Origin of the sequence: Sulfuricurvum sp. (assembly GCF_049587615.1) — a bacterium.
Classification (GTDB): Bacteria; Campylobacterota; Campylobacteria; order Campylobacterales; family Sulfurimonadaceae; genus Sulfuricurvum.
In genome coordinates this window covers 56,686-114,356 of record NZ_JBAVEF010000013.1, presented here as the reverse complement: position 1 = coordinate 114,356, position 57,671 = coordinate 56,686, and the positions used below count along the sequence as shown (strand labels likewise).

Below are 57,671 nucleotides of genomic sequence, written 5' to 3'. Positions count from 1 at the left end.
CGTGTTATCCATACAACAGCGGGACGTATGATTCTTCAATCGATCCTTCCTTCTTTCGTTCCGGCGGAACTTTGGAACGTTGTGATGAAAAAGAAAAACATTTCTATTCTTGTTGACTATGTCAATAAGCATGGTGGAATTGCGGTAACAGCAGGATTCCTGGATGACTTGAAAAATCTCGGTTTCCGTTATGCAACTAAATCTGGGGTATCGATCTCTATCGCGGATATCATTATCCCTGAAATGAAAGCAGGGTTGATTGTAGCTTCTAAAAACCGTGTTAAAGAGATTCAAAAGCAATTCGAAGCGGGTCTTTTGACCGAACAAGAACGTTATAATAAAATCATCGACGTTTGGACGGATACGAACAATACCGTTGCGGGCGGGATGATGGATTTGATCCAAAACGATAAAGACGGATTTAACTCGATCTTTATGATGGCGGACTCTGGAGCACGTGGATCTGCAGCTCAGATTCGTCAGCTTGCCGGTATGCGTGGTTTGATGGCGAAACCGGATGGTTCAATTATTGAAACACCGATTATTTCAAACTTTAAAGAGGGTCTAAACGTTTTAGAGTACTTTATTTCTACCCACGGTGCTCGTAAAGGTCTCGCCGATACCGCACTTAAAACAGCGAATGCGGGTTATTTGACACGTAAACTCGTTGACGTTGCACAAAACGTTAAAATCGTTGAGCACGACTGCGGAACCCATGAGGGTATCGAACTTACAGATATCTCTGTCGGTAATGAACTCATCGAGCCGCTCGAAGACCGTATTTATGGCCGTGTATTGGCAGAAGATGCGATTGATCCGATTACGAATGAGATCCTTTATTCTGAGGGGACTTTGGTTGATGAGATCAAAGCTCACAAAATTGTCGAAGCCGGTATCCGGTCGGTACAAATCCGTACTCCGACAACCTGTAAGTCTGAGGGTGGCGTATGTGCCCTTTGTTACGGACTTAACCTCGGAAGCGGTGGAATCGTTAAGCCGGGCGAAGCGGTCGGTATTATTGCGGCTCAATCTATCGGGGAACCGGGTACGCAGTTGACCCTCCGTACCTTCCACGTAGGTGGAACGGCGTCAAGTACTCGTGAAGAGCGCCAAGTTGTCGCGACTAAAGAAGGTTTCATCCGTTATTACAACATGAAAACCTACCTCTCCAAAGAGGGGAAACAAATTGTTGCAAATCGCCGTAATGCGGCTATCTTGTTGGTTGAACCGAAAATTAAAGCGCCGTTTAACGGAACCGTTGAGATTCAAACGATTCATGATGAAATTATTGTCAGCGTTAAGAGCGAGAGTCAAACGGTGCGTTATACTCTTCGTAAAAATGAAGTGGCTAAGCCGAATGAACTCGCAGGGGTCAGCGGTAAAATTGAAGGTAAGTTTTACCTTCCGTATGAAACTGGAACCACGGTTAAAGCAGATGAATCCATTGTGGAAACCATCAAAGACGGCTGGAACGTACCGAACCGTATCCCATACGCATCTGAGATACAAGTAAAAGACGGTGCCCCGATAACGCAAAAGATTTTGGCGAAAGAGAAAGGGGTTGTTAAATACTACCTCCTCAAAGGGGATTATCTTGAGCGTCATCACGAAATTACTAAAGGGTACAGCGTTGAAGAGAAAGGTCTTTTCGCCGTTGTTGCTGATAGTGAAGACCGTGAAGCGATCCGTCACTATATCGCTCGCGGTTCTGTGATTGAGATCAATGATAATGAAGCGGTAAAAGCGGATAGTATAATCGCTAAACCGGTTAAAGAAGAGTCAACGGTTATCGCTGAATGGGATCCATATTCGAATCCGATCATCTCAGAAACCGATGGTGTTATCACGTTCGAAGACATCATCCCGGGTGTTACCGCATCCGAGCAGTTTGACGAATTAACCGGTAAAACCCGTTTGATGATCAACGAATACGTTGCACCGGAATTCAAGCCGGCGATCGTCCTTGCGGCAAACGACGGTTCAGTTATCCGTTACGCGGTTGAGCCAAAAACGGCGATTTTCGCACAAGACCGTTCTGAAGTGAAAGTGGCCGACATCTTGGCACGTACACCAAAAGCACTCCAAAAATCGCGCGATATTACTGGGGGTCTTCCACGGGTTTCTGAGCTTTTCGAAGCACGTAAACCTAAAGAGATCGCTCTTATCGCAGAACTTGACGGGGTTGTTAGCTTCGGTAAACCGCTTCGTGGTAAAGAGCGTATCTTGATCACTTCGGATAACGGAATGGTTAAAGAGTACTTCGTTGATAAAAATCTTGTCGCATTGGTTCATCCGGGTGAGTTCGTTCACGCCGGTGAACGTTTGACCGACGGTATTATCAGCTCACACGAGATTTTGAGAATCTTAGGCGTTAAAGCGTTGTATAACTACTTGGTCAGTGAAGTACAACAAGTTTACCGTCGTCAAGGGGTTAACATCGCCGACAAACACATCGAAGTTATCTTTACTCAGATGTTGCGTCAGATCAAAATCCTCCGCTCCGGTGACACTAAATTCATCGAGGGTGATGTCGTTTCTAAAGCGCAGTTCAAAGTTGAGAACGAAAAAATTCTTCGTCTCGGCGGAGAGCCTGCGATCGCTGAACCGTACCTCGTCGGTATTACCCGTGCAGCGGTTAGTGCAGACTCGATCATCTCGGCTGCATCGTTCCAAGACACCACAAAAGTCTTGACCGAAGCGGCAGTATCAGCGAAAATCGATGATTTGACCGATCTTAAAGAGAACGTCATCATCGGCCGTACGATCCCGGTCGGTACCGGTATTTACAAAGATAAAAAAATGGTTTTCGGAGACTAAGCTATAGTTTCAGAAAACGCCAGCGGGACAAAGTTCCGTTGGCTACGTTAATACTGAGTTTACTTCAGCAGTAGGCTCACGCGCACTTGTGCGCTTTATACTTCTTCTCTCTTACAACTTCCTTAAAATAAGCTCAAATTAATCAAAAATTAGCTATTATTGCGCGTTTATTAGTCCCTCGTCTTGAGGAGATTAAATATTCTACTGGAACAATTCAACAAAGGAGATTGTGTGCCAACAATCAACCAACTTATTCGTAAAGAGCGACAAGCGGTAGTGAAAAAATCAAAATCACCCGCTTTGGTGTCATGCCCACAACGTCGTGGTGTATGTACTCGTGTATATACTACAACCCCTAAAAAACCGAACTCGGCACTTCGTAAAGTTGCTAAAGTTCGTTTGACTTCAGGGTTTGAAGTTATTAGTTATATCGGTGGTGAGGGTCATAACTTGCAAGAGCACTCGATTGTTCTTGTTCGTGGTGGTCGTGTAAAAGACTTACCAGGGGTTAAATACCATATCGTACGTGGTGCATTGGATACAGCGGGTGTTAAAGACCGTAAAGTATCTCGTTCTAAATACGGAACGAAAAAAGCTAAGGCTAAAAAATAATCAATTAGTCTGACAAGATTCGGTTTCTGATGACCGTATTTTGAGTAAATGAAAAAACATTGAAGGAAACATTATGAGAAGAAGAAAAGCGCCCGTTCGCGAAATTATGCCTGACCCGGTTCATGGTTCAAAAGTATTGACGAAATTCATCAATAAAATCATGTGGGACGGTAAAAAAAGTACCGCTGAAAAAATCATGTACGGTGCATTGGACATCATGGGTTCACGTGGTGAAAAAACCGGTATTGAAGTGTTTAACGCTGCTATCGATAACATCAAACCGGTAATCGAAGTAAAAAGCCGCCGTGTGGGTGGAGCGACCTACCAAGTTCCAGTAGAAGTTCGTCCTGTACGCCAACTTTCTCTTGCTATCCGCTGGTTAACTGATGCGGCACGCAAACGTAACGAGCGTACGATGGCAGAGCGTTTGGCAAATGAGTTATCAGATGCTGCAAACGACAAAGGTACAGCATTCAAACGTAAAGAAGATACTTACAAAATGGCTGAAGCGAATAAAGCGTTCGCTCACTATCGCTGGTAAGATATTCGTAATCCTTTGATAATCCTCTCGGGTTATCATTTCCCCTATCCACTATAAACTCTATTAAGGGCTATTATCATGGCAAGATCCCATAAACTTGAAGACGTAAGAAACATCGGTATCGCCGCTCACATCGACGCGGGTAAAACGACGACAACAGAACGTATCTTATTCTACACCGGTGTATCACACAAAATCGGTGAGGTTCACGAAGGTGCTGCAACTATGGACTGGATGGAGCAAGAGCAAGAGCGTGGTATTACCATTACTTCTGCTGCGACAACCTGTGAATGGAACGGTAAACAAATTAACATTATCGACACTCCGGGCCACGTTGACTTCACGATCGAAGTTGAGCGTTCTATGCGTGTACTTGACGGTGCTGTTGCTGTATTCTGTGCAGTTGGTGGGGTTCAACCACAATCTGAGACCGTATGGCGTCAAGCAAACCGCTACGGGGTTCCTCGTATGGTTTTCGTTAACAAAATGGACCGAACCGGTGCCGATTTCTACAACGTAGAAGATCAAATCCGTGCTCGACTTAAAGCAAATCCAATCGCTATTCAACTCCCAATCGGTGCTGAAGACGGTTTCAAAGGGATTGTTGACCTCGTTAAGATGAAAGCCATCCTTTGGGATGAAGATGCAGCAATGGGTTCAAGCTACCATGAAGAAGAAATTCCTGCGGATATGGTAGAGAAAGCAAATCAATATCGTGCACAAATGATGGAAGCGGCTGCTGAGGGTGACGATTCTTTGATGGAGAAATTCTTCGAAGAGGGTGAACTTAGTAACGAAGAGATTATGCGCGGGATCAAAGCCGGATGTCTTAAAATGGAAATCATTCCTATGACATGCGGAACTGCGTTCAAAAACAAAGGGGTTCAAACTCTTCTTGACGCCGTTGTCGATTACCTACCGTCACCACTTGAAGTTGCCGCTATTAAAGGGACTAAAGAGGATGATGAAGAAGTCGAAGTGGAAGTTGAATCACGCGATGATGCTCCATTCGCCGGTCTTGCATTCAAAATTATGACCGATCCATTCGTTGGGCAGCTCACTTTCGTCCGTGTTTACCGTGGTGTTCTTGAGTCAGGTACTTATGCTTATAACACTATCAAAGGTAAAAAAGAGCGTATCGGTCGTCTTTTGAAAATGCACGCGAATAAACGTGAAGAGATCAAAGAACTATTTGCGGGTGAAATCGGTGCGGTTGTCGGTCTTAAAGACACAACAACGGGGGATACTTTATGTTCAGAAGCTGATCGTATCGTGTTAGAGCGTATGCACTTCCCTGAACCGGTTATCTCGGTTGCGGTTGAGCCAAAAACCAAAGCAGACCAAGAAAAAATGGGTATCGCGTTAGCAAAACTTGCTGCAGAAGATCCATCTTTCCGTGTTCATACAGACGAAGAGACAGGACAAACGATCATCAGCGGTATGGGTGAACTTCACCTTGAGATCCTTGTTGACCGTATGTTCCGTGAGTTTAAAGTCGAAGCGGAAGTCGGTGCTCCTCAAGTTGCTTACCGTGAGTCAATCCGTAACGAAGTTAATCAAGAGTACAAATACGCGAAACAATCAGGTGGACGTGGACAATTCGGTCACGTATATCTCCGCATCAAGCCGGGCGTACCTGGAACAGGTTATATTTTCCACAACGAAATCAAAGGTGGGGTTATTCCAAAAGAATATGTTCCTGCCGTTGAAAAAGGGTGTAAAGAAGCAATGCAAAAAGGGGTTCTCGCGGGTTATCCGATCGAGGATATCGAAGTTGCATTGTATGATGGTTCATACCATGAGGTTGACTCGAATGAGATGGCGTTTAAACTCGCTGCTTCAATGGGATTCAAAGAGGGTGCACGTAAAGCAAACCCAGCAATCTTAGAGCCTATGATGAAAGTTGAAGTTGAAGTTCCTGAGAACTTCATGGGTGACGTTATCGGTGATCTTAACCGCCGTCGCGGACAAGTTAACAATATGGGTGACCGTTCAGGTAACAAAATTGTTGACGCGTTCGTGCCACTCTCTGAAATGTTCGGTTACTCTACTGATCTTCGTTCAGCGACACAAGGACGTGCAAGTTACTCTATGGAATTCGATCACTACGAAGAAGTTCCACGTAACGTTGCCGAAGAGATTATCAAAAAGCGTAACAGCTAAGCAATTCTCTTTCTCCTCTTGCCCCTTTGGGGCATTTCTTTCTTTCCTTTTTTTCTTCCTATTTTCATTCCATCAGATTAGTATTCGCAAAATCCCAATTTAACAAATAGCTTATCACTGCATCCACGTAGTCTGTTCGGGCGTTTTTATAATCCAGATAATAGGCATGTTCCCACACATCGATGCACAGAAGAGGCTTCATTCCATGTGCTATCGGAGTATCGGCATTGGAGGTTTTGAGTATACTTAGTTTTCCATCGACTACAATAAGCCAAGCCCATCCGCTTCCAAACTGTCCTAATGACGCCTCCTTCAAGGCTTTGGCAAAATTCTCATAGCTTCCGAAATCGGCATCAATTTTTTTGGCAATTTCTCCTGTCGGATGGCCTCCCCCAGGTTTTAAAGAGTTCCAATAAAAAGTGTGATTCCATACTTGGGCTGCATTATTGAAGAGAGCAGTTTTTTCTGAACCGTGTGCAGATCGGAGGATAATCTCTTCGAGTGATAACTTATCGAGTTCCGTATCTTTTATCAAAGTGTTGGTGTTGACAACATAGGCATTGTGATGTTTGCCGTAATGGTATTCCAATGTAAGAGAAGTGATATACGGTTCCAATGCATTTTTTTCAAACGGGAGTGAGGGTAAAATAATAGCCATAATAAACTCCTAGTTGAGATATGAGACCATTATAAAAGAAAAAACTCTTATATCATAATAAAAATTTTAGCTAATTGCGGAAATCAGGTTTATATATATGATTTGACAACCCAAGCGTTCTCTACCAACAACCGCTCACCGCTAAATATTTTTCCGATGAATGTATCGCCCACGTGATAGGTATTGACTCCCTTGGGGGTTCCACTCATAATAATGTCACCGTCTTCAAAACGCATAAAACTCTCTATCTCCTTAATCATACAAAGGGGTTTGTAGATCATTAAATCATAGGTTGCCTCTTGTACAAGGAACCCGTTGATATGAAGCGTCATACGCAGTGATTCAAGTGGAGCGTCAAAAGTGACAAATTCGCCCACCACACACGATCCGTCAAATCCTTTTGCACGTTCCCATGGGAGTCCTTTGGATTTCAGATGATTTTGTATCTCTGCTTTTGTAAGGTCCAGACCAAATCCGATCCCTGCTATTTTTCCATCCATCATGAGAAAACAGATTTCCCCTTCGAAACGGGTATCGGGTGTGAACACATGGAGTGAATCGGTAATAGCGGAGTTGGGTTTATTAAATACGACCATAGAAGCGGGAATCTCATTCTTCAGTTCATAGATGTGCTCAACGTAGTTTCGTCCGATGCAGATAACTTTGGAAGGGATTATACGATTATTATCAAAAGAGATGCTATTCATGCTCGGTTAACCTAATGTGCAAATTATTTTTGTATCATAACGTATCTAGGTTCAGGAGAATACATGCGTACTTTTTCACCCTCATTTCGCGTTTGGCATTGGCTGCAAGCAATAGCAGTTTTTGGACTCTTCATTACGGTTATCTTACGAGAAAGTGTAATGAGCAAAGGTGCGATAGGATCTATCGTTCAGACTAAGCTCGCTGAAATCGGGATGATTATTACAGACGAGCAAGCTGTGATAATCGGTAAAGCGGTACGTGCTCCGATGTGGGAATGGCATATCTATCTAGGAATTGCTGTTGCCGCGTTGCTGTTATGGAGATTAGTGATGGTTCTAAAAAACGGGTTTGGTTTTGATGAGAATCCCTCTATGAAACGGGTGTATAGGCTCTATAAAGCAGTTTATCTTTTCCTAGCAGTGATGTCGATCAGCGGTCTGAGTCTTTATTATAAAATTGCAGGTGATTCCAAAGAGCTGGTAGAGAGCATACATATGTATGTCGGATATGCAATTTTTGCCTTTGTTGCCGTTCATATTATCGGGGTTATTCTGGCAGAGCGAAGCGACCAAAAAGGGCTTGTTTCACGAATGATCAGTGGACGTTAAGGGTTTCCATAGCGCTGTTTCATACTCTTCAGGTCTCCCTTGAAGCTGTAGTGAGGGCTTATAGTTAATTTTATAGGCTAGACTTTGGCACCCTTCGACGTAATACCCTAAATAGATCCATTTTAGATTGAGACGTTTTGCAAATTCTATTTGCTGTAAAAGGGTATAGCGTCCTAATGATTGGGCATTGAACTCTGGATCATAGTAGCAATACAATGAACTGATCCCCTGTTCGAGAATGTCTATGAGATCGACGGCGATCAGTTTTTCATCTTCAAAATAGAGGACTTCAAATCCAAAATCACCATGCCCCTGGACAAAGGAGGCGTAGTAGTTTTTCGGATCGCTTTTAGGTGCATCCCAATCTCTAGTATGGTGTTTGTAGCGATGGTAGCGATCAAAGAGACTAAGGTGTTCACGTGTGAGGGTAGGGTGACGAATAATGGTCGTTAAATGGCTGTTTTTACGTAAAATTCGGCGGTCTGATTTACTGAAAGTATAATCGAGTGCATCGATTTTAAGACTTTCACACGAGCGGCAATCCTGGCAGATCGGGCGAAAGTACATGGATCCGAATCGTCGCCATCCACGGAAGATGAGCGCTTCGCATTGCTCTTTTGAACACTCTTGGATCACTTTATAATGGATACTTTGGGTATTGCCCGCAATATAGGAGCACGGCTCATAGAGCGCGCACTCTTTGAGGAGAATATCTTTATTCGTCGTCATCTTTACGGCTAAGAGAAATGAGTACACCTTCGATCATCTCGTCAATATCCCCATCGAGAATGGTACTGATGTTGGAATAAGGGATACCTGAACGGGTATCTTTGACTTGCTGATAGGGAGCGAGAACGTAGGAACGGATTTGATGTCCCCAGCCGATATCGCTTTTTTCAACACCGTCAACGGCAGCCTGCTGTTTTTCCATCTCCAGTTCGTAGAGGCGGGATTTGAGCATCTTGAAGGCCGTTGCTTTGTTCTTGTGCTGGGAACGGTCATTTTGACACTGTACAACGATACCGCTAGGGATATGGGTGATCCGGATCGCCGATTCGGTTTTGTTAACGTGCTGACCCCCCGCACCCGATGCACGATAGGTATCGATACGGATGTCACGGTCTTCGATCTCGATTGCGATGTCATCGTCGAGTTCAGGAGAGACCATGACAGAGGTAAAACTGGTATGACGTTTGGCCGCCGAATCATAAGGGCTGATTCGGACGAGACGGTGGATACCATTCTCATTTTTGAGGTATCCGTAGACATTGATTCCTTTTATGAGTAATGCGGCATCTTTTATCCCGGCCTCTTCACCCGACTGGTAATCGAGTATTTCGACGGTAAAGTCATGTCGCTCTGCCCAGCGGGTGTACATGCGCAAGAGCATAGATGCCCAATCTTGGGATTCCGTCCCTCCGGCACCGGGGTGGATGGTGACGATGGCATTATGACTATCGTGCTCGCCGCTTAAAAGTACTTCGATCTCCATGGACTTGACCTGATTTTCGAGTTCTCCCGCATCGGCAAAGAGCGATTCGATTGTCTCATCATCCCCTTCTTCTTTAGCCATGTCATAGATGTCTTTTGCATCGCCCAGCGTATTAAAAGTTTTAGAATATTTAGCAAGACGGCGTTCTAACTGGGTTTTTTCCTTTTGGATAACCCCTGCGGCGGTTGCATCATTCCAAAAACCATCGGAATTTTCAAGTGCTTCGATCTCGCCCAGACGTCGTGTAATGTCCTGTGGACGGACAACATCGGTGACATTTTGCATTTTGATCGTTAAAGTTTTCAATAATTCAGTATATTCGTAATGATCCACGTATTATCCCTGTGGTGTTATTTATAGTGATGCCAGCAGGGCAAAGCCCCTTGGCTACGCTGACCGCTTGGGTCGCTAAAGCTTCTCTCTGGCGAGAGAGAAGACCTCTTTTTCAAAAGAAGTCTATTATAATTGCGATTATAGTATACCTCCCCTGCATAAAGGCTAAAACAATGATTATCGCCCGTTCCGTAGATGAACTTCGAGCCGTATTGGATGCTCAACCCGGCACTGTCGGATTTGTTCCGACTATGGGGGCTCTGCATATTGGGCATCGCAGTCTGATTGAGGCGGCACGTAAAGAGAATGATTGTGTGGTAGTATCCATTTTTGTCAATCCGACCCAGTTTTTGCCGGGAGAGGATTTGAGTAAGTATCCTCGCCGCGAAGAGGCTGATTTTAAAATCTGTGAGCTAAGCGGCGTCGATGTCCTCTTTTATCCGGATGTCAGGGCTATGTACGGAGAGGATGAAGTGAGGGTCACGGCTCCCGATGTACGCGGTTATATTCTTGAGGGTGCCTCAAGACCGGGCCATTTTGACGGTGTATTGACCGTTGTGATGAAACTGCTGAACATGGTTCGTCCGGCACGTGTTTATTTCGGAAAAAAAGATGCGCAACAACTTGCTCTAATCACCCAGATGTGTAAAAACTTTTTTATGAATGTTGCGATTGTCCCTATGGAGACCGTACGGGAAAAGGATGGTTTGGCACTTTCGAGCCGTAATATTTATTTGAATCCTGCCGAGCGTCAGGAGGCTCTCAAACTCTCTGCCGCCCTCAAGAAAGCAACGGAGATGGTCATGCGCGGAGCTTTGGAGGCGGAATCAATCCACGTCGAAATGATCCGTATTTTGGAACCGTTGGAGGTCGAATATGTGGCGATCGTCAATAGGGAATTTGAATCGATCGCAGAGGTGATGATCGGAAATACGATTATCCTCGTTGCGGCACGTGTCGGAACCACCCGCCTGATCGATAATGTATGGATGTAAAATGAAAAAATATTTCATGGGACTGCTGCTGGCGGCATTGTTCGTCACCGGATGCACTCCGAAGATCGGTGAAGATATTCTGATAGAGCCCCAGGGAAATATACGGTTTGATTCTTCAGGACCTCAAATGGTGATGGGGATTTTAACCCTCTTGGGAATTGGTGATGAAAAAGAACGGCTGCGACTGGGAAGTGATCTCAAAGTAGTAAACCGATGGCACAGCGATCTAAAACTGGTATCGCTTACCTATACTCTCGATGATGGAAAAGAGAGCCTCGCTAAAGGTGAGGCGCTTATCAATAAGAATAAGCCGATAGTTGTAGAATCAGGAAAAGAGAAGATGATTCCGCTGCTTTTTTCCATTGACCCTAAAGGGTTGGAAAACAACCGCGTCGTAGGGGTATTGCAGGGCAAACGCAAGCTCATGCTACGAGGAGATATCGTTGTCGAAGTGTGGGGGATCCAAAAACATTACCCGTTTGAAAAAGAGGCAACCAAATTGGTACTAAAAGCCCTTAATGGTGTTCTTTAGGGGCCGCTTGTGCAGCCGCCGCTGCGGCTATTGGATCGGGCTTTAGCAATTTTTCTTCGACCATGACATCTACCACCCCTTTAAATACCGGAACGGCGGTGATCGATGCAAAATAAACCGTACGGGGTTCGATAACCGCAACACCAATAGTGTAGTGATGGGTACCGTCATTCGCAAAACCGATAAATGAGGTGTGATAGCTGTTGACGTATTTCCCTTTTTTAGCGATATGGGCAGTTCCCGTTTTTCCCCCGATTTCAAGCCCCGGTGTTTTGGCACCGACGCCGGTCCCTTCATTAACCGTTTTGATCAAAATTTGTTTCATCCGCTCTGCGGTGGCGGGGGAGATAACTTGTATCGGGGCTTGTACCTGCATCGGGATCATTCGGCCATTATCGTCATAAAGAGCTTCAACCACCATCGGATTGATGAGTTTACCGCCGTTATTAAATACATTGAACGCTTTTACTAACTGCATTGCATTGGCACGCATCCCATAGCCGTACGAGGTAATCGCTTTATAGAGGTAATTATTTAACTGTGCAGAACTCGGAATGGAACCGCGTTTTTCATAGGGGAGATCGATGCCGCTGAAATGGGTGAAACCAAATCGTTTAAGCCCCTCGGTATATTCGACACCGTTTAGTTTTTGGGCCAGTTGGGCAATACCGATATTGGATGAGTAAACAAGGACATCTTCGGCGCTGATCATGCTGAACTTGTGCTCATCCACAATCGTTTTGCGTCCCATGGTGTAGCGACCGTTATGGCCGTTCACCATATCATAAGGATTGATAAGCCCCCGATCGAGCATCAGAGCAAAGATAATCGGTTTGATAACCGATCCGGGTTCGTAGCTGTATTCGATCGCATTTGTGTTGAGTGAAGGGTAATCGGCGGTACGAATATGACTGGGATCGAATCGATTTGAACTGGCAAGGGCAACGATTTTTCCCGTTTTTGAGTCCATAACGGTTGCGATAATTTCATCCGCTTTGAGCTGTTCTTTGATACGATCGGTAACCGCTTCGACCCGTGCTTGGAGTGTGATGGGTATGTTGAGTTTAACCGTCAAACCGTTGATCTGGTGTTTAACATCGCTTTGTTTATTTAAAATGAGATAACCGTTGACGTCGCGCAGCGCCTTTTGGGTTTTGTTTTGCTGCGGATTGAGCTCTTCGTCAAAAAACTTTTCTAATCCTTTGATCCCATATACGCGGGTATAGCCATCTTCTTCCATTTTTCGGGGATAACCCAAAAGCGGGGTGAGGAGCTTGCCGTAAGGATAGGTGCGCGCTTCACCGCTTTCGATGATGTTGAGCCCTTGCAAAACACGCTGTCCGCTGGAGGTTTCGTATTCCACGAATACCTTTAGCCGGCGTAATTCAAATCCTAGCGTTTTCAGGTACATGGCCTCTTTAGGACTGATGTGGTAGCTTAGGGTTACGGATCCTTTACGGGTATGCAGACGCTGCCGAATCTCGGCCGGATCGATTCCGCTGTAGATACTGAAAAGTTGAATAAAAAGTTCCTCTTTATCCGGATCAATATTGCGGGTGTTGACGACTGCTTTGTAAAGCTTTTGAGTCGTGGCGATATGAAATCCGTCGGCACTGACGATGGAGCCGCGCTGTGCTTTTGACGTATCTTCGGAGAAAATAGAGGGGATATCCCGTTCGTGTAACGCGGTATAGAGCATCACTGCCAAAAAGATGACAAATCCGGACATCAGAACGAGAAAAAGGGCAAGTATCTTTTTTGATTTATTAGAATGACGCATGAGTTAAGGCTGAATCACATTTGCGTTCGGGTAATTTCTTTGTACGCGTTAAGGGCTTTATTCCGTACTTCGAGCATCAGTTTCATACTGATTTCAGCTTTGTCTATGGCAATAGCCGCTTGATGGAGATCTTTTACGCTTCCGGTCGCAATATCACTCATCGCCTTCTCTCCGTCAACTTGCATCTGGTTGACATTGCCAAGGGCATTTTTAAGCTCTTGTGCAAAGTCGGTACTGCTCCCCTCGATCGGGTTGGTACTTTTATTAGCCAGTAAATCGGCAGTGGAGAGAGATTTTATTGATTGAATATTGGCCATTACGGTCTATCCTTTTTTAGGCTTGTAAAATAGTGATGGCACTGGACGCCATGTTTTTTGCGCTTTCAAACGCGGCTACATTCGCTTGATACGACCTTGTTGCTTCGACTAAATCGGCCATTTCAATCACAGGATTAATATTGGGATAGGCAACGTAGCCGTTGGCATCTGCATCGGGGTGAGAAGGCTCATATTTCATTTTCGGTGCCGTATCATCACGGGTGATCTTATCGACAACAACGCTCATGATGGCAGGATTAGGTTTTAACCCTGCCAATCCTTCTTTCAAAGGATCGCTGTAACCCAGAGAGGCTGTTTCATTCTCCAAGGCTTGGTTGTAGAGTTTATTAAAATCGATTGCTTTAAAGACAACTTCTTGACGGCGGTATGGCCCCCCCTCGTTGGTGCGGGTCGTTTGGGCATTGGCAATGTTGGAACTGATGGTATTGACACGAACCCGTTGTGCGGATAGGCCATAACCGCTGATATCAAAACTGTCTAAAAATGCCATTGCTAATCCTTTAATACACGATGGGAGCAAAGCCCCCATTCGTTACGCTAACGCTATGTTTCCCTCGGCGGGATGCCCATAGTTTATTTATCATGAGGTTTTACTCGAAGCATCGATGACGCTTTTAAAAAGCATTGAATCTTTTTTAAGTGCCGCAGTAAGTGCGTTAAACATGGTCGAGTTCTTCGCCATTTCGGTCGTTTCAACATCCAAGTCGACACTGTTTCCATCATTGCGTGCCATATGACCGTCCCGAAAAAAGGTGGTCGGCTTGGAAGTAGAAGCGGTATCCGCTCCCTCCAGATGGGAACCGTCGGTACGACTCATCGTAAGTGTTTGCGATTTGTCGGCAAAAACCGAAGCACTTTTTTGGGCTAATACCTCTTCGAAACGGATATCTCGGGGACGATAAAAAGGGGTGTCCGCATTTGCGATATTTCCGGCAATCATGTCTTGACGGGCGGCTCGGTAATCGAGTGCGCTTTGCATCAAATCGTGTGCTCGTGAAACTTTGATTCCCATTTTACCCTCCCTTGACGTTATAACACTACATCAAGCAAAAATTATTCCACTTCTTTTTTATCGAACTCTTTTCCAAAGAACGATATACTATGGCCAAATTATACATTATAAGCCTAAAAATGCCTGATAAAAAATTATTTCTTTTGACCACTGCACTGATTACGGTAGGGATTATCTGCTCCTATACCCTCTCTGCCTATACGGTTATTTTATTTGAATACAACGATTTTCATTTCGTTATGCGTGAGTTGATTGTTGCCATTTTTTCCATTTTTTTGATGTGGTTTCTCGCTCAGCTTGATCCCGATGTATGGCTCCACCGTTTGGGGCTGGCCCTCTTTTTTGGCGGTATACTTCTGATGGTCGTGATGCCTTTTCTTCCCGCGTCTCTGGTCAGTGAAGTAGGGGGAGCAAAACGGTGGATCAAGCTGTTTGGATTTTCGCTTGCACCGGTAGAATTTTTTAAAATCGGATTTGTTTACTTTTTAGCGTGGAGTTTTTCCCGCAAGCTCGGCCATCATGCAAATATGGGCGTTGTGGAAGAGTTTAAACGTGTTGCTCCGTATGCGGGAATTTTTGTGTTGGTTATGTTCCTGATTGCTTTTTTGCAAAATGATTTGGGGCAGGTAGTCGTTCTTGCCCTCACTCTTGCATTTATGCTCTTTTTTGCAGGGAGCAGTTTTCGCTTTTTTATGACGCTGATAGGTGTCTCGGTTGGCTTTTTCCTCTTTTTTATCCTCACATCGGAACATCGGATTAACCGTATCTTATCGTGGTGGGCATCGGCACAGAGTACAATTTTGGCTTTTTTCCCTGAATCGATTGCGCAGCATCTACGGATTGAAAATGCCGAAGAAGCATATCAAATCGGCCATTCGCTGAATGCCATTCACAACGGTGGAATTTTCGGAACCGGTTTGGGCGGCGGGACATTCAAACTCGGTTTCTTGAGCGAGGTTCACACCGACTTTGTTTTGGCAGGCATTGCCGAAGAGTTCGGATTTATCGGTGTATTCGCCGTTACGTTTCTTTTTATCATGCTGCTTCATCGCCTTTTTAAAATTGCCAACCGTTCCCACAACGATACGGCGTATCTGTTCAGTCTCGGGGTCGGCTTGCTCATCACGTTTGCGTTTATGGTAAATGCGTATGGAATCAGCGGATTAACACCGATCAAAGGGATATCCGTACCGTTTTTGAGTTACGGGGGATCGGCGATGATGGCTTCGGCAGTTGGAATCGGAATGGTCTTGATGCTCTCTAAAAAAATTATCTATCAATCAGGTGATAAAAAATGATAAAAGCACACAAGTGTGCGCGGGCACTCTGCCGAAGAGAGCTCAGCGTTAGCGCAGGCATCGGGATGCATTCCGATGGCGTTTGGAAAATGAAATGAATCTTATTTTTACGGGGGGCGGAACCGGAGGGCATCTGGTAATTGCGTTGTCATTGGCGGAAGCGGCCAAAGCCAGAGGGCATCGTGTCGTTTTTATCGGGTCTACATCGGGACAGGATCGACAGTGGTTTGGGGAAAGTACTCTTTTTGAAGCGACCCATTTTTTGGATACGACCGGAGTGGTCAACAAAAGCGGTTTGGGTAAATTGGGGGCGTTGTGGAAAATAGTGAAAGCGGTTGTTGCTTCTAAAGCGTTAATTGGCGATTTTCAAGCCGATGCGGTAGTGAGTGTCGGCGGTTTTTCGGCGGCGCCGGCAGCATTGGCGGCATTGATTGCTAAAGTACCGCTCTACATTCATGAACAAAATGCGGTTACGGGGAAGCTAAACCGATTGCTCCGACCGTATGCCAATGGGTTTTACAGTTCGTACGAAGAAGGGGAAAATCACTGCGATTATCCAGTAGGCGAAGGGTATTTTCAGAATGCGAGAGTTCGTAGCGCGGTGAAAACAATTATTTTTCTAGGGGGATCGCAGGGGGCAAAATTCATTAACGACCTCGCTCTTGACCTCGCACCCTGGCTGCACGAAGCGGGAATTCATATCATTCATCAATGCGGACTTAAAGAAGAAGAGAGGGTAAAAACGGCTTACCTGGAGTTTGGAATTCCTGCAGAAGTGTATGGGTTTACAACCCAAATCGCGGCACTGATCGAGCGGAGTGATTTTGCGGTGAGCCGATCGGGTGCGAGTACCCTTTGGGAATTATGCGCAGCCGGAGTTCCGGCATTTTATATTCCCTTCCCGTATGCGGCGGGAGATCATCAGTACCATAATGCACAGTACATACTCAAAAATGATTGCGGATGGTGTGAGCGTCAAGGTGAGGGGATTGCGGAGAAACTCAAAGCGGCTATTAGAAGTGATATTGCTACTAAAAGTGCCGCTCTTTCTTCGTTAATTCTCCCTAGCGGTGCGGCACATATTATTGAAAAGATTGAAAATAACTTTTCATAAGTGATTGATACCCTTTTTGCTATAATTCCGCCACTTATTGCCATCAGCAAGGGCAGTAAGAAGAGATTATTATAGGAGTTTCATTATGAAACATGCATCCGCGGGCAAATACCGCCCTTATCCTCAAGTTGATTTGCCAAATCGTGTTTGGCCGTCTAAAACTATTACGCACGCCCCTATCTGGTGCAGTGTCGATCTTCGCGACGGTAACCAAGCGTTGATCACCCCGATGAATTTGGATCAAAAACTTAATCTCTTCTCGCTCTTGCTGAAACTCGGATTTAAAAATATCGAGGTGGGATTTCCTTCCGCATCGAAGGTCGAATTTGACTTTTTACGTACCTTGGTCGAGCAAAAATTGATCCCCGATGACGTGACGGTTCAAGTCCTCGTCCAAGCGCGCGAACATTTGATCGATAAAACGTTTGAAGCGCTTGCCGGGGTTAAAAAAGCGATTGTCCATTTGTATAATTCCACCTCCGTTGCACAGCGCAAAATCGTATTCGGTAAAGAGCAGGATGATATCATTGCGTTGGCACTCGAGGGTGTCGATATGGTTAAAGCCCGCGCGGCTGCGCACGACGGCGAGATCATGCTCGAATATTCCCCTGAGAGTTTTACGGGGACTGAGTTGGAATTTGCCGCCCGTATCTGTAACGCCGTAACGGATCGCTGGGGGATCAGCGGGTCACGTAAAGTGGTGATCAACCTTCCCGCCACGGTCGAGATGGCGACGCCGAACGTTTACGCCGATCAGATCGAGTGGATGAGCCGCCATTTGACCAATCGGGAGCACGTATTGATCTCGACACACACCCATAACGACCGCGGAACGTCGGTTGCGGCGACGGAGTTGGCGTTGTTGGCAGGGGCGGATCGTGTCGAGGGGACATTGCTCTCCAACGGCGAACGTACCGGAAACGTCGATATCATTACGTTGGCGCTCAACATGTATACCCAGGGGGTCGATCCTGAGCTTGATTTCAGCGATTTGGAGACGGTCGTTCGGGTCGTCGAAGAGTGTACCGATATGAAAACGCATGAGCGTCACCCGTATGTGGGTGAACTCGTGTATACGGCGTTTTCCGGTTCCCATCAAGACGCGATCAACAAAGGGTTAGCGTATCAGCGTGCCAAAGAGGACCCGTTTTGGGAAGTGCCGTATTTGCCGATCGACCCGCAGGATGTGGGACGCAATTACGAGGGGATTATCCGTATCAACTCCCAATCGGGCAAGGGGGGGGTAGCCTACGTCCTCGAAGATAAATTCGGCTATTCGTTGCCGAAGAAAATGCACCCTGAAATCGGAACGATCATTCAAAAAGTAACGGATGAAGCGGGACGCGAACTCTCAAGCGAAGAGATTTTAGACATCTTCGAGAAAACCTATTTCGGTGAGCCGCACGACATTGAGTTTGTGGACTATTCTGTGATCTCGGAGAGTGCGAAAGAGCACTCCGCCAAATGTGTGTTGGAATACACCCATAACGGCAAAGTTATCCGAAGCGAAGGGATGGGGAATGGTCCGATCGATGCATGCAAAAATGCATTAATGGTGGAGTATTCCCACAGTTTTAAAATCCTCTCCTACAGCGAGCATTCACGCGGGGAACTTTCCAGCGCCGAAGCGGTTGCCTACATCGAGATTCAGACAGAGAGTTTGGAGAAATTTTTCGGGGTAGGGTGTGATAATGATATCACCGTTGCGTCGATTAAAGCGATGTTTAGTGCTCTTAATAGAGCGTTTTCGTAAGTTTTTCTCTACTTTTCTATATTAGTCAGAAAAGTACCAAAAGATCATACCGTGATCCAAAAACGCTACGTTCTTCTCGGCACGACTGCCTTTAGAACGGCTCTTTGTATTGGATCACGGGAATTTTATAATATTTTTTAACTCCTTCTTCGCTATAATCGCGCAATTTTTACTAACGGTGAGTAAACCATGATGGATGTCCGCGAAGCTTTTTTAGCCTTTTTTGAATCAAAACAACACGCACGGGTTCCGAGTTCCCCACTTGTCCCTGATGATGCAACCCTCCTTTTCACCAATGCGGGGATGGTTCCGTTTAAATCGATCTTTACGGGCGATATTCCGATCCCTGCTAATCCTCGTGCCACGAGTGCACAGACGTGTATCCGCGCGGGTGGAAAACATAATGACCTTGAAAACGTCGGTCATACGGCGCGTCACCACACGTTTTTCGAGATGCTCGGAAACTTCAGTTTCGGTGATTACTTCAAAGAGGAAGCGATTGCCCATGCGTGGGAGTTTGTGACCGAAGTGATGAAACTCCCCGTTGATAAGCTCTGGGTAACGGTTCATGAGAGCGATGACGAAGCTGAAGAGATTTGGAAGAAGCATATTGCGGCGGATCGCATTATGCGTTTGGGAGACAAAGACAATTTTTGGCAGATGGGAGATACCGGACCGTGCGGACCGTGTTCGGAAATCTTCGTCGATCAGGGTGCGGAGCATTTTAACGGCCCTGAGGATTATATGGGGGGAGACGGGGATCGTTTCCTTGAAATCTGGAACCTCGTATTTATGCAGTATGAGCGCAATACGAAGGGAGAGTTAAAACCTCTTCCGAAACCATCGATCGATACGGGGATGGGATTGGAACGTGCGACGGCAGTACTCGAAGGGGTTCAAAGCAACTATGATTCGACCCTCTTTATGCCGATTATTCGTAAAGTGGAAGCCCTCATCGGTAAACCCTATACCTATGCAAGCGGTGCGTCGTACCGCGTTATCGCCGACCATATCCGAACCGTGACGTTCCTCCTTGCTCAGGGGACAAACTTCTCGAACGAAGGGCGCGGATACGTCCTTCGCCGTATTTTACGCCGTGCGGTTCGTCACGGATATTTGCTCGGATTTACCAAACCGTTTATGTTTGAAGTTGCTGATACCGTTGCCGAGTTGATGGGGAAACAATACCCGTACATCGTTGAAAAATTGGCAGTTTTAAAAGAGCAAATCATGCTCGAAGAGGAACGCTTTTTCAAAACCATTGCTTCGGGGATTGAACTCTTCAACGAAGAACTTAAAAACACCAAAGAGACCTTCAGTGGAGAAGTGGCGTTCAAACTCTACGATACTTTCGGGTTCCCGCTCGATTTGACCGAAGATATGTTGAAAGAGAAAAATCTCTCCCTCGATGTGGAGACGTTTGAAACCTTGATGTCTGAACAACGCAAGCGTGCGAAAGCGGCGTGGAAAGGTTCGGGAGATGCACATGTCGAGGGAGATTTCAAAACCCTTCTCGAAACATTTGGGGTCAATACTTTTATCGGATACGGCTACACGAAAGCCCCGGTAAAAATTCAAGCCCTTTTGGGTGAAAATTTCGAGCGGGTTGATCAGCTGCATGCGCATCAGCGCGGTTGGGTGCTTCTCGAAGAGACTCCGTTTTATGCCGAAAGCGGCGGGCAGTGCGGCGATACCGGAACCCTCGGTGATAAAGCAACCGTATTGGACACGAAAAAATTCCACGGGTTGAATCTCTCCCATATCGAGACCCGCTCGACAATGAGTGTCGGCGAGACCATCGATGCGATTGTCGATCCTGAGCGTAACGAAATCGCGAAACACCACTCGGCAACCCACTTGCTCCATGCGGCATTGTATGAGTTGCTGGGTGAACACATCTCCCAAGCGGGGTCATTGGTCGAGCATAACCGTCTCCGTTTCGACTTCTCTCATCCAAAAGCGATGAGCCACGAAGAGATCGCTCTTGTCGAAGAGCGGGTAAACTATCATATCTTCCACGCGTTGGAAGGGATGACGAGAGAGATGAGCATCGATGAAGCGAAAAAAAGCGGAGCCAAAGCGCAGTTCGGTGAAAAATACGGTGATACGGTTCGTGTTGTTAATTTTGGAACGGCTTCGGTCGAGTTTTGCGGTGGTATTCACGTCGATAACACGGCAACCATCGGGACATTCGTTATCGTTAAAGAGAGCGGAGTGAGCGCAGGGGTTCGACGTATCGAAGCGGTGTGCGGAAATGCAGCCTATAACCTCTTTAAATCTCAGCGCCATCTCCTCGAAGAGGTAGAGGCATCGGTTAAAAACCGCGATGTTCTTGCGGGAATTGAGCGTCTCAAAGAGCAGGTGAAAACCCTCAAGCACGAAATGTCTGCATTGGCTTCTTCGGCCAAAGAAGAGCTTGCGGTGACGATGATGGGCAATACGGCTGTTGTCGTGGCGGAACTCGGAGCCGGAGATATCAAAGAGCGCATCGATGAGCTCAAAAATACTCACGATTCAGTTGCGGTCATCCTTTTCCAAATTAAAGAGGATAAAGTTCTCCTGGCTGCGGGGGCTAAAAATACGGGTGTGAAAGCGGGAGATTGGATTAAAGCAATTGCACCGATCCTCGGCGGCGGTGGCGGCGGACGTCCTGACTTCGCCCAAGCGGGCGGTAAAGATGCTAGTAAATTGGGTGAAGCGAAAGAGGCGGCATTGGCGTATGTAACGAAGGAGCTGGCACAATGAAAGAGTTCCTCGTAGAAACCTTTGCCCACCACCGTACACTCATCGTTTTTTTACACGTACTCAGTGCCGTGATTTGGGTAGGCGGGATGATAGCCATCCGTTTTGCAACCCATCAATCGCTCGCTCTTATTAGTGATCCAAAACTTCGTCTGGAGCGTGCGGCGCATACCCTGAAACGTCTTTTTACCATCGTATGGCCGTTTGTTATCGTTCTCATCGTAACGGCTGTTTTTATGGCGGTTGGGCTCGGATTCCGTGCTGCGGCGATGGATGCATCAGGCAATGTAATCGATGAGTATGCGATGAGTATTTATAATACGGTTCATATCAAAGAGGCGATTTGGCTGGTCATGGCGATCAACCTTGCGGCAATGATGTGGCGCAGAGCTAAAGCGGAAAAGGCACTAAAAGTAGGTAATATCGAAGAGGCAAAAGAGATGCTTGGTCTTATCGCGAAATACATGGTACCTGTCAATATTGTACTTGGTATAACCGCTATCTTTATCGGTGTAGTTCTCCGAAATGCTTATTAACGTCATTGCGGGCTTGATCCGCAATCTTAGATCCTGAATCAAGTTCAGGATGACAAAAGGGATTCAATGCTCCGTTTAGCTTCCTCTTCTATTACCCGTGCTGAGCTCTTGCGTGAGGCGGGTATCTCTTTCATCCAAGAATCCATCGACTTTGATGAAGATTCTATTATTGCTTCCTCCCCTAAAAACTTTGTGTATCAGGCGACACTGGGAAAATACCGCGTCAATTTAGAAAAATTCGGCTGCAGCGATTATCCTCTCCTTGTTGCTGATACTGTCGTTACGGCACACGGAAAGATTTTACGCAAAGCGAAGGATGAAGCGGATGCGAGAGCGATTTTGGAGATGCAAAGCGGCTCTGATGTCGCTATTATCACCTGTATGATCTATAAAACGTCTCGGCTTGAGCTCATGGATATCTCTTCAACCCACTATTTTTTCGATGTGTTTGATCCCCATGAGGTTGAGAACTATTTACGCAGCGGTGAGTGGCGAGGCAAGGCGGGTGCCTGTATGGTCGAGGGGTTTTGCAAATCTTATATCCGTGAAGTACGCGGATTCGAGAGCACCGCAATGGGATTATCGGTTGAAGTACTGAAAACTTTCTTGAAGGAGAGATCATGATGAACATGAAAATGGTATTTGTCACTGCCTTGTTGATCGGCGGATGTGCCACGACGCCGGTGACCAATCGTACACAATTTATGATGATTTCGCCCGATCAAGAGATGGCCTTGGGTGCAACGGAAGCACAAAAAGTGGTACAAACCTCTAAAATCAGTACCGATAAAGTGCTCCAGGAGCGGATCAAACGGATAGGTCAGAAAATCGCCGCGGTGAGCGGTCGGAATGATTTTAAATGGGAATTTACCGTGATTCAGGACGATACCCCCAATGCGTTTTGTCTTCCGGGAGGAAAAGTTTTTTTCTATACGGGGATTTTAAAGATCACTGAAAACGACGATCAGATTGCGACCGTTATGGGGCATGAGATTGCCCATGCTCTAGCACGTCACGGCGCTGAGAGGATGTCGATGCAAACGGCCAGTAATGTAGGGGCGCAAATTTTGGCAGCCGCATTGAATGTTCCGTCCGAATATCAAAATCTCTATGCACAGGCGTACGGGATAACTTCACAAGTGGGGCTTATTCTCCCTTACAGCCGCAAATTTGAGCATGAAGCCGACCAAATCGGCCTCTATCTGATGTGGAAAGCGGGGTATAACCCCGCACAAGCGCTCAAGTTTTGGGAAAATATGGCACGTCTCTCAAAAAATTCCCAGAAACCGCCGGCTTTCCTCTCTACCCATCCGGCCGATGATGCGCGTATCCGCGAAATTCGCGAATACATTGCACAACTCCCCGCACAGCGATGAATATCCCCTACGAGAGCGAACTCAAAGCGCTAATGCGTTCCGGGCGGTACCGTGAACGCCATATCCGTGATGACTCTTTGCTGGATGCCGCATCTAATGATTATCTCGGATTAGCCCATAACCAAGAACTTCACCTGAAAGCGTGTGAAACGCTCACCCATTACGGTGAACATGCTCCTAAAGCGTCGATGCTGGTTAATGGTTATCATCCTATCCATGCAGCGTTTGAGGATGCCTTGTGCGAAGCAAACGGGTTTGAAGCGGGCATCGTCATGGGAAGCGGGTTTAATGCGAATGTCGGTCTTATCGAAGCGCTGGTACGGAAAGGGGACGTACTGTTGATGGATGAGGAGTACCATGCGAGCGGTGTCGCAGGGGCACGAATGTGTGAGGGTGAGGTGGTCTTTTTTCCCCACAATGATGCGTCAGCTCTGGAAAAAGAACTTAATCGTGCAGAGGGAAAACGGGTCATTGTTGCTGTCGAGGGGATCTACTCGATGGGAGGCGACCCGGTTGTACGGGAAATCATCGAGCTCTCTATAAAGTACAAAGCTGTTTTGATTTTGGATGAAGCCCATAGCAGCGGTGTGATCGGTGAGTCATTGATGGGAATACTCGATCATTACGGAATTGCTCCAACTCCACTGATGCTAAAAATGGGGACACTTGGGAAAGCATACGGTAGTTTCGGGGCCTATGTCCTCTCCTCAAAGCATATCAGTGAGTATCTGATCAACAGGGCAAAAAATGTCATTTATGCAACGGCCCCTTCCCTTTATGACACGGCATTGGCCCATTATTCGCTTCTGTATATCCAATCCAATGCCGCAATATTGCGTGAAAAAATTTTGGCCCGTCAGAAAATCGTATATGAAAGGCTTGGTATTGCGTGTGCGGGATTGATCGTCCCGATTGAAATCGGGGATAATCGCGAAGTGATGGAGCTGCAGGCATGGCTAAAAAATGAGATGGGAATTCATGTCGGGGCCATACGTCAGCCAACCGTGAAAAAAGCAATCCTTCGACTCATTGCCAGACTCGACATCGACGAGGCGGTTTTGATTCAGGTGTGTGAGCGTTTAACGCAGATTTGGGTAAAATAGCGCGATGAATACCATTCATATCGATCGGCTTAAAATCACTCATAATGAGAATGTGCTGGTGGATATCTCATTTGAGATTCGGCGTTCATTGGCATTGGTCGGACAAAGCGGAAGCGGTAAGTCGCTCACCCTTAAAGCTCTTTTAGGACTTTTGGACCCGATCCTGGAAGTTTTGATCGAAACACAGTGCGGCTTTGAGTGGAAGTTAGGGAAAAGCGTAGCCCTTGTCCCCCAAAATCCGTTTACGGCGTTGTCACCTCTTACACGGATTAAAGATCAGATGTTCCTCTCCAAAGAGCGTAGTGTTGAGCTTTTTGCTCTATTGGGACTGGATGAGTCGCTGTTAGAGAGGTTCCCTCCTGAACTATCGGGAGGACAGCTTCAACGGGTGGTTGTTGCGATTGCTTTAGGTTCTGATCCGAAGTTGTTATTGCTCGATGAGCCGACCACGGCACTGGATCCCGCCTCAAAAGAGACTATGATTGCATTGCTAAAAACCTTACAGGAAAAAATGGGCTTTAGTATGTTGTTTGTTACCCATGATATGGGGATTGCATCCGAAGTATGCGAAGATATTTGTGTTTTATACGATGGACGGGTGATTGAAAAAGGGGACATTCATGAAGTTACCCGTGCGCCCAAAGAGGGATATACCCAAGCGTTAATTGACGCTGAATTTAAAACCAGGGGATTTAGAAATTGATCAACTCCTATGAAGAAATACCGCTAAGGACGAGAATGAGAAAATATTTGCTTATAGCTGCGGGGATCGTTGTGATGATTCCGGTGGTTTTTTTAGGGTACCTAATTTATTCTTTTGAATACGAAACCCAAAAACTGATTCAGTATCAGCCTCGTCTAACCACCGAAGTGTATGATCGTAACGGGAATAAAATTGCCAATCTTTTTAGTGATGAGCACCGTTATTATGTCTCCTATGAAAATATTCCACCCCGCCTGATTGAAGCGCTTTTGGCCATCGAAGATACAATGTTTTTTGAGCATCACGGTGTTAACCCCGATGCGATTATGCGGGCGATCATCAAAGACGTCAGTGCCGGAAAGCTCAAAGAAGGGGCGAGCACGATCACCCAGCAGCTGGTTAAAAATACCCTGCTGACCCGTGAGAAGAAGTTCTCCCGTAAATTTAAAGAGGTGTTGTACTCGATTCGTATCGAGCAAGAACTGACAAAAGAACAGATTTTAGAACGTTATTTCAACGAGATTTATTTGGGGCACGGTTATTACGGAATCAAAACGGCATCCGACGGATATTTTCGAAAACCGCTTAAAGAGTTAACTCTTAAAGAGATCGCGATGCTCGTCGGTCTACCTAAAGCGCCAAACTTTTATTCGCCGACCAAAAATTATGAACTTTCTCTCGGTCGGGCAAATCGTGTCATCGGGCGGATGTATGAGTTAGGGTGGATTGATCAGGCGACGTATGAAAAAGCGACTGGGGAGCGGCCGAAAGTTTATAACGACACCCTCAGTAAAAATTCAGGCCCCTACATTATCGATGAAGTAATGCGTCAGCTCGGTGATGCTTTTCCCGATATCCGCAGCGGCGGCTACAAAATTTACACCACCATCGATATGCGGCTTCAAGAAGCAGGATACAAAGCGCTTCAATCGGGTCGTGATGAAATTTTGAAACGGGCGCAGGAAGCGGGTGATTTGGATGAGAATATGCAGCGTCAGCTCAACGGTGCCCTTATCAGCCTCGATCCTCATACCGGAGAGATTTTGGCAATGGTTGGAGGAGTTGATTATTCTCTTAGCCCCTTTAATCGTGTAACTCAGGCCAAACGCCAGCCTGGATCGGCGTTCAAACCTTTTATTTATCAAGTAGCACTTGATAGCGGGATGTCTCCCGCCTCACTCGTTCCCGATATCGCCCGTACCTATACCTATGCCGGTGATGACGGTGAAGAGAAAACGTGGCAGCCGAAAAACTATAAAAATGAGTACAAAGGGATGGTTACGATTCGTAATGCGTTAACTCATTCGCGTAACCTGGCCACGATTAATATGGTCAGCGATATGGGCTTTGGTAAGGTAACCGACGGTTTAAGACGCTATGGGATTGTTGAAAATCTTCCTCCAGATCTCTCCATCGCTCTGGGAACCATTATGATTTCTCCTTTGGATTTGGCCAAATATTACACGATGTTTGCCAGCGGTGGAGCATTAACCAACCCAATTTTGGTCCGTCAAGTAATAACCCCGAAAGGGGAGACCATCCGGTATGAAAACAAAAGTCGCCAGGTGAATACCCCTCAGCAAATTTATCTGATGACCTCAATTTTGAAAGATGTTGTAAGTCACGGAACGGGAACGCCTGCCCGTGTCGGAGGGATGGAAATTGCCGGTAAAACCGGAACGACCAATAAAAACGTTGATGCATGGTTTGTCGGGTATTCGCCGACCGTAGAAACCGTTGTATGGTTCGGGCATGATGACAATACCCCGATGCGCAGAAGTGAAACGGGAGGACGTGCGGCAGGACCGGTATTTAGATACTATTATGAAGATATGATGCGCATTTATCCGAATACCAAGCGATATTTTGACCTTCCTGCAGGGGTTTATCGTGCACCGACCAATACGACTGAAGCAAATGTAACGGAAGAGTTTACCGATACCTCTTCAGCACCGGATGTAACTCAGGAAGAAGCACCGAAAACAGAAGAAAAATTGTTGTTCTAATTGGATGTTACGCACTTTATGAGCAAAGCCCATAAAGTGGCAGGGACAAGCTTGTCCCTTGCAACCCCCTAAAGCTTTCTGTATAAATACAGAAGAATTTAATTTTTTTTAAGGGGAATTTTTCTAAAATTCCCCTCTCACATTGGGGTATCGCCAAGCGGTAAGGCAACTGGTTTTGGTCCAGTCATTCGGGGGTTCGAATCCCTCTTCCCCATCCACCCTTTCTTTCCTTTTATTGTTTCTTTGTCGCACGAGAGAGATAGATCCAAACACTTCCACCAACAATCAGAAGCATAATCGGCGCTAAATAAGGTTTGTCCGCTACTGTTTTATACCCCTCAATCAATGCTCCCCCGAAAAGATAACTGAGGCCTCCGACGCTAACAGCCCAGATGAGAGCACCTATGGCGTTATAGAGACTGAATTTCCAAAAATCGTATTTGGTTAAGCCGACTGCCAAAGGGACAAGGGTTTTGAGTCCGTAAATAAATTTTTTAATGACGATAATCCACGAACCGCGTCGTTTGAGGAGGAGATGGGAAAATGCGAGTTTTCGGCGATGTTTTTTAAAATATTCCATCATCTCTTTTTTGTGATAGCGGGACATGTAAAACATCAGAGAATCGCCGATAAAGTTAGCAGTAAACGCGATAGCAATCGAGAGTGAAAGATCCATTTTCCCCATGAAACTGAGAACTCCCGCACCTAAAAGGGCGACAAATCCCCCTCCTAATGAGTAGAGGAATAAAACGATATATCCGTATGTAGAGAGGTTGTTGAGCATATCATCCATAAATCATAATTTCCTTATTTTTGCTATTTCATCACGCAGTCGCGCGGCTTCTTCGAATTCGAGTTTTTTTGCCGCTTCTCTCATTTTGATATTCAACTCCTCGATTAGTTTTTTTCGCTCGGCTGCAGGGAGGGTTTTCGCTTTTTTGGAGCGATTGTACAGCTCTGCCGGGTCTTCGAGTTTAAGATTCTCATCGAGGGAGCGTTTGGTCGTTGTTGGAGTGATGCCATGTTTTAGGTTATAGCCCTCTTGCAAGGCACGACGATCGGTCGTCGTTTTAATCGCACGCTCCATTGACCCTGTCATTTTCTGCGCGTACAAGATGACCCGTCCATGTTCATTCCGTGCCGCACGTCCGATGGTTTGGATCAGTGAAGTTTCAGAACGTAAAAACCCCTCTTTATCCGCATCCAGAATCGCGACAAGACTCACTTCGGGAAGATCAAGCCCCTCTCTTAGGAGGTTGATTCCGATGAGGACATCGAAATCTCCGACACGTAAACCGCGGATAATCTGGTTACGTTCAATAGCGTCGATTTCTGAGTGCATGTACTGCACTTTGATTCCCAAATCGGCGAGATACTTGGTGAGAGCTTCCGCCATTTTTTTGGTCAGCACCGTAACAAGGGCACGGTCACCTAAGGCAATGGTTTTTTTGAGTTCATCGTGAAGATCCTCGACCTGATTTTCGCTCGGTTTGATGGTAATAATGGGATCGAGCAATCCGGTAGGACGGATGATTTGATGGGCAATGGTCGTACTGATATCGATCTCCTGAGCCGCCGGGGTTGCCGAGACGAAGAGATAATGGGGGGCCTTATTCATAAATTCATCGATCATGAGGGGACGGTTGTCCAGTGCGCTCGGTAAACGGAATCCGTAATCGACGAGTACCTCTTTGCGACTTCGATCCCCGGCAAACATCCCCCGAAACTGCGGGAGACTCACATGGGACTCATCGACGATGATGAGGTATTTATCGTGATGGAGGGCAAAATAGTCCAGGAGGGTATAAGGGGCTTCTCCCGGTTTTTTGTCAGTGAGAAGGCGGGAGTAGTTTTCGATCCCTTTGCACATCCCCGTCGCCTGTAGCATTTCAAGGTCGAATTCGCACCGCTGCTTGAGCCGTTGTGCTTCGACGATTTTCCCTTGTTTATTGAGCTCAGCCAGTCGTTCGCCCAGCTCATCTTCGATCCTTTTAATCGCGCGGGAGAGTTTTTCCTGGCCGACGGCAAACTGGCTGGTGGCGTAGATCGTAATGGTTTGAATACTTTCGACCACCGAGTTGTTGAGCGGTTCGAACAGTGCGAGCCGTTCCACTTCATCACCGAAAAACTCGATGCGCACGGCTTGATCCTGCCAATAGGGGGGATAGATATCGACGACTTCGCCATTGACTCGAAAGTGACCACCATCGAAATAGGCATCGTTACGGGCGTATCCCATCTCGACGAGACGAAGGAGGAGCTTTTTTTGGCTGATCTCATCTCCAAGACTGACCACCTGCACCATTTTTTCATACTCTTCAGGATCTCCGAGCCCGTAATTGGCAGAAACCGAGGCAACGACAATCACGTCATCGTAGCTGAGAAGATTGGCGGTGGCCGATAGCCGCAAACGTTCCAGTTCATCGTTGATAGAGCTGTCTTTTTCGATAAAGAGATCTTGTCTTGGGATGTACGCTTCGGGTTGATAATAGTCGTAATAGCTGATGAAATACTCGACATGGTTTTCGGGGAAGAAGCTTCTAAACTCGCTGTAGAGCTGTGCCGCCAATGTTTTGTTATGGGTCATGATGATCGTCGGAAGCTGCACTGCCTCGATCACCTTCGCCATTGTCATGGTTTTACCGCTGCCTGTGACCCCTTCTAGGGAAATATAACGTTCGCCTTTTTTGATGCCGGAGGAGAGTGCTTCAATGGCAACAGGCTGATCACCGGCAGGCTGATAGGGAGAATGGACTTTAAAAATCGGCAATGAATGCCCCTAGAATAAATATTTGCAATTATAGCGCAAATGCTGTTTTCCATCGTGGATTACTGCCTATAGACTGCTGGGTTAAGGTGAGTTTTTGAATGATATTTATTTTGATGCTCGTTGTTTGTTAGGTGTTGTAATTTGGTCATTCAGACCGATAATATGTCCATGGTCATTATGGTAAATTGTCACCAATTGACTGTTTACGCATTGTTGTACCTGGGCATCGTCTAAATGAAAATAATTTGAGTAATCACTAGCATGATAGATCAAATGCTCACTTGGACCTCTGTGTCTGTTTAGCCTTGATAAAATAAACAATATAATAGGCGTTGCAATTAACATCGATATAGCATGCTCAAAGGTTACACTATGAATATTTTCAAATATCCAATCTGATATTTCTTCAGCCGGTACTTTTAACGTAATGATTCCATAAAATACAACTAATAAAGGTTTCCACAAATAGATAAAGCCTAACCAAAGTCCAATGGTTAGTGCATCCCACAGCCATCTTTTTCTCTTGGGCATCTCATGGCGTTTATTGATGATTAACGTTTCCATAGACATTTTAACCTTTTTTCTTGGGTAACTGTTGATGGACGCCTCTGTCGGGGCTAATCCATCTGGCCCGACCTTTTTTACTCAATAAAACTTTGGGAAGAGCGGCTACTGCGGTAAACAGATTCAGCAGCCAATAGGCAAACGGATACCATATCATCCAATAATAATTTTTTCCCAAACCTTCGTCGTAATGACCGTCCAGCCATTTACTAACCGCAAACTGTATTAAACACGCACCGATCAAGATAACACTGCTTTGGTCCGGCAAAATGGGGGATTGTTGAGGCATCAAATAGTTGATGGGGAGAAACAAACTGACAAACCAGACTAAAAATACCAACACCATACTATAGGCCCAAATCGTACTGAGCATGAGTTCCGTCATAAGCCCCCAAAGATGGGTTTGTTTGTGCGAAAATAAAACCTTAAAGTTTTTAAGCATGACCTGAACGCCGCCCATGGCCCAACGTAACCGCTGCTTCCACAATCCGCTCACGCTCTCCGGCATCAAAATCCATACCAAAGCTCGGGGTTCAAAGCGTACATCCCATCCGTTACGCTGTAGTTTCCAGGTAATGTCGATATCTTCGGTCAGCATATCGGGACTCCAGTAGCCCACCTCATGTACCGCCGCTTTTCGAAAACCGGTAATGACGCCCGATACCGTAAAGAGGCGTCCGAAACTGCGTTGTGCCCGTTTTATCATCCCGACAATCGATGAAAACTCGCCCACCTGGATTTTCCCTAATAGGCTGGTTCGATTACGGATACGCGGATTACCCGTTACCGCGGCAACTTCCGGATAACGGATAAAGTGTTTGACCATCCAATACAGACAACGTTGATCGATCAAAGCATCCCCGTCGATACATACCAAGTACTCGTACTTGGCTAATAATGCACCGGCTTGAAGCCCTAACGCTTTCCCTTGATTTTCAGCTAAATTAACCACTTTTAACTTTGGATTATTGTTTGCCAAATTGACCAATATTTCTAACGTATCATCTTTACTGCCATCATTAATGGCAATCACTTCAAATTCCGGGTAGTCCACATTGAGGGCATAGGTAATCGTTTCGATAGCATTCTGTCCTTCATTGTAGCAAGGAATCAAAATACTCACCCCTTGCCAGCTCTCGCCGGTTCTCAGGGGGGGAATACTATATTTGAGATAGGGTTTTTCATTTTTAAAATAAAAAAAGATTGCTCCTACTATCCACAAAGTTGACATAAACAGTGGATAATAAAATACATACCCCAGTACTGCATGCCATAATGAATGCCAAAATAGTTCAAATGTCATCACAATCACTCTTGGTTATTCGGGATGGTATTATTCGGTAACGCATGCATATACACCGGTTTTTGTCCGAAAGCCTGTTTCATCGTATCGGCATCAGGGACGTTTTTAAATACGTTATCGGGATAATATGCCAGATGATGAACCCCTAATCCATAGAGATGCGTTATTGTACCGCGTAACTCCTCCGATGAGATCGGCTGATCGTTTTTTCTCCAATTCACGGTTTGTAGCTCCATTACGGTTCGTTCCAGCCCACATTCCTCTTTCTTGATGCGTTCAACGATTTTAGTGTAAAACTCTTTTGGATTATCGGCTTGTTCCATATATGGCATTGCCATAATGGCGGTGTAGTCGTATTTTTTGATCGACTCGGTCAAACCTTGCGCATACCATTCTTCAGCATACTCATTGAGTGCGACCTGCGCATATAAATTACGCGCCGTTTTGAGCCCGGGGTGTTCGTCTCTGAGTATTTGAGCCAATTGCATCGCAAAATCGTCCAGATAGTCTGTTTTAAGGTTCGTCCATTTCTCAAATTGTTCTCTATCCGATCGAATTTTTGTTACGTTCGGCGTTAAGCCCCATTTTTTGTATTGAGTACGGGCTGCCTTACTGTCGTCTTCAAAATCGGAGAGTGTGACATCATCGTGAAACAATATGCCGTCGATACGGGGTGATGTAGCCAAATCTTCATAAATCTCTTTGATCACCTGACGTGCTTTGGAAGAAAATGGAGAGAGTCTCGGATATCCCATATTGAGATGACCCGAATCCACTTGCAACGTGACAACCGTGTCTTTGGCGGCGGGATTGCTGAGCGGTAACTGCCATGCCATCATCGGCATCCACGCATAAATGCGTTTGACTTGTGTACGCGTCGCGATTTGCCATGCGACCCGATTAAAAAGATCCGCACGCATCGGTACGTTTCGGTTCGGAAAATAGACATAATCCGCCGCCCCGTTGGCATCAGGATCGGCAAAAGCCTGCAGATAAACGGTGTTAACCCCTAGTTTTTTTATTCGATCCAGTAAATCTCCCAAGTTTCTTTCCTGCTGTGCAGGATCGGCGTCATACATATAATCCAAATCGACATGTGCCGCTTTGGTCGCCCGGTCATTATCGATTAAATTGGCATTGCGTGAGCGGATATTTTGCTCTAACTCTTTCAGCGTCATATCTTTATCGATCAATATGCGTCGCAGCCCCCACAAGGGCGTGATCCGGGTATTACTCCCATCATCCAAGGTTAACCCGATGTTCATACCCAAACGTTCTGCGATTGTACGCACCTCTTTATTATAATACCCATACGGCCAAACGATAACACGGGGCTTTTGTCCTGTATAGTGCTTTAAAAAAGTAGTGTTTTGCAATAGGTCATTGTAGATGCGCTGTTGATAACTTTTTGCATCTTCATAGGAGCGTTTATCGCTCAACCATTGACGTGTGATTACGGCCGGTTGCATGTTCCCTTGCGGATTGCCCGGTATCCCTTTGTGTAAAAAATAGGTATGGCTGGCAATCTCTACCAGGCCGCTATGTACCATTTCTTTGATCTCTTTTTGGCTTAAGAATTTCTCACGCGGAATCTTATGTCCATCGAAATCGACTATTTCCTTAGCCTGCATCCAGCTACCGACCAGTGCGATGACAACAGGGATTTTATATTTTTTGATGATGGGATAAGCATTAGTATAAACGGACTGATACCCGTCGTCAAACGTCATTAAAACGGCTTTTTTGGGTAATGGCTTGCCGTTTTTTCGATAGGCTAAAATATCATTGATACTGATAAAATGGTATCCGTTAGCCATCAACCAATGGATCTGCTCTTCAAAATGAGACGGGGTTACCGCATAGGTTGAATCGAGCGTTTCACTTTTACCGGCTATCTCATGATAACTGAGTACGGTAAATTCGTTGATATTTTTGTCTCGGCTGCATAGATTGGGTAACTCATTTGCCATCAGATAACTGCTTGCAACACCTAGGAAGAGCAAAATAAGTTTTACTATTGGTTTGAGTGTTTTATATCCATGTTTCACTGTTATTGATGTAGCCATAATCAGAGTACTTTTTTTTTAAATTTTAAGAAAATATTATACATCAGAGCACCTTGCGAATCTCCAAATATGCTATTTTTTTGTAAGTTCATTCAGAAGGAGAGAGATCTAGGTGAAACACTATGACCGGAAGTGTGAGAAAGTCTGAATTTTAAAAATGCTCCATGCCTGCATCCTGAGCTAAACTGTGTTAGAATTATGACCAAGACTTTATAACTCAAGGTTACTCATGCTATTTAATCCGACTCCATTGGAAAAACTTACGACACTTGTCACTGATTTAATTGATCAACAAACATCGCTTAAAGCAGAGATTGAAACACTTCGAAGCGAGAGTGACTCGATTCGCGGCAGTGAGCAAAGCAAAGATGACGAGATACAACGTCTGAATGCGGTACTTGCCTCTAAAGATGAAGAGATTAAAATGTACAGTGATGAACTTGCCGCCAAAGATGCCGAAATCGAAGCGATTGTTTCGAAAATCGAAAGTCTGCTTGGATGAAGACCAAGGTAACCCTCACGCTCAATGCCAAACGTTATGACATTGATGTAGAGGAAGATTTTGCCCGTTTTTTGACGGAGCAGATGAAACACGATTTTGAGTTTTACGGCAACAACGATCTCAAACTTCTCCTCCAAGCGTATGTTCGTAAAAACTTCACCCTCTATCAGCAGGAGAAGCAAACGCTTGCGTTAATCGATCGCCTTCAAAATCTTTAATCCTCTCCACAATTCCACAATCGCTTCACAATAATTTTTTATACTGCTCTCATCAAAAGAGAATCTCGCAAGAGAATCTCTGATCGATTAAGTGCTCTGAGCTTCCCGCTGAGGGAAACCCAGTGTTAACGTAGCTGATCGGGACGAGTTCCGATAGCGTTTAAAGGAATGAAAAATGAAAAAGTTACTCTCAATTTTGTTAATCGCAGCACTCAGTGCTTCAGTTGCTTCAGCAGATGCTAAAGCGGGTCAAAAAGTGTATCTTAAAACGCTCAAAGCGAAGTTCAATATGAACGGGACCAAATTCGCAGCGGAACATACGGTTGCTGAGTGGGAAGAGCTTTTTGCCAATGATGCAAAAGGGTTTATCAAAGAATACGGAGAACGTTTCCCGACTGCGGTACCGGTGCTGACGAATCCGAGTATGAGCGATAAGCTCCAAGATATCGGTGATTTTGCGAAAGAGTACGGTTCTGATAGCGGAAACGTCCCATCTTGTGGATAAGTAAATATTAGTCATCCCCGCGAAGGCGGGGATCCAGCTAGATTTACCCGCAGGGGGCACAATGCCCGCCTTCGCGGGAATGACAAAGAAAATAAAAAGGATGGATTATGAAAACGTTACTTGCAATTTTAGGTTTAACGGCTATGTTGAGCGCTGCGGATGGCGGTGCTTTGTTTCAAAAATGTGCGGCTTGCCACGGTGCAAAAGGTGAAAAAGCGGCTCTTGGAAAATCTGAAGTGATTGCCGGATGGAATTCAGCTAAAACGGTTGATGCTCTCAAAGGGTACAAAGGAGGAACGCGTAACACGAAAGGGATGGGTGCTTTGATGAAAGGGCAGGTTGCCGCTCTATCGGATGGGGATATGAAAGCCCTTGCGGATCATATTGCCGGATTGAAATAAATCCATTTCGTCTCCCCCCTGCGTTAAGCGGGGGTTACTCCCACGCTACACAAATCTTCGTCCCTACTTTTTCTTCCGATTCAATGGTAATTTTCAGATCATACTCTTTGGCGATCATTGCGACGATATTCAGCCCAATCCCAAATCCTCCGACACTTTTATCCGCACGCGTATAGCGCTCAAATACCCGATCAATCATCGCTTCGGGTATTCCGATACCGTTATCGTGAATGCATAAACTGCCGTGAATGAGAGTGATGGTGATTTGCCCCTCCATCCGGTTGTATTTGATAGCATTTGAGAGGAGATTATCGACCAAACGGGTTGCTTTTGTGGTATCAATGACAAGAGTGACTTGTGGATCGATATGGGTTATGAGGGTGATTTTCTTTTGATCGATTCGGTGGCGAAAATACTCTAACCGTTCATGTAAAAGGTAGCTGAGATCGAGTTTGACATTCTGAACCGCCAACTCATGATTGAGAATCAAATAGGTGAGATCATCGTAGAGGGTGGAGATGGTACGGGAGGCGATTTCGATCCGTTTGAGCTTTTTTTCGATTGACGGTGAGAGTTCAGCCTCTCGGAGGGCTTCGATATTGGTTAAAATCGCACTCACGGGAGTATTGAGCTCATGGGTGGTATCTTTGATAAAATCATCAAGGAGGGCAATCGCTTCATTCATTGGACGCAAAAACATCCGCGAAAGGGTAAACCCGATGATGCCGAGGATCAAAAAGAGGACGGAACCGAAAATCAAAGCGTTGATTAGAGCTTGATGGCGCCAAAGTTCATCGTCATGGGTTTCAAATACCAGATAATATTCCCCCAATCCATAGGGTGAAAGGGGGATGATGAGGTGAATGTAACTATTATGAAGAGCAATATTTTCGCTAAAATCGTGATGCTGCTGGCGTAAGTTTCCGACGAGAAGATCTTTGTCGTAGCCGTAAAGGGCGGTTTTGTAGGCCAAATCCGCGGGAAATGTACTCAGATCATGACCACTTTCCAGCCATGTTTTGAGACGGGGGACGTAACTCTCGCTTTCGAGCTGCATCGCCAGACGGTGAGAGGAAAGCATCTGCTCTTTCGCCGATTCGTAATACAGAATTCCCATGAGCGCTAAAATCAGGATACTCATGACCGCATAGAGGGCTAAAAAGCTTTTGAGGGTACGGTATTTAGCGAAATTGATACCCGAGGCGCTTGTGGCTGACAATGGAGTCCTTTCCGAGAAGTTTACGGAGTGTTTTGATATAAGTGCGTAGACTACCGTCGCTTGGGGTTTCATCATAATCCCACAGATGCTCCATGATCATTTCATGGGTGAGAAGCTCATTGCGGTGTTGGATAAAAAGTTTGAGAAGTTTATGCTCTTTGAGTTGAAGATTTTGGATTTCTCCGTTCACACTAAGGATTTGATTCCCAATGTCGTAGGTGATCCCCTCGGCGAGGGCAAGGGACTCGGTAGGGTTATGATAAAAATTGCGTTTCAGGATCGTTTGAATCCGAAGGAGCAGCTCTTTGAGGGCGAACGGTTTACGGATATAATCGTCTCCGCCGCTCTCAAACCCCTCTTCGACATCGCACATCGCGTTGCGGGAGGTGATAAAAATAGCGGGTGTAGCATTCCCCTCTTTGCGTGAATTTTTAAGAAGTGAGAAGCCATCTCCGCCGGGGACGTTGACATCGAGCAGCAACAGATCAAACTTTTGTTCATAGAGGAGATCTTCTGCTGAGGATGCGTCGTAGGCACAGGTAACGCTGTAGCCTTGCTCTTCAAGATATTCACTGACACTTTCGCTAAGATTGGGGTCATCTTCAAGCAATAAGAGGTTGGTTTTCATCATGTGAGTAACACTCCCGATAGAATAAATAATACTAAAGCGATAACAGCGGAAATCAGAGCATAAGGGAGTTGAGTTCTAACGTGTTCTTTTACCTCACATCCACTTGCCATCGCTGAGATGATGGTGGTATCAGAGATAGGTGAGCAGTGATCGCCGAATACTCCACCTGATATCGCGGCACCCATCGCGAGTGCTATGGGTGCATCGAGACCGACGGCGAGAGGGATCGCTATCGGAAGCATGATACTAAAGGTCCCCCAACTCGTTCCCGTTGCAAATGCGATAATGGCCGCGAGAACAAAAATAGCCCCTGCGAGATACTCCGGTGGGAGATAATCACCGATAAAGCTAGCGAGGTATTGCCCCACCTCCATATCCGAGCTCACTCCGCCGATAGCAAAGGCAAAGAGGAGGATCAGCGCGATAGGACTCATGCTACGTGCACCGCTGAGCGAGGCATCCCAAAATTCTGACAATGAGAGGGCATTTTTATATCGATAGTACCCCAGCATCAGGAGTAAGGTGATAAGTAGGGTATAAAAAATCGAGGTAGAACCCGAGCCTTTAAAAATATCTCCTTCTCCGGTGATAAACATGAAAAGAATGACCCCGCCGATCATCCAGACCATCGGCCATAGAAAAAGGCCAACATCTCCTCTAGCATCTTCACATTCGATTTGGGGAGGGGTAATAGTGGCATGGCGCATCGGACCGATATCGATCTCATACCAGATAGCGATAAAGGTGATGATAAGAGCCATAAAGGCGTAAAAATTAAAGGCGATGGATTGAATCAGCCATGTGGCACTCTCACCCGCAATAAAACCTGCGGTGATTTGACCTCCTATAAGTCCAAGGAGTAGTGCTCCCCAACCGTTTAGCGGGATCAGTGAACATACGGGAGCTGAGGTCGAATCGCAGACAAAAGCGAGTTTGGCACGGCTGATCCCGTGACGATCACAAAAGGGTCGTCCGATGGCTCCCGCAACGAGTGAGGTGATAGAAGATTCGATAAAAACGACGATTCCTGCGATAAAGCTGGGGATGAGCGCTCCCCGCTTGGTTTTTACAATGGAGCGTTTGACGCTTAGCTCATGAACCAGGCCATCAACCCCGCCACTGCGTTCGATAAGCGCCATGACGGAGCCTACCATTATGGCAAATGCCAGGGTCTTGAGTACCCATCCCTCATTGAGGAGGAGATAAAAACGTTCAAAGGTTAGGAGAAGGGCGTCCAGAGGATGGAAATCGGCGATAATGAATTCTCCGACGAGAACTGCCATAGCCAATGCGATAAAGACGGAACGGCTAAAAAAAGCGAGGAGAATAGCAATGAGAGGAGGGATTAACCCTAAGAGACCGTATTCGATAGGAGATCCTTACAATATCATTTGAAGGCGCATTATGCCGGGACGATCAAATTGCTCTTTATAGTATTCACTTCGCTTTTCATCGATTACGACAAATCCCAGCTTTTTATAGATCATCTCACTTTCAACAGAGCCGATTTCGATCGAAGTTTGAACTTTTCGGTACCCTTTGAGGCGGGCGGTGAGCATACTTTTACCGATGAGTTCTTTAAAAACATCCAAACTTTTAAACTCCGGCTTGATGAGCATAAAGTCTAAAACAAACGTTTTGTTGTCTACTTCCCCCTCGCACAGCAGATATGCGGCGATCCGTTCATGATAGGTTTCATCAAACCCGATCTCTTCGAGTGCCTGAGAAAAAATTTCATGGGTTGCGATGCGGGGTTCGTACCCACAAATCGTCCCTAATGTCGTTCCAGCAGAGATCGCAATAAAAAAGTTTGAAAAATGGCAATAGCTTTTAGTGGACGTTAATGCGAGACTTTTCAGGTGTTGGAGGAGGAGGTCGTTATCGGAGGTATTGAACACCAGATCGAACAATCCGATCTTCTTTCCTCCACGTGAACCCTCTAATAGTGCTTGGGCAATGATGTCAATATCCGCCTCGGATGCTTTACGAACCGTAATACTCATCAAATGCCTCGCTCTGCCAAATTTTCTATATGCTATACTACCTAACTTTAAAATAAACTAAGAACGATGATATGTTTAAAATAACTTTCTCCCTTACGCTCTCCTATGTGCTCTTTACACTCTTGGCATCAGAGCAACTTGCAGTCGTCCTCTCACCTGAGCTAAACGCGACCAGTGCGTCGTTACAGAGGTATGAAAAGCAAAATACATGGGTAAAAATCGGTGATAAAGTTCCCGTGACGTTAGGACGAAGCGGTTTAGGCTATGGTGCCTTTAAACAACCGCTGAAAAACGAAGGGGATGGGAGATCACCCACAGGGTTATTTCCGATAACGTCAACTTTTGGCTACGATCAAAACACGACATTTAAACTTCCCTACTGGCATGCGGATGAAAATCTCTATTGTGTTGATGATGTGAATGATTCACGCTATAACAAAATGCTTCGAATTTATGACAAAAGTTCTCTCCCCTCCAGTTACGAAGTGATGCGACGCCCTGATGGAGTCTATCGCTACGGTGCAGTGATAGGGTATAACGATTCGGGGGTAAAGGGGCGCGGTTCATGTATCTTTATCCATCTTAATCATGCCGACAAACATCCGACATCAGGATGTACGGCGATGGATGAACTTCCTTTGAAAACATTATTGGAGTGGTTGGATGGGGCTAAAAAACCGCAGATTTTACAAATAGTGAAAAGTGAGTGTGGAAAATACCAAAAAGAGTTTGTGGGGATAGAGTGTGAATAGCGTCATTGCGGACTTCACGTGCCCTTTAGGGTAGATCCGCAATCTCAGATCCTGAATCAAGTTCAGGATGATGAGGGGTGGTGGTGAATTAATTATTCACCACATCCACTTTAGGTGTTTTAGCGGTAGATGCCGGAAGCATCGGATAGATAACCGTCGGTTTTTTACCCTCTAACGCTTTTAGGAATGTTTCGATCTCAGCGGTCTCTTTGTCATTGATATCAACACCGAGTTGGATACGGCCCATCTCTTTGATTGCTTCGCTTAGGGTTGCAATTTGACCATTGTGGAAATACGGAGCGGTTTCGGTGACGTTACGGAGTGTCGGTACACGAACCATGCCGTTTTTATCCCCTTTAAAATCCCCAACATTCATGTGCTTGTACGGAGCCACGGCACCGAATGCCTGCATCGTTCCGCCGAGTGCGATATTGTTATGACACGTAGCACACCCTTTGTCGATAAAGGTTTTAAGCCCTTTTTGCTCTGCTTTGCTTAACGCGTTTTTCTTGCCGTTTAGGAAATCGTCATAACGTGATGGGGTAACCAACGTACGCTCGTAAACCGCGATCGTATCGGCCACTTTAGCAAAATTAATTTTTACATCTTTACCGTATGCTTTTTTAAAGAGATTGACGTAGGACGGGATCGAATTGACAACCCCCTCTACAAACTCTTTCGGCGCTGCCATCTCCGGTCCCGCTTGGATCGGCCCTTGGGCTTGGTCTTCGAGGTGAGGCGAGCGTCCGTCCCAAAATTGTTGGCTATAAAATACTGCATTATACACCGTCGGTGAGCTTAAATGGTGAGGATTTGCCGTCCATTTGTGTCCGATCGCCGCACTCATACCATCGCTTCCGCCAAGTGCGAGGTTGTGACAGGTGTTGCAGCTGATCAACCCGCTTTTAGAGAGGCGCGGTTCAAAATAGAGCATTTTACCCAGTTCTGCTTTTGCAACCGTTGTCGGGTTCTTTGGGTTTGAGGTGAGTTTTTCAACTGCTTTTGCATTGGCAGGAATCGGTTTGAGCCCTGCAGTTTTGGCTTCATCAAGCAGTGAAGCACCCATAACGCTCGAAGCGACAATAGCTGAAATTAGTAATGCTTTCATGGGAACATCCTTGAGTATTTGGATAAAGGCCCTTATTGTAGCACACTTCAATAAAGGATAAGTTTTATCCTTTAGATGATCCCAATTCTTGTATGACCGTGGAGCGTTTGGTGTGTTCCAAACGTCTGCATGCGGATTCAAATGCTCCGCTTTCGCCGATGAGGATACAGTGCCCTTTGGCGCGGGTAAGGGCCGTATAGAGGAGTTTGGTATTGAGCATAATATGGTGTGAAAAACTCATCACCATCACGACCCGTTCATACTCCATCCCCTGTACTTTGTGGACACTCAAAGCATAGGAGAGGCTGAGAAAGTCACTGATTTGCTCATACTTATAGTGAACAATCAGCTCTTCGTTCGGGTAGTAAACATAGCAGAGTTCATCTTCCTCGTCGAGCCGGAAGATTAATCCGCACATGCCGTTAAAAATTCTCCGTTCACTGGGCTCTATTCCCTCTTTAAACTCTTCAGGAGTGGTAGAGAGAAGATTTTCATTTTTGGTGTGGACGACTTTGTCCATCAAGCGAAATTCCCCTTTGAAGGTTTTAATCTTTTTTTTGGGGTTGGGGTTGAAATATTCTTGGAGGAGGAGATTGAGATTATCAACCCCGAGGGTATTGCCGCGCATCGGCGAGATCACCTGAAAGGCGCTGAGGTATTCACGGATTTGCTTCGCTTGGAGTTTTTCGCGTGATTCTGGGAGATATTGTAAGGTCACATCCGCGATGGCAGCTAATAGATTATGGGCATGAGTTTTGAGCACCTCTTCAAATTCGCCGGTGCTAAGGGTATTTTTGAGAGCATAACGGTTGGGAATATCAACGTTGACAAAGGTGAAATCCTCATAGTTTTCCCGGTACTGCGGGATGATTCCGCGCCGGACATCGTTGGCGATTAGGGCGATGGCTTGATCGGGGCTTTGACGGTATATCTGGGTGAGCATCACCATAGGGGCGAGATTGAGAGCAATCGCATCGCTTAGCGGGCTTCCCGCGCCGATCGGGGGGAGCTGTGCATCATCTCCGACGATAATGACGGTTGCATCACGTTCAATCTTCGCCATCAGCCTCGCAAAGAGGAGGGAATTAATCATCGAAGCTTCATCGATAAGGATCACTTTATAGGGCATGGTATCCTGCGATTCAAACCGAACCAGAAGACTCTGAATGGTGGCACTTTGATAACCGCTCCGCTCTCGTATGCGCTGAGAAGCGATACCACTCAGGGCGCAGGTCATAATGAGGTTCGGATCATGGCGGGTACTCAGGAGATCGAGGAGGGCCTTTGCGGTAGTGCTTTTTCCCGTTCCTGCATATCCGACGAGAAAAATCAGTCCCGTTCCACGGTTAATCAGTTCCAGAGCTGTGTACTGCTGTTCTCCCAGGGTAAGCGAATGGGTCTCTAAAAAGGAACCAAGGTCGTCCGTAAGAGGTTCATGGGTACTCTTCCCTCGCCGTTTAAATTCACGGATGAGCAATGTTTCGGCTTCATAAATACGCGACGGGGAGAGTTTAGAACTGGGAAGAAGGGTAATGCTCCCTTCCTGTAAACGATCTTCGAGGGCTTCATCGTATCGACCGTGTTCTTCAAGTGCCAAAAGAAGTCCAAGTTTGTCGAAAAGCGCATGCCGTTCAATACAGCTGTTCCCTTCAGAATCGCAATATTCGCTGAGGGTATATTCCATCGCCGCTTGGATACGGCGATCATCATCTTTTTTTATTCCCATCGCCAATGCAATCTCATCCGCTTTTTTAAATCCGATTCCGTTGATACGCATCAGTCCGTAGGGGTTATTTTTAATCGTTTCAATCGGGTCTTTTAGCTCTTTCATGGCCCCTGCAATCAATCGAAGCAATCCTGGCGTCACCCCAAAAGGGGCTAAAAACTCTCCCAAAAGCCGCATGGAACGAAATTGTTTCCATCCGGCAGAGAGCTTTGAGAGGCGCTTTTCATTCATCCCTTTGATTTCCTGCAGCCGTTCGATATCGTTGTCGAGAATATCAATCAGACCCTCGTTTCCATACCGTTCGATCAGTTCGGCAGTCAGTTTTTTGGTGAACCCTTTAACGACACGGTTGAGAAAAAAGAAAAGTTCATTTTGATTGACAATGAGAGCGTGGGCTTTGAAAGTTCGGCCGTGTTGGCGATGTTCTTCCCACGATCCTTTGAGGGTGACGGCTGCATCTTGAAGATGCTGAACGTCACTTTCATAGTAATGGGCGCTGATTTTTTCACCGCTTTTGAGGGCGGCGATAAAAAAACCGCCCTTTTCAAAGATAATTTTATCAATTTGACCGATAAGTATTTGCATAAGGGGATTTTAGCGGAAATTTAATCGAAGAAGATTTTTTAGGGCACCAAATGGTGCCGTATAGGGACTTATGCTTTAACCCGCAGGTTGCGCGCTTCTTCTTGAGACTTGTACAGTTCTGCACATCCTTTGGCAAGCTCGCGGATTTTGAGGATATAGTTGGCCCGTTCTGTTACCGAGATTGCTTTGCGTGCATCGAGGGTATTGAAAGTATGAGATGCCATCATGCACAAGTCATAAGCCGGCAAGGGAAGTTCAGCATCGAGACACCGTTTACACTCGGCCGCTTTGGCCTCGAATTCGGTGAAGAGCATAGCGGTATCGGCGATTTCGAAGTTGTATTTGCTAAACTCGATTTCTCCCTCTTTGTGAATGTCACGGTAGAGGGTTTTACCGTATTTATTCTCGCTCCAGACAATATCGAATACCGTATCGACCCCTTGCAGATACATCGCGAGCCGTTCGGTTCCGTAGGTGATTTCGACGGCTACCGGATCACAGGCTACACCGCCCACTTGCTGGAAGTAGGTAAATTGGGTTACCTCCATACCGTTGAGCCATACTTCCCATCCCAGACCCCATGCACCGAGGGTGGGTGATTCCCAATTGTCTTCGACAAAGCGGATATCATGGTCTTTGAGATTGAGCCCAAGATATTCGAGACTTTTTAGATAGAGTTCTTGAATGTTTTCGGGACTCGGTTTGATCAGCACCTGAAACTGGTAGTAGCTTCCAAGACGATTGGGGTTCTCACCGTAGCGGCCGTCTGTAGGTCGACGGCTTGGGGCGACATAGGCGACCGACCACGGTTTGGAGTCGAGCGAGCGTAAAAAAGTTGCGGGATGAAAGGTCCCCGCACCTGCGGCTACATCATAAGGTTGGACGATTGCACACCCTTGGTCATTCCAAAATTGTTGTAGTTTTAAAAGCAGATCGCCAAATGTAATCATAGTTTTCCCATTAAATAAATTGTGCCATTATACCAAAAACCATTCTCCAAAGGCTTTTTTAATGCATTATGTTATATTATAAATAAATTTGTTTAGGGGAGTGTGGAATGAAGCGTTATTGTATTCTCTTATTTTTGTCCTTTACTGCGCTGTACGCGCAGCTCCCCTTGGAAAAAGTTTCCGTGAAATTGCAATGGGCCGATCAGTTCCAGTTCGCAGGGTACTATGTTGCAAAAGAAAAAGGGTTTTATCGGGATGCGGGATTAGATGTCACGATCCAAAAATTCGATCCAAAAAAACTCGCTATCGATGAGGTAATGAGTGGGCGTAGTACCTATGGAATCGGCAGATCCTCACTCTTGATTGATCGAATGCATGGGAAAAATATCGTCGCATTGAGTGCAATTTTTCAGAGTTCTCCGTTCATTCTCCTTTCGCAAAAATCGGCGGATATAAAAACGCCTCGTGATCTGATCGGTAAACGTGTCATGATGACGCAAGATTTTCAAGATAGCATTTCAGTTCGAGCGATGCTTAACTCCCAAGACATCCGTATGGGGGAGCTGAAATTTCTGGAACATAGCTACAACCCGCTCGATATTGCCAATGGTAAAGCTGATGTGATGGCATGCTATATCTCTAACGAACCGTTTGTTCTGAAAGAAAAAGGGATTGAAACCAACGCCATTAGTCCAGAAGCATATGGATTTGATTTTTACAGTGATATCCTCTTTACTACTGAATCTGAAATACATAATCACCCAAAACGGGTGCGGGCATTTGTTGATGCGACGCTCAAAGGATGGGAATACGCCTTCGCACATATCCCCGAAACGGCAAACCTTATCCGTGAACGCTATAACGGCCAAAATAAATCGTTAGAAAGTCTCATTTACGAAGGGGAGGTACTCAAAACGCTTGCGTATCGCGGCAATCAACCTCTTGGGGCGATTACAGTGGATAAATTTCGACGTATATCGGATATTTACCGGGTGATGGGATTGCCTCAAAACGAAAAACGTTTAGAAGGTTTTATTTATGAGGATACGGCGCATCAAACGGTACCGATGAGTGTCGATGAACGTTCATTTTTGCATGTGAATACGATACGATATACCTCTACATATGCATGGCCTCCGTTTAATTTTAGCTCTAATGCTAATTCTGGAGAACTTCAGGGGATAACAGCTGATTTTTGGAAATTAATCGTTGAACGGACGGGGATGCACACTTCCTTTGTCCCCTCTCCTACGTGGGCCGCTGTAGTGGATGCGATTAAAACAAAAACGGCCGATGTTACCTTGGGTACTTCGATATCGGGGGATAAAGAGCCTTACGCCCTTTTTTCCAAACCTTACGCATCTTTTCCTAATGTCATTGTTACGGACAAAACAATCGATTTTATCCCGGGGCTCGATGCTCTGGAGGGAAAAAAGGTTGCGATAGGACAAGGATACGGTATTGCAGACTCCATTGCAAAAAAATATCCTAAAATCACGATCATGGGAGTTGAGGATACGCGAGAAGGGTTGAAATTGCTCAGTTCCGGACGGGTTGATGCGGTGATCGATATCCTCCCGGTAGTAGCGTATTTGATCAATGCCGATCACCATTTAGATCTTAAGATTTCAGGGACAACGGAGTTTGATTTTGAGGTTCGAATGATGGTCCGAAATGATTATCCGGAACTGAAATCGATTATAGATAAAGCGATTGACACCATTACCGTAGCAGAACGGCAAAAGATTTTTAACCGATACATCGCCATTACCTATGAAAAAAGCGTTGACTACAGTTGGGTTTATGGAATCGGATTAGTGGCGTTATTTATTATTTCGATTTTTATCTATCGCCAGTTTGAGATGGGAAGGTACAATAAAAGGCTTTTACGGATGGCAACAACCGATCCTTTGACCCAGCTTTCCAACCGAATTCGTCTGGATGAAAAATTAGTGGAATGCCATCAGTATTATCAGCGAACACAGCGGAGCTATTCGGTGATGATTATTGATTTAGACCATTTCAAACGGATAAATGATACCTACGGCCATTTGATTGGGGATATATCCTTGGTGAATCTTTCTCAAATATTACGTGAGAGCATACGGGACATCGATATTGTAGGTCGATGGGGAGGAGAAGAATTTATGATTATTTGTCCCGAAACCAACATCGATGGAGCATACCATCTAGCGGAAAAAATCGAAGAGATGATTAGCACCTATGATTTTCCCCATATTCATACCTTAACGTGCAGTTTCGGTATCAGTGAATGCCGCGAGGGTGATCGAATCGAAAACGTAGTCGGTCGTGCGGACAATGCACTCTATAGGTCAAAAGAAGAGGGGAGAAATAGAATTTACAAGGGGTAAATTACCCCAGTTTGCAAACGATATCTCCGATATTTCTACCGAGTGAATTTGCCACAACAGAACATTTTACTTTCAACAAAAAACAGATGTTCTGACGTCGGCAGGGTGTCATACACTCATAGTTTCCCATCCCTTTGGCAATAATAAGATCAGCGGTATCAAAGAGTGCTTGCGCTTCAGGCGAGGCGAGCTCATACACAAATCCGGGGGTCGGAACACCACTGTTCATCAGAGAACAAATCTCCTTCATGCCTGCTTCTGCAGCCTCTTTCATTGTGACATCATTGATGATTGGATTTCCCCGTACCATATAGGTGAATACTAAATCCGGATAGAGTTTTTGGAGTGATTGGATCGACAGTGCATCAAAGAGGTGTTCTCCCGCATTGTCTCCGATATAAAGAACACTCTTTGCATGGCGTAGGGAATTGCGCAAAGCTTCGGTGTCATCGTGTGCAAAGGGGGTATTAAATACGGACATAATAGCATCATGCAAATCGAAACTCACCTCTGCGGCTAAATCGATTACATTTCCGACCACAGCTGTTTTGAGCGTTGCGATAAAGGGATCATCACTTTGATCGATTGTTTCGTTCAAAAACGGGAGATAACTTTTGGCTTGAGCTGTAGCGTGCTGTTTTTGGTGTTCATACAGATCATCCGTATTGGCGAGCTTTGCCATTGCTTCATATAGCGGTGCGGCGATGACCGGAGGGGAGAGGGCAAAGTCAGCATGCTGAAGAGCTGTTTCGACATACTGAACAATTTCGTTTGTTAATGCAGTATCGGCGTGAATCGCTTCACATACACGGCGGCTTTGGGAAGCAATGCACCCGATACATTCATATTGAATATTCACGTTATCGGAGCAATACCCAAAGGGCACGTGAGCCCTGATTAACTACGCTAAAGCTGAGTTTCCTTCGGCAGGAAGCCCACGCACAGCTAACCGTGCTTTTTAGTTTTCTATGATTTTTCATGAGGCATGATCTTCGATGACTTTACCCCACATCAGTTTGTACTTCCGGCGCATAAACTCAACTTCTTGCTGAGAAAGGCGGAGCTGTTCGGTAAGCGCTGCAATCGTATTGCGGTCTTCATCATAGAGTTCTTGGAGAGAAGCGAGTGCTTCTCGCAGAAAAAGATTTTCATTTTTAATTGACTCGATGGTCTCTTCTTTTGCACCGAGCACTTTTTCGTGGAGATTGATAATGGTGCCGATTGTTTTTTCGACGAAACTCGCTCCCATCGTTACATCCGCATGAGATGCACTGAGTTCGTGGAGACTTACGGGAACGATTCCCGCCATCCCTTGACCTGCATCAATAAACACCTCTCCATCTTCGATAGTAGTGGTGAGTTTACCTCGGACGATCAACGTTTCAACAGCACTGCGATCCATCTGTGCCATCTGAGCGTAGTCATCGATACTCATCCAGTGCCCTTGCATTTTCTACCACCTGTACATTTAGATTTTTGATTATAACGAAAGTTATAATATGGTCTCTATCTCCAATGAATCCATTTCCACCTTTTTCGCTTTGGTGATGCGATCTTCTTGGAGCTTCATGCGCAGCTCTTCATTTTCAAGAGCCAAAATTTGCATGGCAAGATACGCTGAGTTGATAGCTCCGGCTTTTCCGATTGCGACGGTTGCTACCGGCATTCCGGCAGGCATTTGTACGGTAGAGAGGAGCGCATCGATCCCGCTCAATGCGGATGCACTCATCGGCACACCGATAATCGGTTTGATTGTTTTAGAGGATAAAACACCCGCCAAATGGGCTGCCATACCTGCAGCCGCGATAAAGACCTGTGCCCCTTTGGCTTCTGCCGCGAGTACGTAATCTTTGGTACGTTCAGGACTTCGGTGTGCGGATGAGATGATGAGTTCGTATTGAACACCGAATGCTTCTAAGGTCTCGGAACATGATCGCATCACGTCAAAATCGCTTTTGCTCCCCATAATAATCGATACAAATTTCATTTTGATTCCTTTTGTTGTTTTAATTAAAGTTTTGTCCCCATAACACACCAAGAGCGAGGTCGCCCGCAGTAGTGCGAAGGCGTACCGACAGCGCTTTGTTGTGGGGACGATTTTCTTTTGTTTCTTTTCTTAGGAAAAAGAAAAGAAAATAGTATCAACACTTCGTCACCGTCCCCATATCCTCGGTGGCAGGAATACGAAAAAAGGTAAAAGCCGGGAGCTTAACCGGGAGCTTAAATCGGTTCAGATTTCCGCTATGAACCTGATCCCATACTTTTCCATTTTCAGCGAGCAGCTGTTTAAACGAGATCGTCCATTGACCATCTTTCATTTCAACCGTACCGATTTCATTATCAATAGCTTCAATGGTTGCATCTGATGGGGCAACAATTTCCATAACATCATTGGGGAATGTTTTGTATTTACATTCGAAATACTCTCGCGATTCATCCACAATGCCACTGACTTGATGGGAACCCATCATCATTGAAAAATCGAGATTTTGGGTGTCGTGTTTCTCAAAAGGGCGGTTGATCAGATACGCATCGGTAAATCCGCGGTTTTGCATCGTTTCCAACTCTTTTTGATAGGCATCGGGATCACTTTTCCCGACATAATAATCATCAATGGCCCGGCGATAGACTTTAGCAGTGATAGCCGCATAATAGGGGGCTTTGGTGCGTCCTTCGATTTTAAGCGAATCGATACATCCTGCATCCAGTATCTCTTTGATATGGCTTGCTAGGTTGAGATCTTTCGAATTCATGATGTAGGTCCCGATTCCTTCGTCTTCGACGAGTTTAAACAGCGTCCCCGTTTCAGGATTTGCAGCATACATCTCATAAGGAAATCGGCAGTCATTAGCACAGCTTCCGCGATTGGGAACGCGACCGCTTTGCAACGTCGAGATCAAACAGCGTCCGCTGTAGGCAAAACACATCGAACCGTGGACAAATACTTCGATTTCCAAATCGGGAAGTTCTTCTTTAATCTGTTTTAGATCTTTAAGAGAGATTTCCCGTGCAGCGATGATTCGGCGTGCTCCCATATCATAGTAGACCTGCGCATCAAGTACGTTCATAACGTTAGCTTGAGTTGAGAGATGAAGAGGAATATGAGGAGCAATCTGATGAGCGAGTTTGAGAACTCCCGGTGTTGCAACGATAAATGCATCCGGCTCGAGTGAAGCCATGGTAGCGATATGTTCTTTTAGAAGTTTGAGTTGGGAATTAAAGGGGAAGCCGTTGATCGTCACATAGACTTTCCGCCCTCGAGCATGAGCATAATCGATCCCCTCTTTGAAACTCTCCAAATCAAATTCTTTACCGGAACGGATACGGAGCGAAAAGTGGCTCACCCCGCCGTACACCGCATCAGCGCCGTAGTCGATGGCGATTTTGAGTTTTTCTAAATTTCCCGCTGGGGAGAGGAGTTCGACTTTTTTCAAAGAGTGTTGCTCGATTCTTTAATATAATATTTTAGGAGATTTTAGCGAAAAAAAGGTGTTGATTGGATGAAATTTCTGGGTTAATCGTCATTCCCGCGAAAAGGCGGGCTTTGTGCCCCTTGGGGGTAAATCCAACTGGGTGCTTTTTGAGGGGATGGATCCCTGGGTCAAGCCCGAGGATGACGAATTTCGGTGCTGTTTTAATGAATGTCTATTTCTGCCCAAAAGAAGCTAAAAGGGCTTCAATATCATCACTGCTGACAACATCCTCGGTTGTTGTATCTCCGTGGATATGTACGGCGGAAGTAACCCGCTTGGAATCATCGATTTTTCCGGAAAACAGATGGTTCATATACGTTGAAAGGGCACGCATGACATTAATGACCCGCTCAATTTTTTGACGATGGATATCTTGGTACTGCATAATATCCATGATATTCATGATCGTATCGCCGCCGTTTTGGAGCTTTTCGAGAATGGCTTCGAGTTGCTCGAGGGCATTCTCATTTTGAGTTAATTGGGTTTTAAATGCTTCGACATGGGGAAATTTCATACTTAGAGTATGAAAGAGTTCAACATTGCTGTCGATAACGGTTCGAATCGCTTTAACATCCTTTTCACCCTGCGTCAAATCCTCACTGATTCCTTCGATCAGATCAAAAATTTCCGAGGCTTTTTCTTCACTCTCTTTAGTAACATCATCGAGCTGATGCACCATTTTGTTGTCATCCGTCGGTGGCGGGGGAGGCCAGCTGCTCATGGCCGAGACCCGGTAGGTTTCCGGGTCGATTTTACTGTCTGAATCTTCTTGTTCTTCTTCCTCTAACGGAAGCTCCTCTTCGTCTGCTAAAGACTCAGATTCTTCGTAAGCTTCATCTAAATCGATATCACCGCTCATTAATGCATCTAACTCTTCTTGCGTCATAACGATAACCTTAACAAAAAATTGCACTATAATATCATTAAAAGCATTATTTTTACTTAGGGAAATAGATGAAAGTTGATCTTCATAACCACACTGTTTTGTGCAATCATGCGACCGGTACCGTAAATGAGTACGTTGAAGCTGCCATAGCCTGTGGTACACAGTTTTTCGGTTTTTCCGATCATGCCCCGATGCATTATGATCCTGAGTATCGTATGACATTTGATCAAATGGAACTGTATGAATCATGGGTCAACGAAGCACAAGAGCGGTATGCTGATAAAATAACCGTTTTATTAGGGTATGAGATTGATTTTCTTCCCGGGTACATGGATGAGAGTGTCTTGGTTCGTCCCTGCGATTACTTGATCGGAAGTGTTCACTTCATCGACGACTGGGGCTTTGACAATCCTGCATTCATCGGCCGTTACGCAGGCGCCGATATCGATGATGTCTATCGGCGCTATTTCGGGCTTATCGAAGAAATGGCTCTCAGCGGCAGATTTGATGTTGTCGGCCATCTGGATTTGCTCAAAGTGTTTAAATACCTTCCGACTAAAGATATTCGACTTTTGGCAGATGGGGCATTGAAAGCGATCAAAAAAGCCAATATGTCTATTGAGATAAACGTTTCGGGCTATCGAAAACCGATTGCTGAAGCGTATCCCTCTCCGCTTTTGTTGGAACAAATTGCTGAGCTGGAGATTCCGATAACGTTTGGATCTGATGCACACTGTATTGAACAAGTCGGACTCTACAGTGACCAGGTTGAAGCGTTGGCCCGCTCAGCTGGTTATGACAAATGTTCCCTTTATCGTGGACGTGATCGGGAAATGATTAAATTTTAATCACACTAAATTCTCCACATTGTGCCAACTTTTGCTATACTATCTATTACTATAATTATTTTCAGGAGTTTTGCATGGGTAAATTCGTAAACAGTGTCGACGAGTTTTTCAGTTTTTGTAAAGAGAACGACGTTCAGTTCGTTGATTTTCGTTTCACCGATATGAAAGGGACATGGCACCACGTCAGTTACCGTATGAGTGCGGTTAATGCAAGCCAATTTGAAAATGGTCTTCCGTTTGACGGCTCTTCTATTGATGCATGGCAGCCGATCAACCGTTCTGATATGTTGCTAAAACCGGATGCTGAATCCGCATTTATGGATCCATTTACTGCTGATCCAACCATTATCGTATTTTGTGACGTATATGACATCTATAAAGGTCAAATGTACGAAAAATGTCCTCGTGCAATTGCTAAAAAAGCACTTGAGCACCTTGCTAATGCAGGTGTCGGTGATGTTGCTTATTTCGGCCCTGAAAATGAATTCTTCGTATTCGACGATGTGAAAATCCGCGATGAAGCAAACTGCTCATATTATGAAGTAGACACCGAAGAGGGTGAATGGAATGATTCAAAATCATTTAAAGACGGTTTCAATACCGGTCACCGTCCACGTACTAAAGGTGGTTACTTTCCGGTAGCTCCGATCGATACTATGGTTGATTTGCGTGCAGAGATGATGTTGGCGTTGGAGCAAGTGGGTCTTGAAGTTGTTCTCGGTCACCATGAAGTTGCTCAAGGTCAAGGAGAAATCGGTATCGTTTTCGGAACCCTTGTAGAAGCGGCGGATAACGTTCAAAAACTTAAATATGTTATCAAAATGGTAGCGCACCTTAACGGTAAAACCGTTACATTTATGCCTAAACCACTTTATGGAGACAACGGTAACGGTATGCACGTTCACCAATCCATCTGGAAAGACGGTAAAAACACATTCTATAAAGAGGGCGGTTACAGCAACTTGTCTGAAACAGCGCTTCACTACGTTGGCGGTATCTTCCACCATGCACGTGCGGTTGCAGCGTTTACAAATCCGTCAACCAACTCATACAAACGTCTTATCCCGGGATTCGAAGCTCCTTCAATTTTGACGTATTCAAGCCAAAACCGCTCTGCATCTTGCCGTGTTCCATACGGTGCAGGTGAAAAAGCGACCCGTATCGAAATGCGTTTCCCAGATTCCACTTCATGCCCATACCTTGCGTTTACGGCTATGTTGTTGGCTGGACTTGACGGTATTAAAAATAAAATGGTTCCGGTTGGACCGATGGATGAAGATTTGTTCGAACTCAGCCTTGATGAGATCCGCGAAAAAGGTATTCCACAAATGCCACACACACTACGCGGTGCTCTTGAAGCATTGGTACGTGATAACGAATTCTTGCAGCCGGTTATGACTCCGTTGTTCATCGATACGTATCAACACTACAAATTTGAAACACAAGTATGGCCGTACGAAGCACGTCCTACAGCGTTCGAATTCAAAACTACTTACTCTTGCTAATAACTTCATCTGTCATTCCCGCTTAGGCGGGAATCCAGCTTCTTTAAAAAACGACATTAAAACGTAATAACTTTTTGATTATTTTTATTTAATCACTTTTCTTTTTAGAAAAGAAAAGTACGCAAAAGAAAAGCGCCCTCACACCAAAACGCTGGCGGTACGCTTTTGCCTATGGCACGCGACCTTGCTCTTGGTATGATGTGAGGGCAAAAGTATTTTATTTGCATGATTTTCGCATAGAGCGAAAATAGATAAACAAATCTCCGTGATCCAAACCCTAGAGCCGTTCTAGAGGCAGTAGTGCCGAGAAGAACGAGCGTTCTTGGAATACGGTATGATCTTTTCAGAGAAACATCGCTACGCGAGCGGTTCCCTTGTTTTGGTACTTTTCTGATTAAACAGAAAAGTATGAAGAAGAAGTTATGGAAGTTTTGGACCGGCGGCAGAGTAGTCGAATTCACTTTGTCCGTCAGTATATTTTTGAAAGTTTTTGATGAAAAGAGCAGCTAAATTATCACGTTGAACGAGATAAGCGTCACGATCCGCCCAGGCATTGCGAGGGTTCAAGATAACCGGATCGATAGAACCGAGCGTTTTAGGGATATGGAAACCGAAGGTATTGGTAACATCAAATTCGCTCTCATTGATACTACCGTCCAAAATCGCGTTGATACACGCACGGGTATCTTTGATACTCATTCGTTTTCCGACACCGTACCCGCCCCCGGTCCATCCGGTATTAACGAGGTATACGTTAACGCCGTGTTCATCGATTTTCTCACCTAAAAGTTTTGCATATACGGTTGGATGAAGCGGAAGAAATGCTTCGCCGAAACATGAGCTAAAGGTGGCTACCGGTTCGGTGATACCCCGCTCCGTTCCGGCAACTTTTGCCGTGTAGCCGCTGAGGAAATAATACATTGCCTGTTCTTTGGTAAGGCGGCTCACAGGAGGTAATACGCCGAATGCATCGGCAGAGAGGAAAATGATATTTTTCGGATGAGCCGCCATGAGGGAAGGCTGATGGTTATCAATGTGTTCGATCGGGTAGGAGACACGAGTGTTCTCGGTTTTAGAGCTGTCGGTATAATCGACGATACCGTCTTCGTCATAAACGACATTCTCTAACAGTGCGTTGGGACGGATAGCATTGTGAATCTCCGGTTCGTTGGAAGGGTCAAGGTTGATCACTTTTGCGTAACACCCCCCCTCGAAGTTGAAAACTCCATCATCGTCCCAACCGTGCTCGTCATCCCCGATAAGGGCACGCTTCGGATCGGTTGAAAGGGTCGTTTTACCGGTTCCGCTGAGTCCGAAGAAAAGACATGTATCCCCTGCGGCGCCGACGTTGGCTGAACAGTGCATAGAGAGCTTCCCTTCGAGTGGAAGCCAGTAGTTCATCATCGAAAAAATCCCTTTTTTCATCTCACCGCCGTACCAGGTACCGCCGATAATACACAGATTCGCTTCGACATCAAAAAGGACGAATACTTCAGAATTCAATCCATGATTGGCCCATTTTTCATTGACCGCTTTGCAGGCATTGAGGACGGTAAATTGCGGTTTAAAGCTTTCCAACTCACTTTGGCTTGGGCGGATAAACATATTTTTGACAAAATGGGACTGCCATGCGATTTCAGAGACAAAGCGGACAGAACGTTTACTAGAAGCACTTGAGCCGCAGAAAACGTCGGTAACGTAAAGATCTTTTCCGGAGAGTTGTTCACGGGCAACGATAAGAAGCTCATCGAAAACGGCTTTATCAATCTTTTTATTGACATCACCCCATGCAATGTATTGGTTAGAAGGATCTTGGTTAACAAAATATTTATCTTTGGGGCTTCGACCGGTAAAGATACCTGTATCGACCATGGTCGCACCGTTGCTGGCACGTTTACATTCACCGTTTTCCAGTTCGTGCTGGATTAACTCATCGTAACTGAGGTTATGGAAAATCTTTCCACTATTTTTTATGCCTAACGTCTCAATCTCTGCGGAAATCATGGTGTTGTTTTACCTTTTAGGGTTCATCGCCGTACTGTACAACGATGAAAATTTAAAGCAGATGCTTCATTTGTGAGGCGAATTATACGCCTTCAATTTATAAACGAGAATTAAACTAGTAGATTATTGATAAATCTTTTTTGTCATTCCCGCGAAGGCGGGCATTGTGCCCCCTGCGGGTAAATCCAGCTTTGCTTTATGGGGATGGATCCCCGGATCAAGTCCGAGGATGACGAATTATTTGAACTGTGCCGCTAATTCTGTCAAAATTTTTGGAGCCAGTATTTCGGATCCATTGTATTTTTGAAGTTTTACACCGACGTTGTTCATACTTTTAGCCGTATTTTTACACGCCATTTTAACGACGAGATAATCGCAGTCTTCGATCGTGTCGGCCATGGTGTCATGCGCTTTGATATGCTCTATATCATCAGCGTCATGATCACAGGTATGATGTTCGTCGTGATCGTGGTGATCTTCTCCCGCAACTTTTGGATTTGCACGCAGCCCTTCCAATGCAAAGCTTTTAAACATTCCGCCACTGAGGGTAAATACGGCAAAATAAGGGGTGTGCCCTGCATTCCCAGCCATTTTGAGGGTTTCATCCATAACGGGTACGGCGATTTTCATAGCGTTTCCTTCTTTTAATAGAAATTATGCCATATACTAACGTCCTTGAAGTTAATATTTGGATTATTAAGCCAAAGTTTGAGGTGCATTGGTATACTTAGCTAAAATATATGTACAAGACAATAAGGTGAAAAATGGGACATGAGACGACTAAACTTTTTTAGATTGTACTTTGCCCTGAAAATACAGAACAATACTATTTGCTATAATAGTTGAAAAAATAAAAAGAGTTTAGTCCGCTTGAAAGATAATCAATTTTTTAAATTTATGCTGGTCGGCGTTTTTAATACTTTATTTGGGTATGCGGTGTTTTCAATATTAATTTATATAGGACTGCATTATACTCTGGCAGTTTTTATTGGTACAATTATTGGGGTAATATTTAATTTTAAGACGACGGGAAAATGGGTTTTTAACTCACATGATAATGCCTTGATTTGGAAGTTTTTTGGTGTGTATGGAGTTGTTTATCTGTTGAATGTCGCGGGACTCTATTTGTTGGAGAAGATATCAGTCGACATCTATGTAGCAGGAGCAATTTTAATCGTACCAATGGCATTGGTATCGTTTGGGCTTAATAAACGATTTGTATTCAAAGGATATTAATGAAAAAAATAAGCATTATGACCCCGTGTTTTAATGAAGAGGGGAACGTTCGTGAGCTGACATTGCGTATTCGCAAAGTGATGGAAGAACAATTTGATTACTATCAGTATGAACATATTTTTATTGATAACGCATCGACAGATAGTACTGTGGATATTTTAAAGGTACTTGCATCAGAAGACAAGCGGATAAAAATCATTGTGAATTCCAGAAATTTTGGGCATATAAAATCTCCTGCATATGGACTTTTTCAAGCCACAGGCGATGCCGTTATCGCTATGGTTTCAGATTTGCAAGATCCTCCTGAACTTATCTCTGATCTTATCAACAAATGGGAAGCAGGGGCTGATATGGTTTTGGCAATACGTAAAAGTTCTCAAGAAAATAAAATGATGTATAAAATACGTGAATTTTATTACACTCTTTTACAAAAACTATCCGAAGTAAAAATCTATAAAAACTTTACTGGATTTGGCTTATACGATCAAAAAGTGATTAAAGCGCTTAAGTCAATTGATGATCCCTATCCTTTTTTACGAGGAATGATTAGCGAGGTGGGATATACGGTTGATACGATTTTATATGATCAGCCTATACGTCTGCATGGCGTGACAAAAAATAACTTTTATACTCTTTATGATATTGGTGTTTTGGGAATTTTAAATTATTCTAAAATTCCTCTTCGTTTGGCTATTTTTTCAAGTATCATTATTGCTATCGTAAGTATCTTGACGGGTTTTGGGTATTTGATAGCAAAGTTGATTTATTGGGATACGATGTCACTAGGCGTGGCACCATTACTGATCGGAGCATCATTTTCTTTT

General features: G+C 45.3%; 54 protein-coding genes and 1 tRNA gene (2 of these 55 only partly in view). 28 read left to right on the top strand and 27 right to left on the bottom strand.

The genetic code is table 11. The features are described 5' to 3' along the window. From rpoC to fusA, 4 genes are all read left to right on the top strand, one after another. Positions 1 to 2,817 carry the 3' portion of a DNA-directed RNA polymerase subunit beta' gene (gene rpoC / locus WB308_RS01800; RefSeq protein WP_424188405.1) on the top strand. Its footprint begins 1,692 nt before the window's first position, so only the last 2,817 of its 4,509 coding nucleotides appear in the window; the start codon falls outside the window, past its left edge; its stop codon occupies positions 2,815 to 2,817. A 231-nt stretch (positions 2,818 to 3,048) separates the two neighbouring features. Continuing rightward, positions 3,049 to 3,429, top strand: coding sequence for a 30S ribosomal protein S12 (gene rpsL / locus WB308_RS01795; RefSeq protein WP_013461125.1), 381 nt, complete (start codon positions 3,049 to 3,051; stop codon positions 3,427 to 3,429). A 73-nt stretch (positions 3,430 to 3,502) separates the two neighbouring features. Continuing rightward, positions 3,503 to 3,970 (top strand): 30S ribosomal protein S7, encoded by a 468-nt coding sequence (rpsG, locus tag WB308_RS01790; RefSeq protein ID WP_424188403.1) that lies wholly within the window; start codon positions 3,503 to 3,505, stop codon positions 3,968 to 3,970. 78 nt (positions 3,971 to 4,048) lie between these two features. Next, positions 4,049 to 6,133: an elongation factor G gene (fusA, locus tag WB308_RS01785; protein ID WP_424188402.1), complete on the top strand. Its 2,085-nt coding sequence runs from the start codon at positions 4,049 to 4,051 to the stop codon at positions 6,131 to 6,133. Between the two features lie 64 nt (positions 6,134 to 6,197). On the opposite strand, the gene WB308_RS01780 is transcribed toward fusA, so the two are convergent. Continuing rightward, positions 6,198 to 6,791 carry a superoxide dismutase gene (locus WB308_RS01780; protein ID WP_424188400.1) on the bottom strand — a complete coding sequence of 198 codons (594 nt, stop codon included), beginning with the start codon at positions 6,789 to 6,791 and terminating at the stop codon, positions 6,198 to 6,200. Between the two features lie 89 nt (positions 6,792 to 6,880). Further along, positions 6,881 to 7,498, bottom strand: coding sequence for a fumarylacetoacetate hydrolase family protein (locus tag WB308_RS01775; RefSeq protein WP_424188398.1), 618 nt, complete (start codon positions 7,496 to 7,498; stop codon positions 6,881 to 6,883). Between the two features lie 63 nt (positions 7,499 to 7,561). Here WB308_RS01775 and WB308_RS01770 point away from each other — a divergent pair, with 63 nt between their 5' ends. After that, positions 7,562 to 8,107, top strand: coding sequence for a cytochrome b/b6 domain-containing protein (locus WB308_RS01770; RefSeq protein WP_424188396.1), 546 nt, complete (start codon positions 7,562 to 7,564; stop codon positions 8,105 to 8,107). On the opposite strand, the gene WB308_RS01765 is transcribed toward WB308_RS01770, so the two are convergent. Then, positions 8,084 to 8,836 (bottom strand): arginyltransferase, encoded by a 753-nt coding sequence (locus tag WB308_RS01765; RefSeq protein ID WP_424188394.1) that lies wholly within the window; start codon positions 8,834 to 8,836, stop codon positions 8,084 to 8,086. The genes WB308_RS01770 and WB308_RS01765 overlap by 24 nt on opposite strands. Continuing rightward, positions 8,823 to 9,932, bottom strand: coding sequence for a peptide chain release factor 2 (gene prfB / locus WB308_RS01760; protein ID WP_424188392.1), 1,110 nt, complete (start codon positions 9,930 to 9,932; stop codon positions 8,823 to 8,825). The genes WB308_RS01765 and prfB overlap by 14 nt, the downstream gene beginning before the upstream one ends. Positions 9,933 to 10,105: 173 nt before the next feature. Here prfB and panC point away from each other — a divergent pair, with 173 nt between their 5' ends. Both panC and WB308_RS01750 read left to right on the top strand, forming a co-directional pair. Continuing rightward, positions 10,106 to 10,927: a pantoate--beta-alanine ligase gene (gene panC, locus WB308_RS01755; protein WP_424188390.1), complete on the top strand. Its 822-nt coding sequence runs from the start codon at positions 10,106 to 10,108 to the stop codon at positions 10,925 to 10,927. A 1-nt stretch (position 10,928) separates the two neighbouring features. After that, positions 10,929 to 11,459, top strand: coding sequence for a hypothetical protein (locus WB308_RS01750; RefSeq protein ID WP_424188388.1), 531 nt, complete (start codon positions 10,929 to 10,931; stop codon positions 11,457 to 11,459). On the opposite strand, the gene WB308_RS01745 is transcribed toward WB308_RS01750, so the two are convergent. The 4 genes from WB308_RS01745 to flgB all read right to left on the bottom strand — a co-directional run bounded on the left by WB308_RS01745 (position 11,443) and on the right by flgB (position 14,589). After that, positions 11,443 to 13,239 carry a peptidoglycan D,D-transpeptidase FtsI family protein gene (locus WB308_RS01745; RefSeq protein ID WP_424188386.1) on the bottom strand — a complete coding sequence of 599 codons (1,797 nt, stop codon included), beginning with the start codon at positions 13,237 to 13,239 and terminating at the stop codon, positions 11,443 to 11,445. The two genes, WB308_RS01750 and WB308_RS01745, sit on opposite strands and share 17 nt — an antisense overlap. A gap of 14 nt (positions 13,240 to 13,253) precedes the next feature. Further along, a complete protein-coding gene (gene fliE, locus WB308_RS01740) occupies positions 13,254 to 13,556 on the bottom strand; it encodes a flagellar hook-basal body complex protein FliE (RefSeq protein WP_424188384.1) in 303 nt (100 codons plus the stop codon). A 16-nt stretch (positions 13,557 to 13,572) separates the two neighbouring features. Further along, positions 13,573 to 14,067, bottom strand: a complete 495-nt coding sequence (gene flgC, locus WB308_RS01735) for a flagellar basal body rod protein FlgC (RefSeq protein WP_424188382.1) — start codon at positions 14,065 to 14,067, stop codon at positions 13,573 to 13,575. Positions 14,068 to 14,157: 90 nt separating this feature from the next. Then, complete coding sequence (gene flgB / locus WB308_RS01730) at positions 14,158 to 14,589, bottom strand: flagellar basal body rod protein FlgB (RefSeq protein WP_424188380.1); 432 nt, start codon at positions 14,587 to 14,589, stop codon at positions 14,158 to 14,160. Between the two features lie 119 nt (positions 14,590 to 14,708). Here flgB and WB308_RS01725 point away from each other — a divergent pair, with 119 nt between their 5' ends. The 11 genes from WB308_RS01725 (at position 14,709) to WB308_RS01675 (ending at position 27,438) form a co-directional block, all read left to right on the top strand. Then, positions 14,709 to 15,887: an FtsW/RodA/SpoVE family cell cycle protein gene (locus WB308_RS01725; RefSeq protein WP_424188378.1), complete on the top strand. Its 1,179-nt coding sequence runs from the start codon at positions 14,709 to 14,711 to the stop codon at positions 15,885 to 15,887. A 94-nt stretch (positions 15,888 to 15,981) separates the two neighbouring features. Next, positions 15,982 to 17,001, top strand: a complete 1,020-nt coding sequence (locus tag WB308_RS01720; RefSeq protein ID WP_424188376.1) for a UDP-N-acetylglucosamine--N-acetylmuramyl-(pentapeptide) pyrophosphoryl-undecaprenol N-acetylglucosamine transferase — start codon at positions 15,982 to 15,984, stop codon at positions 16,999 to 17,001. Between the two features lie 85 nt (positions 17,002 to 17,086). Then, positions 17,087 to 18,754 carry a 2-isopropylmalate synthase gene (leuA, locus tag WB308_RS01715; protein WP_424188374.1) on the top strand — a complete coding sequence of 556 codons (1,668 nt, stop codon included), beginning with the start codon at positions 17,087 to 17,089 and terminating at the stop codon, positions 18,752 to 18,754. A 192-nt stretch (positions 18,755 to 18,946) separates the two neighbouring features. Beyond that, on the top strand, positions 18,947 to 21,499 hold the full coding sequence (gene alaS / locus WB308_RS01710) for an alanine--tRNA ligase (RefSeq protein WP_424188645.1): 2,553 nt from the start codon (positions 18,947 to 18,949) through the stop codon (positions 21,497 to 21,499). Beyond that, positions 21,496 to 22,032, top strand: coding sequence for a hypothetical protein (locus WB308_RS01705; protein ID WP_424188372.1), 537 nt, complete (start codon positions 21,496 to 21,498; stop codon positions 22,030 to 22,032). Before alaS ends, WB308_RS01705 begins: the two co-directional genes overlap by 4 nt. A gap of 66 nt (positions 22,033 to 22,098) precedes the next feature. Then, positions 22,099 to 22,656 (top strand): septum formation inhibitor Maf, encoded by a 558-nt coding sequence (maf, locus tag WB308_RS01700; RefSeq protein ID WP_424188370.1) that lies wholly within the window; start codon positions 22,099 to 22,101, stop codon positions 22,654 to 22,656. After that, a complete protein-coding gene (locus WB308_RS01695) occupies positions 22,653 to 23,408 on the top strand; it encodes a M48 family metallopeptidase (protein ID WP_424188368.1) in 756 nt (251 codons plus the stop codon). Before maf ends, WB308_RS01695 begins: the two co-directional genes overlap by 4 nt. Next, positions 23,405 to 24,511 (top strand): aminotransferase class I/II-fold pyridoxal phosphate-dependent enzyme, encoded by a 1,107-nt coding sequence (locus WB308_RS01690; protein WP_424188366.1) that lies wholly within the window; start codon positions 23,405 to 23,407, stop codon positions 24,509 to 24,511. The genes WB308_RS01695 and WB308_RS01690 overlap by 4 nt, the downstream gene beginning before the upstream one ends. A gap of 4 nt (positions 24,512 to 24,515) precedes the next feature. Further along, on the top strand, positions 24,516 to 25,214 hold the full coding sequence (locus WB308_RS01685; RefSeq protein ID WP_424188364.1) for an ATP-binding cassette domain-containing protein: 699 nt from the start codon (positions 24,516 to 24,518) through the stop codon (positions 25,212 to 25,214). A gap of 35 nt (positions 25,215 to 25,249) precedes the next feature. Next, the gene (locus WB308_RS01680; RefSeq protein ID WP_424188362.1) at positions 25,250 to 27,220 is read left to right on the top strand and encodes a penicillin-binding protein 1A; all 1,971 of its coding nucleotides are present in this window, start codon (positions 25,250 to 25,252) and stop codon (positions 27,218 to 27,220) included. A 143-nt stretch (positions 27,221 to 27,363) separates the two neighbouring features. Then, positions 27,364 to 27,438 (top strand) — tRNA-Gln (locus tag WB308_RS01675). Between the two features lie 14 nt (positions 27,439 to 27,452). Here the strand turns inward: WB308_RS01675 and WB308_RS01670 are convergent. From WB308_RS01670 to pgaB, 5 genes are all read right to left on the bottom strand, one after another. Then, complete coding sequence (locus WB308_RS01670; RefSeq protein WP_424188360.1) at positions 27,453 to 28,013, bottom strand: DedA family protein; 561 nt, start codon at positions 28,011 to 28,013, stop codon at positions 27,453 to 27,455. Between the two features lie 3 nt (positions 28,014 to 28,016). Next, positions 28,017 to 29,990: an excinuclease ABC subunit UvrB gene (gene uvrB / locus WB308_RS01665; protein ID WP_424188358.1), complete on the bottom strand. Its 1,974-nt coding sequence runs from the start codon at positions 29,988 to 29,990 to the stop codon at positions 28,017 to 28,019. 105 nt (positions 29,991 to 30,095) lie between these two features. Beyond that, positions 30,096 to 30,554: a poly-beta-1,6-N-acetyl-D-glucosamine biosynthesis protein PgaD gene (gene pgaD / locus WB308_RS01660; protein ID WP_424188356.1), complete on the bottom strand. Its 459-nt coding sequence runs from the start codon at positions 30,552 to 30,554 to the stop codon at positions 30,096 to 30,098. Between the two features lie 7 nt (positions 30,555 to 30,561). Further along, positions 30,562 to 31,857, bottom strand: coding sequence for a poly-beta-1,6-N-acetyl-D-glucosamine synthase (pgaC, locus tag WB308_RS01655; RefSeq protein ID WP_424188354.1), 1,296 nt, complete (start codon positions 31,855 to 31,857; stop codon positions 30,562 to 30,564). Between the two features lie 5 nt (positions 31,858 to 31,862). After that, on the bottom strand, positions 31,863 to 33,827 hold the full coding sequence (pgaB, locus tag WB308_RS01650; protein ID WP_424188352.1) for a poly-beta-1,6-N-acetyl-D-glucosamine N-deacetylase PgaB: 1,965 nt from the start codon (positions 33,825 to 33,827) through the stop codon (positions 31,863 to 31,865). 325 nt (positions 33,828 to 34,152) lie between these two features. Here pgaB and WB308_RS01645 point away from each other — a divergent pair, with 325 nt between their 5' ends. The 4 genes from WB308_RS01645 to WB308_RS01630 all read left to right on the top strand — a co-directional run bounded on the left by WB308_RS01645 (position 34,153) and on the right by WB308_RS01630 (position 35,549). After that, the gene (locus WB308_RS01645; protein ID WP_424188350.1) at positions 34,153 to 34,425 is read left to right on the top strand and encodes a hypothetical protein; all 273 of its coding nucleotides are present in this window, start codon (positions 34,153 to 34,155) and stop codon (positions 34,423 to 34,425) included. Beyond that, a complete protein-coding gene (locus tag WB308_RS01640) occupies positions 34,422 to 34,643 on the top strand; it encodes a hypothetical protein (RefSeq protein ID WP_424188348.1) in 222 nt (73 codons plus the stop codon). The genes WB308_RS01645 and WB308_RS01640 overlap by 4 nt, the downstream gene beginning before the upstream one ends. A 175-nt stretch (positions 34,644 to 34,818) precedes the next feature. Next, positions 34,819 to 35,148, top strand: a complete 330-nt coding sequence (locus WB308_RS01635; RefSeq protein ID WP_424188346.1) for a hypothetical protein — start codon at positions 34,819 to 34,821, stop codon at positions 35,146 to 35,148. A gap of 107 nt (positions 35,149 to 35,255) precedes the next feature. Then, positions 35,256 to 35,549, top strand: coding sequence for a c-type cytochrome (locus tag WB308_RS01630; protein ID WP_424188344.1), 294 nt, complete (start codon positions 35,256 to 35,258; stop codon positions 35,547 to 35,549). A gap of 34 nt (positions 35,550 to 35,583) precedes the next feature. On the opposite strand, the gene WB308_RS01625 is transcribed toward WB308_RS01630, so the two are convergent. The 4 genes from WB308_RS01625 to WB308_RS01610 form a co-directional block, all read right to left on the bottom strand. Further along, positions 35,584 to 36,768 carry a sensor histidine kinase gene (locus WB308_RS01625; RefSeq protein WP_424188342.1) on the bottom strand — a complete coding sequence of 395 codons (1,185 nt, stop codon included), beginning with the start codon at positions 36,766 to 36,768 and terminating at the stop codon, positions 35,584 to 35,586. Next, positions 36,731 to 37,396, bottom strand: a complete 666-nt coding sequence (locus WB308_RS01620; RefSeq protein WP_424188643.1) for a response regulator transcription factor — start codon at positions 37,394 to 37,396, stop codon at positions 36,731 to 36,733. The genes WB308_RS01625 and WB308_RS01620 overlap by 38 nt, the downstream gene beginning before the upstream one ends. Then, entirely contained in the window at positions 37,396 to 38,682 is a 1,287-nt protein-coding gene (locus tag WB308_RS01615) for a Na+/H+ antiporter NhaC family protein (RefSeq protein ID WP_424188340.1), read from the bottom strand. Before WB308_RS01615 ends, WB308_RS01620 begins: the two co-directional genes overlap by 1 nt. A gap of 96 nt (positions 38,683 to 38,778) precedes the next feature. Next, positions 38,779 to 39,402: an acyl-CoA acyltransferase gene (locus tag WB308_RS01610; RefSeq protein ID WP_424188338.1), complete on the bottom strand. Its 624-nt coding sequence runs from the start codon at positions 39,400 to 39,402 to the stop codon at positions 38,779 to 38,781. Positions 39,403 to 39,473: 71 nt separating this feature from the next. On the opposite strand from WB308_RS01610, the gene WB308_RS01605 reads away from it, so the two are divergent. Beyond that, on the top strand, positions 39,474 to 40,154 hold the full coding sequence (locus WB308_RS01605) for a L,D-transpeptidase family protein (protein ID WP_424188336.1): 681 nt from the start codon (positions 39,474 to 39,476) through the stop codon (positions 40,152 to 40,154). An 88-nt stretch (positions 40,155 to 40,242) separates the two neighbouring features. On the opposite strand, the gene WB308_RS01600 is transcribed toward WB308_RS01605, so the two are convergent. The 3 genes from WB308_RS01600 to glyQ all read right to left on the bottom strand — a co-directional run bounded on the left by WB308_RS01600 (position 40,243) and on the right by glyQ (position 44,523). Then, complete coding sequence (locus tag WB308_RS01600; RefSeq protein WP_424188334.1) at positions 40,243 to 41,262, bottom strand: cytochrome-c peroxidase; 1,020 nt, start codon at positions 41,260 to 41,262, stop codon at positions 40,243 to 40,245. A gap of 64 nt (positions 41,263 to 41,326) precedes the next feature. Beyond that, on the bottom strand, positions 41,327 to 43,573 hold the full coding sequence (locus WB308_RS01595) for an AAA family ATPase (RefSeq protein ID WP_424188332.1): 2,247 nt from the start codon (positions 43,571 to 43,573) through the stop codon (positions 41,327 to 41,329). 68 nt (positions 43,574 to 43,641) lie between these two features. Beyond that, positions 43,642 to 44,523, bottom strand: coding sequence for a glycine--tRNA ligase subunit alpha (gene glyQ / locus WB308_RS01590; RefSeq protein ID WP_424188330.1), 882 nt, complete (start codon positions 44,521 to 44,523; stop codon positions 43,642 to 43,644). Between the two features lie 182 nt (positions 44,524 to 44,705). Between glyQ and WB308_RS01585 the strand changes: the two genes are divergently transcribed. After that, positions 44,706 to 46,895 (top strand): ABC transporter substrate-binding protein, encoded by a 2,190-nt coding sequence (locus tag WB308_RS01585; protein ID WP_424188328.1) that lies wholly within the window; start codon positions 44,706 to 44,708, stop codon positions 46,893 to 46,895. Position 46,896: 1 nt separating this feature from the next. Here the strand turns inward: WB308_RS01585 and WB308_RS01580 are convergent, their stop codons facing one another. The 5 genes from WB308_RS01580 to WB308_RS01560 all read right to left on the bottom strand — a co-directional run bounded on the left by WB308_RS01580 (position 46,897) and on the right by WB308_RS01560 (position 51,254). Beyond that, on the bottom strand, positions 46,897 to 47,754 hold the full coding sequence (locus WB308_RS01580) for a damage-control phosphatase ARMT1 family protein (RefSeq protein WP_424188326.1): 858 nt from the start codon (positions 47,752 to 47,754) through the stop codon (positions 46,897 to 46,899). Positions 47,755 to 47,871: 117 nt separating this feature from the next. Next, positions 47,872 to 48,330: a DUF3972 domain-containing protein gene (locus tag WB308_RS01575; RefSeq protein WP_424188324.1), complete on the bottom strand. Its 459-nt coding sequence runs from the start codon at positions 48,328 to 48,330 to the stop codon at positions 47,872 to 47,874. Between the two features lie 57 nt (positions 48,331 to 48,387). Beyond that, a complete protein-coding gene (purE, locus tag WB308_RS01570) occupies positions 48,388 to 48,882 on the bottom strand; it encodes a 5-(carboxyamino)imidazole ribonucleotide mutase (RefSeq protein ID WP_424188322.1) in 495 nt (164 codons plus the stop codon). A gap of 154 nt (positions 48,883 to 49,036) precedes the next feature. Then, the gene (locus tag WB308_RS01565; protein WP_424188320.1) at positions 49,037 to 50,329 is read right to left on the bottom strand and encodes a peptidase U32 family protein; all 1,293 of its coding nucleotides are present in this window, start codon (positions 50,327 to 50,329) and stop codon (positions 49,037 to 49,039) included. A 211-nt stretch (positions 50,330 to 50,540) separates the two neighbouring features. Continuing rightward, complete coding sequence (locus tag WB308_RS01560; protein WP_424188641.1) at positions 50,541 to 51,254, bottom strand: chemotaxis protein; 714 nt, start codon at positions 51,252 to 51,254, stop codon at positions 50,541 to 50,543. 68 nt (positions 51,255 to 51,322) lie between these two features. Here WB308_RS01560 and WB308_RS01555 point away from each other — a divergent pair, with 68 nt between their 5' ends. Then, a complete protein-coding gene (locus tag WB308_RS01555) occupies positions 51,323 to 52,102 on the top strand; it encodes a histidinol-phosphatase (protein ID WP_424188318.1) in 780 nt (259 codons plus the stop codon). 74 nt (positions 52,103 to 52,176) lie between these two features. Beyond that, the gene (gene glnA, locus WB308_RS01550; RefSeq protein ID WP_424188316.1) at positions 52,177 to 53,607 is read left to right on the top strand and encodes a type I glutamate--ammonia ligase; all 1,431 of its coding nucleotides are present in this window, start codon (positions 52,177 to 52,179) and stop codon (positions 53,605 to 53,607) included. A gap of 420 nt (positions 53,608 to 54,027) precedes the next feature. On the opposite strand, the gene pckA is transcribed toward glnA, so the two are convergent. After that, positions 54,028 to 55,611, bottom strand: coding sequence for a phosphoenolpyruvate carboxykinase (ATP) (gene pckA / locus WB308_RS01545; RefSeq protein WP_424188314.1), 1,584 nt, complete (start codon positions 55,609 to 55,611; stop codon positions 54,028 to 54,030). Positions 55,612 to 55,848: 237 nt separating this feature from the next. Beyond that, positions 55,849 to 56,241: a hypothetical protein gene (locus WB308_RS01540; protein ID WP_424188312.1), complete on the bottom strand. Its 393-nt coding sequence runs from the start codon at positions 56,239 to 56,241 to the stop codon at positions 55,849 to 55,851. Between the two features lie 240 nt (positions 56,242 to 56,481). On the opposite strand from WB308_RS01540, the gene WB308_RS01535 reads away from it, so the two are divergent. Continuing rightward, on the top strand, positions 56,482 to 56,847 hold the full coding sequence (locus WB308_RS01535; RefSeq protein ID WP_424188310.1) for a GtrA family protein: 366 nt from the start codon (positions 56,482 to 56,484) through the stop codon (positions 56,845 to 56,847). After that, on the top strand, positions 56,847 to 57,671 hold the 5' portion of the coding sequence (locus tag WB308_RS01530) for a glycosyltransferase family 2 protein (protein ID WP_424188308.1). It continues 111 nt past the right edge of the window; the window shows 825 of its 936 coding nt (coding positions 1-825); the start codon lies at positions 56,847 to 56,849; its stop codon lies off the right edge, out of view. Before WB308_RS01535 ends, WB308_RS01530 begins: the two co-directional genes overlap by 1 nt.

Excerpts from the sequence above, each read along its gene's own strand:
- rpsG (WP_424188403.1), top strand. The coding sequence starts at position 3,503 with ATGAGAAGAAGAAAAGCGCCCGTTCGCGAAATTATGCCTGACCCGGTT.
- fusA (WP_424188402.1), top strand. The coding sequence starts at position 4,049 with ATGGCAAGATCCCATAAACTTGAAGACGTAAGAAACATCGGTATCGCC.
- WB308_RS01780 (WP_424188400.1), bottom strand. The coding sequence starts at position 6,791 with ATGGCTATTATTTTACCCTCACTCCCGTTTGAAAAAAATGCATTGGAA.
- WB308_RS01775 (WP_424188398.1), bottom strand. The coding sequence starts at position 7,498 with ATGAATAGCATCTCTTTTGATAATAATCGTATAATCCCTTCCAAAGTT.
- WB308_RS01770 (WP_424188396.1), top strand. The coding sequence starts at position 7,562 with ATGCGTACTTTTTCACCCTCATTTCGCGTTTGGCATTGGCTGCAAGCA.
- WB308_RS01765 (WP_424188394.1), bottom strand. The coding sequence starts at position 8,836 with ATGACGACGAATAAAGATATTCTCCTCAAAGAGTGCGCGCTCTATGAG.
- panC (WP_424188390.1), top strand. The coding sequence starts at position 10,106 with ATGATTATCGCCCGTTCCGTAGATGAACTTCGAGCCGTATTGGATGCT.
- WB308_RS01750 (WP_424188388.1), top strand. The coding sequence starts at position 10,929 with ATGAAAAAATATTTCATGGGACTGCTGCTGGCGGCATTGTTCGTCACC.
- WB308_RS01745 (WP_424188386.1), bottom strand. The coding sequence starts at position 13,239 with ATGCGTCATTCTAATAAATCAAAAAAGATACTTGCCCTTTTTCTCGTT.
- fliE (WP_424188384.1), bottom strand. The coding sequence starts at position 13,556 with ATGGCCAATATTCAATCAATAAAATCTCTCTCCACTGCCGATTTACTG.
- flgC (WP_424188382.1), bottom strand. The coding sequence starts at position 14,067 with ATGGCATTTTTAGACAGTTTTGATATCAGCGGTTATGGCCTATCCGCA.
- flgB (WP_424188380.1), bottom strand. The coding sequence starts at position 14,589 with ATGGGAATCAAAGTTTCACGAGCACACGATTTGATGCAAAGCGCACTC.
- WB308_RS01725 (WP_424188378.1), top strand. The coding sequence starts at position 14,709 with ATGCCTGATAAAAAATTATTTCTTTTGACCACTGCACTGATTACGGTA.
- WB308_RS01720 (WP_424188376.1), top strand. The coding sequence starts at position 15,982 with ATGAATCTTATTTTTACGGGGGGCGGAACCGGAGGGCATCTGGTAATT.
- leuA (WP_424188374.1), top strand. The coding sequence starts at position 17,087 with ATGAAACATGCATCCGCGGGCAAATACCGCCCTTATCCTCAAGTTGAT.
- alaS (WP_424188645.1), top strand. The coding sequence starts at position 18,947 with ATGGATGTCCGCGAAGCTTTTTTAGCCTTTTTTGAATCAAAACAACAC.
- WB308_RS01705 (WP_424188372.1), top strand. The coding sequence starts at position 21,496 with ATGAAAGAGTTCCTCGTAGAAACCTTTGCCCACCACCGTACACTCATC.
- maf (WP_424188370.1), top strand. The coding sequence starts at position 22,099 with ATGCTCCGTTTAGCTTCCTCTTCTATTACCCGTGCTGAGCTCTTGCGT.
- WB308_RS01695 (WP_424188368.1), top strand. The coding sequence starts at position 22,653 with ATGATGAACATGAAAATGGTATTTGTCACTGCCTTGTTGATCGGCGGA.
- WB308_RS01690 (WP_424188366.1), top strand. The coding sequence starts at position 23,405 with ATGAATATCCCCTACGAGAGCGAACTCAAAGCGCTAATGCGTTCCGGG.
- WB308_RS01685 (WP_424188364.1), top strand. The coding sequence starts at position 24,516 with ATGAATACCATTCATATCGATCGGCTTAAAATCACTCATAATGAGAAT.
- WB308_RS01680 (WP_424188362.1), top strand. The coding sequence starts at position 25,250 with ATGAGAAAATATTTGCTTATAGCTGCGGGGATCGTTGTGATGATTCCG.
- WB308_RS01670 (WP_424188360.1), bottom strand. The coding sequence starts at position 28,013 with ATGGATGATATGCTCAACAACCTCTCTACATACGGATATATCGTTTTA.
- pgaD (WP_424188356.1), bottom strand. The coding sequence starts at position 30,554 with ATGGAAACGTTAATCATCAATAAACGCCATGAGATGCCCAAGAGAAAA.
- pgaC (WP_424188354.1), bottom strand. The coding sequence starts at position 31,857 with ATGACATTTGAACTATTTTGGCATTCATTATGGCATGCAGTACTGGGG.
- pgaB (WP_424188352.1), bottom strand. The coding sequence starts at position 33,827 with ATGGCAAATGAGTTACCCAATCTATGCAGCCGAGACAAAAATATCAAC.
- WB308_RS01645 (WP_424188350.1), top strand. The coding sequence starts at position 34,153 with ATGCTATTTAATCCGACTCCATTGGAAAAACTTACGACACTTGTCACT.
- WB308_RS01640 (WP_424188348.1), top strand. The coding sequence starts at position 34,422 with ATGAAGACCAAGGTAACCCTCACGCTCAATGCCAAACGTTATGACATT.
- WB308_RS01635 (WP_424188346.1), top strand. The coding sequence starts at position 34,819 with ATGAAAAAGTTACTCTCAATTTTGTTAATCGCAGCACTCAGTGCTTCA.
- WB308_RS01630 (WP_424188344.1), top strand. The coding sequence starts at position 35,256 with ATGAAAACGTTACTTGCAATTTTAGGTTTAACGGCTATGTTGAGCGCT.
- WB308_RS01620 (WP_424188643.1), bottom strand. The coding sequence starts at position 37,396 with ATGAAAACCAACCTCTTATTGCTTGAAGATGACCCCAATCTTAGCGAA.
- WB308_RS01615 (WP_424188340.1), bottom strand. The coding sequence starts at position 38,682 with ATGGCAGTTCTCGTCGGAGAATTCATTATCGCCGATTTCCATCCTCTG.
- WB308_RS01610 (WP_424188338.1), bottom strand. The coding sequence starts at position 39,402 with ATGAGTATTACGGTTCGTAAAGCATCCGAGGCGGATATTGACATCATT.
- WB308_RS01605 (WP_424188336.1), top strand. The coding sequence starts at position 39,474 with ATGTTTAAAATAACTTTCTCCCTTACGCTCTCCTATGTGCTCTTTACA.
- WB308_RS01600 (WP_424188334.1), bottom strand. The coding sequence starts at position 41,262 with ATGAAAGCATTACTAATTTCAGCTATTGTCGCTTCGAGCGTTATGGGT.
- WB308_RS01595 (WP_424188332.1), bottom strand. The coding sequence starts at position 43,573 with ATGCAAATACTTATCGGTCAAATTGATAAAATTATCTTTGAAAAGGGC.
- glyQ (WP_424188330.1), bottom strand. The coding sequence starts at position 44,523 with ATGATTACATTTGGCGATCTGCTTTTAAAACTACAACAATTTTGGAAT.
- WB308_RS01575 (WP_424188324.1), bottom strand. The coding sequence starts at position 48,330 with ATGAGTATCGATGACTACGCTCAGATGGCACAGATGGATCGCAGTGCT.
- purE (WP_424188322.1), bottom strand. The coding sequence starts at position 48,882 with ATGAAATTTGTATCGATTATTATGGGGAGCAAAAGCGATTTTGACGTG.
- WB308_RS01560 (WP_424188641.1), bottom strand. The coding sequence starts at position 51,254 with ATGACGCAAGAAGAGTTAGATGCATTAATGAGCGGTGATATCGATTTA.
- WB308_RS01555 (WP_424188318.1), top strand. The coding sequence starts at position 51,323 with ATGAAAGTTGATCTTCATAACCACACTGTTTTGTGCAATCATGCGACC.
- glnA (WP_424188316.1), top strand. The coding sequence starts at position 52,177 with ATGGGTAAATTCGTAAACAGTGTCGACGAGTTTTTCAGTTTTTGTAAA.
- pckA (WP_424188314.1), bottom strand. The coding sequence starts at position 55,611 with ATGATTTCCGCAGAGATTGAGACGTTAGGCATAAAAAATAGTGGAAAG.
- WB308_RS01540 (WP_424188312.1), bottom strand. The coding sequence starts at position 56,241 with ATGAAAATCGCCGTACCCGTTATGGATGAAACCCTCAAAATGGCTGGG.